The sequence below is a fragment of the Pseudoalteromonas sp. A757 genome (genome assembly GCF_004103285.1).
GTDB classification, from domain to species: Bacteria; Pseudomonadota; Gammaproteobacteria; order Enterobacterales; family Alteromonadaceae; genus Pseudoalteromonas; species Pseudoalteromonas galatheae.
The window spans coordinates 1-57671 of record NZ_QNQN01000063.1 but is presented as its reverse complement, the minus strand read 5'-3'; the positions used below and the strand labels follow the sequence as shown (position 1 = coordinate 57671).

The 57671-nt window shown below is 42.1% G+C and carries 49 protein-coding genes, 1 pseudogene and 1 riboswitch (1 of these 51 running past the window's edge); of the genes and pseudogenes, 15 read left to right on the top strand and 35 right to left on the bottom strand.

Translation table 11 applies throughout. The features are described from left to right. Positions 1–150 carry the final stretch of a LysR family transcriptional regulator gene (locus DRB05_RS07025; RefSeq protein WP_128726299.1) on the top strand. It extends 747 nt beyond the left edge of the window, so 150 of the gene's 897 nt are visible here — the last part of the coding sequence; the start codon falls outside the window, past its left edge; its stop codon occupies positions 148–150. A 174-nt stretch (positions 151–324) separates the two neighbouring features. Here DRB05_RS07025 and DRB05_RS07020 read toward each other — a convergent pair whose 3' ends face one another. Together DRB05_RS07020 and DRB05_RS07015 are read right to left on the bottom strand one after the other, a co-directional pair. After that, positions 325–4011 (bottom strand): S8 family serine peptidase, encoded by a 3687-nt coding sequence (locus tag DRB05_RS07020; protein WP_128726298.1) that lies wholly within the window; start codon positions 4009–4011, stop codon positions 325–327. A 256-nt stretch (positions 4012–4267) separates the two neighbouring features. After that, the gene (locus DRB05_RS07015) at positions 4268–5119 is read right to left on the bottom strand and encodes a GNAT family N-acetyltransferase (RefSeq protein ID WP_128726297.1); all 852 of its coding nucleotides are present in this window, start codon (positions 5117–5119) and stop codon (positions 4268–4270) included. A 241-nt stretch (positions 5120–5360) separates the two neighbouring features. Here DRB05_RS07015 and DRB05_RS07010 point away from each other — a divergent pair, with 241 nt between their 5' ends. Continuing rightward, positions 5361–6056 (top strand): hypothetical protein, encoded by a 696-nt coding sequence (locus DRB05_RS07010; protein WP_128726296.1) that lies wholly within the window; start codon positions 5361–5363, stop codon positions 6054–6056. A 54-nt stretch (positions 6057–6110) separates the two neighbouring features. Here the strand turns inward: DRB05_RS07010 and DRB05_RS07005 are convergent, their stop codons facing one another. From DRB05_RS07005 to DRB05_RS06970, 8 genes are all read right to left on the bottom strand, one after another. Then, positions 6111–7373, bottom strand: a complete 1263-nt coding sequence (locus DRB05_RS07005) for a HAMP domain-containing sensor histidine kinase (protein ID WP_128726295.1) — start codon at positions 7371–7373, stop codon at positions 6111–6113. Positions 7374–7394: 21 nt separating this feature from the next. Next, on the bottom strand, positions 7395–8096 hold the full coding sequence (locus tag DRB05_RS07000; RefSeq protein ID WP_128726294.1) for a response regulator transcription factor: 702 nt from the start codon (positions 8094–8096) through the stop codon (positions 7395–7397). Next, positions 8096–9007: an alpha/beta fold hydrolase gene (locus DRB05_RS06995; protein ID WP_128726293.1), complete on the bottom strand. Its 912-nt coding sequence runs from the start codon at positions 9005–9007 to the stop codon at positions 8096–8098. The genes DRB05_RS07000 and DRB05_RS06995 overlap by 1 nt, the downstream gene beginning before the upstream one ends. Next, positions 9000–10130 carry a type 1 glutamine amidotransferase domain-containing protein gene (locus tag DRB05_RS06990; protein WP_128726407.1) on the bottom strand — a complete coding sequence of 377 codons (1131 nt, stop codon included), beginning with the start codon at positions 10128–10130 and terminating at the stop codon, positions 9000–9002. Before DRB05_RS06990 ends, DRB05_RS06995 begins: the two co-directional genes overlap by 8 nt. 117 nt (positions 10131–10247) lie before the next feature. After that, on the bottom strand, positions 10248–10892 hold the full coding sequence (locus tag DRB05_RS06985) for a DUF6058 family natural product biosynthesis protein (protein ID WP_128726292.1): 645 nt from the start codon (positions 10890–10892) through the stop codon (positions 10248–10250). Positions 10893–10895: 3 nt separating this feature from the next. Then, positions 10896–11066: a hypothetical protein gene (locus tag DRB05_RS22935; RefSeq protein WP_235956553.1), complete on the bottom strand. Its 171-nt coding sequence runs from the start codon at positions 11064–11066 to the stop codon at positions 10896–10898. A gap of 290 nt (positions 11067–11356) precedes the next feature. After that, a complete protein-coding gene (locus DRB05_RS06975) occupies positions 11357–12199 on the bottom strand; it encodes an alpha/beta hydrolase (protein WP_128726290.1) in 843 nt (280 codons plus the stop codon). A gap of 90 nt (positions 12200–12289) precedes the next feature. Further along, entirely contained in the window at positions 12290–13240 is a 951-nt protein-coding gene (locus tag DRB05_RS06970; protein ID WP_128726289.1) for a calcium/sodium antiporter, read from the bottom strand. Between the two features lie 271 nt (positions 13241–13511). Here DRB05_RS06970 and speA point away from each other — a divergent pair, with 271 nt between their 5' ends. The 3 genes from speA to DRB05_RS06955 all read left to right on the top strand — a co-directional run bounded on the left by speA (position 13512) and on the right by DRB05_RS06955 (position 17656). Beyond that, positions 13512–15425 carry a biosynthetic arginine decarboxylase gene (gene speA / locus DRB05_RS06965; protein WP_128726288.1) on the top strand — a complete coding sequence of 638 codons (1914 nt, stop codon included), beginning with the start codon at positions 13512–13514 and terminating at the stop codon, positions 15423–15425. Between the two features lie 3 nt (positions 15426–15428). Continuing rightward, on the top strand, positions 15429–16349 hold the full coding sequence (gene speB / locus DRB05_RS06960; RefSeq protein WP_128726287.1) for an agmatinase: 921 nt from the start codon (positions 15429–15431) through the stop codon (positions 16347–16349). Between the two features lie 1055 nt (positions 16350–17404). After that, positions 17405–17656 carry a hypothetical protein gene (locus DRB05_RS06955; RefSeq protein WP_128726286.1) on the top strand — a complete coding sequence of 84 codons (252 nt, stop codon included), beginning with the start codon at positions 17405–17407 and terminating at the stop codon, positions 17654–17656. A 447-nt stretch (positions 17657–18103) separates the two neighbouring features. On the opposite strand, the gene DRB05_RS06945 is transcribed toward DRB05_RS06955, so the two are convergent. Beyond that, positions 18104–18586: a MarR family transcriptional regulator gene (locus tag DRB05_RS06945; protein WP_128726285.1), complete on the bottom strand. Its 483-nt coding sequence runs from the start codon at positions 18584–18586 to the stop codon at positions 18104–18106. A 116-nt stretch (positions 18587–18702) separates the two neighbouring features. Between DRB05_RS06945 and DRB05_RS06940 the strand changes: the two genes are divergently transcribed. Next, a complete protein-coding gene (locus tag DRB05_RS06940; RefSeq protein ID WP_193554559.1) occupies positions 18703–19602 on the top strand; it encodes an EamA family transporter in 900 nt (299 codons plus the stop codon). A gap of 49 nt (positions 19603–19651) precedes the next feature. Here the strand turns inward: DRB05_RS06940 and DRB05_RS06935 are convergent, their stop codons facing one another. Together DRB05_RS06935 and DRB05_RS06930 are read right to left on the bottom strand one after the other, a co-directional pair. Continuing rightward, positions 19652–20167, bottom strand: a complete 516-nt coding sequence (locus tag DRB05_RS06935) for a GNAT family N-acetyltransferase (RefSeq protein ID WP_128726284.1) — start codon at positions 20165–20167, stop codon at positions 19652–19654. Between the two features lie 27 nt (positions 20168–20194). Next, positions 20195–20500, bottom strand: a complete 306-nt coding sequence (locus tag DRB05_RS06930; protein WP_128726283.1) for an NIPSNAP family protein — start codon at positions 20498–20500, stop codon at positions 20195–20197. 231 nt (positions 20501–20731) lie between these two features. Here DRB05_RS06930 and DRB05_RS06925 point away from each other — a divergent pair, with 231 nt between their 5' ends. Continuing rightward, positions 20732–21118: a VOC family protein gene (locus DRB05_RS06925; protein ID WP_235956554.1), complete on the top strand. Its 387-nt coding sequence runs from the start codon at positions 20732–20734 to the stop codon at positions 21116–21118. 40 nt (positions 21119–21158) lie between these two features. On the opposite strand, the gene DRB05_RS06920 is transcribed toward DRB05_RS06925, so the two are convergent. The 4 genes from DRB05_RS06920 to DRB05_RS06905 all read right to left on the bottom strand — a co-directional run bounded on the left by DRB05_RS06920 (position 21159) and on the right by DRB05_RS06905 (position 27191). Further along, complete coding sequence (locus tag DRB05_RS06920; RefSeq protein WP_128726282.1) at positions 21159–23570, bottom strand: TonB-dependent receptor; 2412 nt, start codon at positions 23568–23570, stop codon at positions 21159–21161. Positions 23571–23750: 180 nt separating this feature from the next. After that, positions 23751–24248, bottom strand: a complete 498-nt coding sequence (locus tag DRB05_RS06915) for an RNA polymerase sigma factor (RefSeq protein WP_128726281.1) — start codon at positions 24246–24248, stop codon at positions 23751–23753. 494 nt (positions 24249–24742) lie between these two features. Then, a complete protein-coding gene (locus DRB05_RS06910; protein WP_240036220.1) occupies positions 24743–26356 on the bottom strand; it encodes an ATP-binding protein in 1614 nt (537 codons plus the stop codon). 31 nt (positions 26357–26387) lie between these two features. Beyond that, positions 26388–27191, bottom strand: coding sequence for a PhnD/SsuA/transferrin family substrate-binding protein (locus DRB05_RS06905; RefSeq protein WP_128726280.1), 804 nt, complete (start codon positions 27189–27191; stop codon positions 26388–26390). A 186-nt stretch (positions 27192–27377) separates the two neighbouring features. Here DRB05_RS06905 and DRB05_RS06900 point away from each other — a divergent pair, with 186 nt between their 5' ends. After that, a complete protein-coding gene (locus DRB05_RS06900) occupies positions 27378–27584 on the top strand; it encodes a hypothetical protein (RefSeq protein WP_128726279.1) in 207 nt (68 codons plus the stop codon). A gap of 32 nt (positions 27585–27616) precedes the next feature. On the opposite strand, the gene DRB05_RS06895 is transcribed toward DRB05_RS06900, so the two are convergent. Further along, positions 27617–28486, bottom strand: a complete 870-nt coding sequence (locus DRB05_RS06895; protein WP_128726278.1) for a LysR family transcriptional regulator — start codon at positions 28484–28486, stop codon at positions 27617–27619. A 107-nt stretch (positions 28487–28593) separates the two neighbouring features. Here DRB05_RS06895 and DRB05_RS06890 point away from each other — a divergent pair, with 107 nt between their 5' ends. Continuing rightward, positions 28594–29262, top strand: coding sequence for an NAD(P)H-dependent oxidoreductase (locus DRB05_RS06890; protein WP_128726277.1), 669 nt, complete (start codon positions 28594–28596; stop codon positions 29260–29262). A gap of 51 nt (positions 29263–29313) precedes the next feature. Here DRB05_RS06890 and DRB05_RS06885 read toward each other — a convergent pair whose 3' ends face one another. The 7 genes from DRB05_RS06885 to DRB05_RS06855 form a co-directional block, all read right to left on the bottom strand. After that, entirely contained in the window at positions 29314–30621 is a 1308-nt protein-coding gene (locus DRB05_RS06885; RefSeq protein ID WP_128726276.1) for a hypothetical protein, read from the bottom strand. A 545-nt stretch (positions 30622–31166) separates the two neighbouring features. Then, complete coding sequence (locus tag DRB05_RS06880; RefSeq protein ID WP_128726275.1) at positions 31167–33851, bottom strand: DUF349 domain-containing protein; 2685 nt, start codon at positions 33849–33851, stop codon at positions 31167–31169. Beyond that, complete coding sequence (locus DRB05_RS06875) at positions 33841–34122, bottom strand: DUF1315 family protein (RefSeq protein ID WP_010371878.1); 282 nt, start codon at positions 34120–34122, stop codon at positions 33841–33843. The genes DRB05_RS06880 and DRB05_RS06875 overlap by 11 nt, the downstream gene beginning before the upstream one ends. Positions 34123–34124: 2 nt before the next feature. Next, on the bottom strand, positions 34125–34451 hold the full coding sequence (locus tag DRB05_RS06870; protein WP_128726274.1) for a hypothetical protein: 327 nt from the start codon (positions 34449–34451) through the stop codon (positions 34125–34127). Positions 34452–34559: 108 nt separating this feature from the next. Further along, positions 34560–36230, bottom strand: a complete 1671-nt coding sequence (locus DRB05_RS06865) for an AGCS family amino acid carrier protein (RefSeq protein ID WP_128726273.1) — start codon at positions 36228–36230, stop codon at positions 34560–34562. 149 nt (positions 36231–36379) lie between these two features. Continuing rightward, entirely contained in the window at positions 36380–37507 is a 1128-nt protein-coding gene (locus tag DRB05_RS06860; RefSeq protein ID WP_128726272.1) for a M14-type cytosolic carboxypeptidase, read from the bottom strand. A gap of 244 nt (positions 37508–37751) precedes the next feature. Beyond that, positions 37752–39197, bottom strand: coding sequence for a glyceraldehyde-3-phosphate dehydrogenase (locus DRB05_RS06855; protein WP_128726271.1), 1446 nt, complete (start codon positions 39195–39197; stop codon positions 37752–37754). A gap of 188 nt (positions 39198–39385) precedes the next feature. Between DRB05_RS06855 and DRB05_RS06850 the strand changes: the two genes are divergently transcribed. Continuing rightward, complete coding sequence (locus tag DRB05_RS06850; protein WP_128726270.1) at positions 39386–40186, top strand: DUF2989 domain-containing protein; 801 nt, start codon at positions 39386–39388, stop codon at positions 40184–40186. Positions 40187–40247: 61 nt separating this feature from the next. On the opposite strand, the gene DRB05_RS06845 is transcribed toward DRB05_RS06850, so the two are convergent. The 4 genes from DRB05_RS06845 to nhaD all read right to left on the bottom strand — a co-directional run bounded on the left by DRB05_RS06845 (position 40248) and on the right by nhaD (position 45305). After that, positions 40248–41573 (bottom strand): sodium-dependent transporter, encoded by a 1326-nt coding sequence (locus tag DRB05_RS06845; protein WP_128726269.1) that lies wholly within the window; start codon positions 41571–41573, stop codon positions 40248–40250. A gap of 79 nt (positions 41574–41652) precedes the next feature. Then, entirely contained in the window at positions 41653–42183 is a 531-nt protein-coding gene (locus tag DRB05_RS06840; protein ID WP_128726268.1) for a DUF924 family protein, read from the bottom strand. Positions 42184–42305: 122 nt separating this feature from the next. Further along, the gene (gene lysC / locus DRB05_RS06835) at positions 42306–43652 is read right to left on the bottom strand and encodes a lysine-sensitive aspartokinase 3 (protein WP_128726267.1); all 1347 of its coding nucleotides are present in this window, start codon (positions 43650–43652) and stop codon (positions 42306–42308) included. An 88-nt stretch (positions 43653–43740) separates the two neighbouring features. Next, a riboswitch (Lysine riboswitch) is annotated at positions 43741–43911 on the bottom strand. A gap of 146 nt (positions 43912–44057) precedes the next feature. Next, positions 44058–45305, bottom strand: coding sequence for a sodium:proton antiporter NhaD (nhaD, locus tag DRB05_RS06830; protein WP_128726403.1), 1248 nt, complete (start codon positions 45303–45305; stop codon positions 44058–44060). 156 nt (positions 45306–45461) lie between these two features. Between nhaD and DRB05_RS06825 the strand changes: the two genes are divergently transcribed. From DRB05_RS06825 to DRB05_RS06810, 4 genes are all read left to right on the top strand, one after another. Next, positions 45462–46706 carry a hypothetical protein gene (locus tag DRB05_RS06825; RefSeq protein WP_128726266.1) on the top strand — a complete coding sequence of 415 codons (1245 nt, stop codon included), beginning with the start codon at positions 45462–45464 and terminating at the stop codon, positions 46704–46706. A gap of 4 nt (positions 46707–46710) precedes the next feature. Continuing rightward, a complete protein-coding gene (locus DRB05_RS06820; protein WP_010371906.1) occupies positions 46711–47259 on the top strand; it encodes a hypothetical protein in 549 nt (182 codons plus the stop codon). Continuing rightward, complete coding sequence (locus tag DRB05_RS06815) at positions 47256–50033, top strand: ATPase (RefSeq protein ID WP_128726265.1); 2778 nt, start codon at positions 47256–47258, stop codon at positions 50031–50033. The genes DRB05_RS06820 and DRB05_RS06815 overlap by 4 nt, the downstream gene beginning before the upstream one ends. A 107-nt stretch (positions 50034–50140) precedes the next feature. After that, entirely contained in the window at positions 50141–50692 is a 552-nt protein-coding gene (locus DRB05_RS06810) for a DUF4136 domain-containing protein (RefSeq protein WP_010371911.1), read from the top strand. 78 nt (positions 50693–50770) lie between these two features. Here DRB05_RS06810 and DRB05_RS06805 read toward each other — a convergent pair whose 3' ends face one another. From DRB05_RS06805 to DRB05_RS06780, 5 genes are all read right to left on the bottom strand, one after another. Then, the gene (locus DRB05_RS06805) at positions 50771–51907 is read right to left on the bottom strand and encodes an HBL/NHE enterotoxin family protein (protein WP_161568676.1); all 1137 of its coding nucleotides are present in this window, start codon (positions 51905–51907) and stop codon (positions 50771–50773) included. A gap of 363 nt (positions 51908–52270) precedes the next feature. Continuing rightward, complete coding sequence (locus DRB05_RS06800) at positions 52271–53242, bottom strand: transposase (protein WP_128726263.1); 972 nt, start codon at positions 53240–53242, stop codon at positions 52271–52273. Positions 53243–53309: 67 nt separating this feature from the next. Continuing rightward, complete coding sequence (locus DRB05_RS06795; RefSeq protein ID WP_240036219.1) at positions 53310–53690, bottom strand: transposase; 381 nt, start codon at positions 53688–53690, stop codon at positions 53310–53312. Positions 53691–53996: 306 nt separating this feature from the next. Next, on the bottom strand, positions 53997–55028 hold the full coding sequence (locus tag DRB05_RS06785) for a hypothetical protein (protein WP_128726261.1): 1032 nt from the start codon (positions 55026–55028) through the stop codon (positions 53997–53999). Between the two features lie 117 nt (positions 55029–55145). Further along, the gene (locus DRB05_RS06780) at positions 55146–56426 is read right to left on the bottom strand and encodes an HNH endonuclease (protein ID WP_128726260.1); all 1281 of its coding nucleotides are present in this window, start codon (positions 56424–56426) and stop codon (positions 55146–55148) included. Positions 56427–56765: 339 nt separating this feature from the next. Here DRB05_RS06780 and DRB05_RS06775 point away from each other — a divergent pair. Continuing rightward, a pseudogene (locus DRB05_RS06775) lies at positions 56766–57005 on the top strand (site-specific integrase); the annotation flags it as partial. A gap of 266 nt (positions 57006–57271) precedes the next feature. On the opposite strand, the gene DRB05_RS06770 reads toward DRB05_RS06775, so the two are convergent. Continuing rightward, positions 57272–57559: a hypothetical protein gene (locus tag DRB05_RS06770; protein WP_128726402.1), complete on the bottom strand. Its 288-nt coding sequence runs from the start codon at positions 57557–57559 to the stop codon at positions 57272–57274. Positions 57560–57671: the final 112 nt, after the last annotated feature.

Here is a 57671-nt window from a genome sequence, read left to right as displayed (position 1 = left end):
ATGGGCAGTTGTGTGCAGCTACTACCTGAACTACACGATGAAAGTTATCCTATCCACGCACTGTACTTGTCGAAGCAATATACTCCCGCAAAGGTACGGGAGTTTGTTGAGCTATTGACTTCAACCTATCAGCAATACCGCTTCGATTAACTCAGTTTTATAGTAAACAAGTATTAAGGCTAACTGATATAAGCTCAAGCCCAGCTTTTACTGTAACGGCAAAGCATGAGCTTAAAAGAAATTTACTTCATCAAGTTTTCGAATGCTACGCAAAAAAAGCCCTACAGATTGTAGGGCCTTGACTATAAAGAAGTTAATCTTATTTTATTTGCGTCTACGACGAAGTGCCGCAAATGGTGCTGCCAGTAAAGCTAACCAGCCAAATGAACCCGACGAACCAGTACCAACTTCAACTGGCTCTTCCACTACTGGTGGTGTCGTAGCCTCTGCAACATCAGCAACATTCACAGTTACCTTGGTTGGTGCAAGCATCAACGTACTTTCACCAGCGGCCTTCGCTGTGTATGTGAAGCTATCTACGCCGTTAAAGTCTGCTTCAGGGGTATAGATGACTTTACCTTCTTTGATTTCAACAGCACCATTAGCAGGAGCATCAACAACCGCTAGTGTTGCAGCATCAAAGCCACCTTCAGGATTGGCAAACGATACGCTTTGTACCGCGCGCTGATTTTCGCTGCCTTTCACCGTTAGCGTCACAGGAATAAGGTCAATATGTTGAGCATCATCATTCGCTAAAACATCAATAGCTTCAGATGACGTGTCTTCATCCATCTCTATTGTATCTGCTACACCTGCTTTGATATGTGCATTTTCAGCAAGCTTAACTTTAACACCAAGATTTACCGCACCACCCTTGTTATATTCATAAGCGATAACTTGTCCAGCAACTGGCGCAGTACCTTCACCATTGTGATACGTCTGAAGACCAACAATACCATTTGAATCCTCTATACCAACCGTTGCTTTACTTGGCATTTTTGGCACTTTTACATAGTTGAAGAAGTGCTCTTCTTCACCATTTAGACGGATCCAAGATTGGAAAGTGTATTCATCACCCGAAGTGTCTTCGAATAATCTCGCGTCAGCCCATTCAGTTACAAAGTAGTGTGTTAGGTTTTCAGGATCGTCCCCAAACGACAGAAGTGCAACATAAACTGCACCGCCAACAGCTTCATCAGGCCCTTGAAGATCAAAGTCAGCCCAAAGCGGGGCGATCAAACCGTTTTGTCCATTAACTGATGGTATCGCTTCATTAGAGCCTGTACCACTAGCTGAACCATTGCCGGCAACAATCAAGCCATTTGAGGTGATCGTAATATAACTATATTCAACACCACCTAACTTGAACGTATAGCCATCACCAATGTTTGCTAAGTTAAATTTAAAATCTGAATCATCACACGAATCTTCACAGGTTGGTCGATATTCCTTTCGAGCTTTAAGGTCAATATTTATTCCAGCCTCAATTGCGCTTTTTATAGATGATTTGTCAAGCTTTCCTGTCCAAGCAATGTGGCGAGTTGGAATATCTGCACCAGCAAGGATTTGGTTGCCATTATCCATAGAAACCTTAAAGCTGTCTGGGATTACTTCAAGTGAACTAGGCAATACTGAGTCAAGAGTAACTTGACCGTCAATAACATCATTCACAAAACCTAAATTCACATCAAATTCTGCTGAATTTGAAGCCCCTGATGTAGACACAGCTAAACCAGGAAGAGACGTTGATGATGCAAATGCAGCAAGCGGTACGTGACCGACACGCTCTCCCGCATCATTGTACGCTTCAATACGACCAAACTGCCATGCATCCAGATCGGAACCCGTAATGCTAAGTGTTATTGATGCTGACTTAGCATCGCCTTCCTCACCACGAGGTGCTAATTCGACAGAAGACGTTAGATCCTTAACAGCAACACCACCACCTATCGCAACGCCCTTAAAGTGTAGCTTCATTGCTTCAGCAGTCATGTTTTTCACAGTAACGCTGTAATCACAGCTTTCAATACATTGAGTTTCAGACAATCCCATCTCAGAGAAAGTCACTTTTGCGTTAAATGCTTTATCTAAATCAAAGCGTCCTGCACCAACATCAAAGCCGTCAGCCGGAGTCACTTCATCTTCTTTCTTCAAACCTTCAGTAACACTGGTATTGGCCAATGCTGATTTGATTTCTTCAGGGCTCCAGTCCGGATATTGCTGCTTAAGAAGTGCTGCAGCACCGGCAATGTGTGGACCTGCCATTGACGTACCAGAAAGCTCAGCGAAATTCGCAACACCGTCTACCGCCAAGTGCGCAGATAGAATATTAGTGCCTGGCGCTGCAACGTTTGGCTTAAAGATAGATGGATCGCCGTTAGGGCCTCGTGACGAAGACTCACGCATTGAATCACGAGCAGCTTCACTAATCGCGGTACGATTTACACCGTCAACGGCAAGCTTACCATCAAATCCGTCTGCAGAAGCGGCTGCAATAATCGCTTCACCATCTTCTTGGCTAACCATGAATGCAGGAAGGGTTTCGCCTGCGGTCGCCATCACAAAAGGTGTACCTACGCGATTATTATAAACAACAATAGCTTTAGCACCGGCATCAGCAGCATTTTTAACTTTAACTGAGAAATTACAATCGCCTCGAGACACTACAGCAAAAGCATCGGTGAAAGAGCCAGCTGGGAAAGGCTGACAACCAGTTACATTCTCTGCATCAACTTTTTCCGCTGCTACTGGTTTAGCAGAGATAACCGTACTATGTTCTGTATCTGAACTCGTTACGTGAAGAATATTTTCTCCACCGTCTAATGACATGCCAGTAGTGAAGATACGGCCGTGCTGAGTGTTTGCCACCGAAATAACTGATTCAAGGTTAGCTGGACCACCAATGGTGCTAGCGCCAGCACCGCCATTACCAGCAGAAACAACTGCAACAACACCCGCTGCTCTGATATTTTCAAAAACTTCAGCATAAGCACTATTTTCAGGGTGTGAACCATAGCCACCACCCCAAGAGTTGTTGATTACATCAGCACCGTCTTCTAATGCGTGCTCCAACGCCTCAATTAACATAATATTAGAGCCGCCCTCTTCATATAGAGCTTTGTAGCTCATGAGGTACGCGCCTGGTGCGACGCCACTCAACTCAACGGTATTACCGTTATAGTCAGCAGTTACCGCTGAACCTACCGCAGTACCCGCAACGTGAGTACCGTGACCGTCAAGATCTAATGGGCTAAAAGTTTGAAAGTCAGGTTGTTCAAAAGTAGGTACAGAGTAACGGGCTACAATTAGTTTGTTGTTACAGAATGAGGTATCCACTTTTCGGCAGTAATCGTCTGATGGTAAGCCGTCTGTAGGCGCTTCCATACCAGTGTCGTCAAACATAGGATTAGTCGGAGTAATCCCAGAGTCAATAACTGCTACTCGAATACCTTTACCAACATTTCGGTCACCACCAAGCTTTTCCCACACTACAGGTGCATTGATTAAAGAAAGCGATGAGTCCATCTGAGCGTGATAGCGCTCTTCTTTAAATACGCGCGTTACACCAGGTAATGATTTAAGTTGTTCAAATATATCCTTTTCTGATTTAACAACAACCGCATTCATCGTTGCATCATAATGACGATCGATTTGAGCTCCAGGAATAGTTTGAGAAAGTTTTTGCGAGAATGAATTACGTTCCTGAGCAAGGGCTTGCCTCTGCGTCTTAACGGCTTGAGATTGCATCATCAGACCGTTGCCGCTTCGTTCTGAATTGATTGCGCCTTTGGTTTTCGCCAAAGCATTGCCTTCTAATCGAACGATATAATAGTGCTTACTTTCTGCTTTAATGGGGTTTGTTGGTTTAGCGTGGTTAGTTGATTTGTACTCAAACCCGTTAATCCCTGTTTTCACTTCTGAGCTTAGGTTTACACTAGCATGAGCGCTTGTCATCGCTAATGCGCCACACACTGATGCGGCAACCACTGATAGTTTTAGTTTATTGGACATTTTTACCCCTGAATTTTTTCTTATAGTAATATCATTGCAATCAATGCAAAAGAAAAATCAATATAATGTAAATCTGTACTGATAATCAACACAGTAAAGTTAAACTATTCCTACACAGAAATGCATATTGATAAAAAAACACATAAAACAATGATTTATAAAGAAAAAAAACACTGTAAAATTGGTAAACAAACGTAAACAAGACATTCAAATGTCATAATAAGCTGCTAGCTCACATCATTTTATTGACCAAGTATTAACCAATCTCAAACGATGTTACACCAAACACACGAGTTAATGGTAAATCAGGTTGTTCACCGGTATACATTCTCGCGGTTTCAAAGGAAAGTGACATCTTGTACTTTTGTGCAAGCGCAACAGCAGCTGCATTTACTTCTGGCACGTCCAAATAGATGGCCTCGGTTGTTGATACCTTAGCTCTAAGCGCTAAGAAAAGTGTCTCTGCAAGTTCCGCGCTATCAGCGTAAAGAGGACCTATTTTATAGCCGACGTGACAAGGGCGAATCACACCTATGGCTGCAAGTGTGTCATCCTGTTTAATGCCTAAAGCGTGGCAGTTTGGCTGGTTAAACCAAGCGTCAACAAAAGCGACTCTTTTTGCGGGGAAAAACGCACTGTCATAAGCAATGACCTCTTCTACCGGTAACCTTTCAAGTGCCACTAAGTTTGAGCAATCTGGCGCTTCGCCACCACCCACTCCTTCGTAGCGCATATTACGATAGGCGAGCTTAAAACCCGATTTTTTGTAATTATCTTGCTGAGCGACCACTCCATCAAGTGCGACGTTACAACCAGCTAAATATTGAAGCCCTGCCTGCCAAATCTGCATTCCATAACCCTGACCTCGATATTCTGGCTTAACGATATAAAAGCCTAAAAAACCAAATGTATCATCATATTTAACCACCGAAATCGAAGCGATAGGTTCATCGCCAAGATAGCCAATTAAAAAGCCATTTGGATCGGCTTGATAGTAGCACTTAGCATCACTAAGCCCAGGGTTCCACCCTTCTTGCAGAGCCCATTTTGCTGCAATTTCTAATTCAGTTAAGTTCATTACTTTTATATTGAATGTTCTATTTTCCACGGCGTATCTACTTTTCTCACCTGATGTAGTTTGTATTATAGCGGACAATCCAGCACTGCAATGGCCCTATCATAGGCATGATAAGCCACAAATTTGGAGAAAATATAAAGGACAGGCACGCTAACGCCCGAACAATTATGATCACTGATTGATTTTCCACGCGCCTCGCTATATGGTGTCCATCAAATACGAGCCTAACGTATTAATTACCAAAAAATAAACCATAAAAAGGAGTTGTTTTATGGCCCTCTACATTAAAGATTCGGCGGTCGCATGTCCTGCGGAAAAAGTATTGCAAGCTACTGACTTTTACAAGCCATTCCCGAGCACCCAAGATGTCGCGTTTAATGACACTCAGCTATTACCAATAGGACTACTTGACTATTCAAGGTTAGACGCAAACAGCGATGATAATATACTTATCGCATTACCGATTTCTATGGAGATTTTTGATGGCGACCTTCCCTATATCTCCTACTCATTGACAGACATTGGGTGGCAAGTTGACGCTCACAATGTTGACAATCTAAGTGAAGAGAAGGAGGATTTTGAAGACTATAGCGAATACTACCAGCAAGCAGCCAGCTTCTATGCTAAACATCAACGACTTAACTACTCTCTTGACGAAAGCGAAGAAAGCGACCCGCTCTTTGAATTAGGTGGCCAACCCATGCTCGGTTGCAATTGGGACGCCTATTTGTGGGATGAAGAAGGTGATGATGAAACGCGCTATTTTGACGCTATGGATGAGCAAAGCGGCGAGAATTACAGTCACTACTCCACTCGTGAAATTGGCTTTTTTGATGAAGAGCACGGTGTAGATTTTACTTATCTTGGTACCTTCTGCTTCTCTACTTATTTTGAAGGCGGTGGTGAAGGGATTGTTTTTTATAGCGCTAAACACAAAAGAGTATTGGTTATCGCCGAGTTTTCTTAAGTTCAATTAAATTCTCTCAAGGCACGATAACAGAAGTCAGCGTGCCTTTTTATCTTAAGCAAACTTTAAGTGAACCGACACACCTGTTTCGCCACTTTCAATCATCACCTCCACAGAAAACTTCTCACAAAGACGCTTTACTAGCGATAAGCCAATGCCTGTGCCTGAACTATTGGGACCGCGCATTCCAGACTCAAAGGCTTGCTCGTTTGCAGTAAAGATCTCTGATAACCCTTGCCCATTATCCGCAATTGTTAGTGTATTATCTCTGTAACGAATATGGATTTGCTCACCTTGGCTATGATGTACAGCGTTCTGTAGCAGGTTTTGCACCACCAATCTTAGCTCCTGCGCAGCCATAGAAACAAATACATTGGCGGGTAAGTCGATAGTTAGGACTTTATGCTCAAACAGCGCTTGATTGTTGATAATGCAGGCTTCAATCACGGATTGTAGATTAGTCTGCTCCGGTGTATCGGCTTTTTCTCGGGCAAGGGCAAGTAGCGCCTCTAGTGTTAGCTGTATCTGCTGGTCAGACTCCGCTATCCTTGCCACCAATTCCTGCTGTTTACTATTTAACTCAGTATGGTTGAGTAAACTGACCGCCCCTTGGGAAATGGTGACAGGTGTTCTCAATTCATGGGAAATATCTCTGGTAAATTGGCGTTCACGCTCAACGAATGCTCGAATGCGAGTAAGGGCTGACTCTAGCGTTTGTGCAAATTTACCAATTTCATTTTGCGAAAACTGAGATGCAAAATTGGTCGGGAGGTTTTCAACGGGACTTGCTTCTACAATTACCATTAGCTCATCCAAAGGTTTAAGTAGTCTTTTCGCCAGCTTTACCGTACCAAGCGCTAGCAATAGCGCGATTACTAAGCCAATCACCAATAAGGCCAATGAAAAACCAAGCATCAAGCCTCGAAGTTCGCGTACCACAAGATGGTCGCTTACTTCAGCAAGCAATATGCCTTGTCCACGGTCATGCTTGTTTAGAAAGACGATATGATAATGTTTACCCGCCTCAGCACTAAACTCTTTACGGTTTGGCTCCTCAGCAAGTAGCGTTTTTACCACCGCAGGTAAAGTATCGGTTGTTGGATGAAATGTGACGAAGTCAAAATGCGGTTCAGGTGTCTGGTTATTGATGATTTGAAGCGCTGTCTGCTTTCTTTCATCTTCTAAAATTTGATAAAAAAAGCTGTCTTCTATGATGTAGCTAAAAAGCAAAGTGATCAGTGAAAATAATACACTGAGCAGCACGACGATAGAGACAAAATAAGTGATGATGCGGTTTCTTAGTTGTTTTGTTTTCATTTTTCTCAATTGCTATTTCAGCTATAAATCCAGCACTAAGCCAACGCTGTGAATCGTTTTAATAATGGCAGTTGGAAATGGCTTATCTACCGCTTTGCGTAATTGGTAGATGTGTGACCGTAAAGAGTCCGAGTCAGTGCCCTCCTCGCCCCAAATACGCTCAACAAGCTCACTCTTAGATACCGCTCTAGGGTAACTTTCCATCAAAATTTTAAGAATATTGAACAAAATTGGCGGTAACACGAGTGTAGTCTCACCACGCGTTACCGTTTGATTTTGGTAATTGAGCGTAACCTGTTTATCTGCCTCCCCCACACTGAGCGCCCTTGCAGCAGGTATGGGATTTAATCGACAAGTTAATGCGCTGACTCGAGCTACTAGCTCCTCTAGTGAAAAAGGTTTGGTGAGGTAATCATCCGCACCCTGCGCAAATCCTGCTAATTTATCGTCCAAAGTATCTCTAGCAGTTAACATTATGATGGGAATATGCCTGTCGGCTTGAAGTCTTAATCGCTGGCAGACCTCAAGCCCTTCGATATCTGGCAGCATAATATCCAAAATAATACAGTCAAAATATTGTGTTAGTGCAAGCTCACAACCTTGCTCTCCCGTATAAGCAAAGTCCAGACTATGTCCCTGCATATCGAAGTAATCAGCAATATTACTTGCAATCGCGGAGTTGTCTTCAATTACTAATATATTGAGTTGTGAGCTTGTTTTCATTAATACCAACCTTGTAATTCTTTATAGTAGCCTTCAGGCAAGATATGCTCACCTTCAATAACCACGTGATGTTTTTTAACACTCGCAATAGCTTCGAATAATACTTCGTTCTCACGTTCGCTGGCGTATTCATCGTCATCTGCCGAGACCAACCACACCTTGGGAGAATCAACGGCTGTCGCAAAGTTTTTAATCGCCACTCGTGCCACCGCATTAGTCAGGTAAGGCGGCACAATTGATAACACATTATCCACTCGTTTATCCAGTGCAGCTAAAATTAAACTGATTTGACCTCCCATGCTGTATCCTGCAACACTGATTTGGTTTTGATCAAATTGCGATTGGGTTGCTATCCAATCAAGCAGAACTCTGTGATCCTTTACCGAATCAATAACCATGTTTTCATAGGGCTCGCGTTTTCCCCACCAATCTAAATCATGCATAACATCAATAAGGTTATAGCCTGGGTTTTTACGCTTACCATGGTTTCTTGAATCAATGGCAATCACAGCATACCCGTTTGCTAGTGCCATTTTGGTAAGTTCATCCGTTTGCTCGTATGTGTCACGTCCTTTAAAGCTTTCTTGTATCCAGCGTACATCACTTCGACCCATACCGTGGACCCCCACCATAACGGGCATTGGTTTAGTCGCGTCATAATTATTTGGATAGAGAATATGCCCATTGACTTTATCGCCATCAAACGTTTTGTACTCAAGCGCAAAGTGATTAGCTTTTAATGGTGAAAGATTTACCTCTACCGCCTTTTGCTCATAGCTATATATTTGCGCTAATTCCTCCGGCGTAACACTATATGGCTTTAGTCCAAATACTGCGTACCAAACAGCGGCAACACCTGCGATAATTCCAGTCACTACTAACATTGTTTTTCTCCAGCTTTGCTTAACCATAAACTTTCTCCTTTAGTGCAATCAGACTCTCCGCCGTCCCGTGCTTTTTAAGCGCTGCTTCTAATGTGGACTGTGCACCAGATATATCATTTAGTTTGAGCTGTGCATTTACTAGCGCTTCGTACAGCATGGGGTGATCAATATCTGCAAGGGTTAACTGCATCAACTCAACGGCCACCGCAAGTTGATGAGCAGTTTGCGCATGCTGCGCTTGATATAAACCAGAGATCCCGAGCAACATAGGATCAAATGATGACTTATCCGCTAAATAACGTGCCCTCGCTTTGCTGCTATCTGAAAAGAATTGCTCTACCAACAAAATACTTTCATCGTCTTTGAATCGCGGTAACTCGCTTACCGTCAGACCAAGCGCCGCAACCACCGCTTTAGCGGTATTTACCGTAGAAAAAGGGTTTTGTCCCGTGATCAATTGACCATCAATACTTACCTGATTCAACATCAATCCGTCTTGCACAAACGATGCACCACGCTCAATGAGTTTATCTTCAAGTAGGAATGGAAACTGTTTGGTCCACTTTTTACCAAACGCTGCCTCTTCTTCGTTAGTAAAACCATTTACTCGCTTGCCGGCGATTAAATACTCTCCATTTTCAAGCTTTACATCCACCAATGCCGCAGGACCATGGCAAACAGCACCAATTACGCCATTGTTAACGTAGATATCACGAATAATTGCCTGTAACGGTTTGGAGTCATGCAAGTCGAACATTGGGCCTTTACCCCCAACCACAAACACAGCATCGAATTGCGCGGGCTCTAACTCACTCAGTCTTTTAGTGTTTTTAAGCTGCGCCATCGCCGCCGTATCGTTACTGTATGCTTGATTATAGGGTTTGTTTTTATCGAACTTATCTGCCAATGGTTCACCGCCCTTTGGCGAGGCTAATGTGACTTTTACGCCATTTTGTTTAAACACGGCATATGCTTTACTGAGCTCGTCAAATTCAAACCCAGGTTTGCTTAAAGTGCCATCGGCCCCCATTTCACCATAGCTACTGAGTACCATGAGCACATGAGGTGTGTTTTTATCTTGTGCAAGCGTATTGACTGAAGTTGCTGACAACGCAGCAACGAGAGATAAAGTGAATAGTGATTTGTTCATCATCCTGTCCTCGGGCCTGTTGACCCTTGTGTTGTTTTGTTACAGACACTTTATGCGGACAGGTGTGAAATGGATGTGAAGTCAATTCACATGATTTAGAAAGCGAAAAACAGTTAATTATGATGTTAAAGGCTTTGGAAATTTTACTCTTACGTCGTCTATTAAGCGCTTGCGCGAGCTACGTTCACGCTCATGAGGCGCGAATAAAGCACTTGCCTCATCTAATAAATCGACCACTTGGTGAAGGTTGGTTAGTTCATCTGGGCTCAAGTGCTCATCTTGTGCTAAATACTCGTTGATGATAACGATAGCGGCTTCTTTATTTGCAATATCCTCAGGTAAACCGGTTTTTGTACAAAGTCCGTAAATACCGCCAAGGAAGTGTTGCCACTCACTTTCTAAGTGAGCGTCGATGTCTTGACCCAGTTTTGCATCTTGTGGATTAAGACCTTGCGTTTTTAATCTATGTAGTTGGTCTTTATAGCGTTGACTGAAGAGCGAAAAGGCTTGTGCTTCATCCGCTACTTGCGACACAGCACCAAGCCATACTAAAGTGCCTTGCGGATAAAATTCTAGGCAGCTTTCATCACTGTGCTCGCCAAAGAAAGAATCACATTCGAGCTTTAATGTTAATTTATAGGAGGCTTTTGGCATCAAACGTTTTTCAATTAACATAGCCAATTCAAAGTGAGATAGCTGCGACTCGCGTAGCAAGGCCTCTTTGGTAATAAAGTGCGCCTGCAGATAATTAAGTAGCTCCATTGATTATTCCTTTGAATTAGCTAGCTTTATTTTTGCCCTGAGCGCAGTCGTGATGATAATCAAACCAAGCAAGTTGATTTTTACTGCAATGGTTTCTAGATTCAACTGAACCGTTAACAACAGTCCTGATGAAAATTGGATTAGCGTATCATTGACAACTACGCCAATGGACATAAGCGCGCCCAGCACTGCTGCCCAATTTAAGGCCCTGAGTTGCTTTTGATATAACTTAAACGCGACGAATAAACACAAAAAGCTAGCAGTAAAGTCTAGAATTAAGGTCCATTCTGGGGCGCTAAATACGCCCAATAGAAATAATACAAACCCAGCTATTCCCGCGCATGCTAATAAGAAGGTAGTAATTTTTGAGCTATTTATATGGTGAGAAAACATCGATTTTATTTTTTATTATTGCTCGTTAGGTTAGCGGCATTATAACCACTAACCTTTCAAGTTAAAAAATATTATTGTACCTTATTCACCATTTCTTCAATATATTTAATGGCAATAAATGGATCTGTCTCATCAAATAGGTGAGAAGCGTATTTCATGGTAACAGAGGTGACATTGTCACCAATTTCTTGCAGTTTTATCTGGGAATCTTTTGACGTTTGAGTATAAACATCAACATCAGCATAACTCATGCCGGTAGAGCGGATAGTCACATGAGGGATCCCACGCGACAGTATCGTAACTGGCATTTTCCGGTTAATTTTATACATCTCTGTATGGGCAGAAGCTTCTTCCAAATCTTCTAGTGAATGAGTATCTCTCTCCCAGTTGACGATCCAATCCATGATCTTCCATGCTTCTTTGGACATCTTACTTTTCATATTGTGATACCAAGACTCATGAGCGATATCAATAAGTACCATCCCTTTCACTTTTTCAGGGTTTCGGTTGGCATAGGCTCTTGCTACAAAACCACCAAAAGAGTGAGGTACAAGTACCAAATTATCCATTTTAGTGGCTTGAGTGAATGCCTCAAGCTCTTGTGTAAGCTCCAACATAGTCCGTACTCGAGGCTTGGCAAAAGTGCTTTTTCCGGTGCCCGCTCTATCATAAAAACATAAGCGATAGCCTTTTGGATTTATGTTATGAATGGTGTTTTTGTAGGTTTCATGAGCATCAAGGCCCATTCCAGCAAGTAAAAGTGCCGTTGTTTCGCCCTCTCCTTTGCAAGCATAGGCAAGTTTGTTGCCGTTTATTTCCACATATTGATAATTGTGCTCATGAACTGATTGGTTGGCGCTGGCCACTGAACTACAAGCGACGAGCCCGAGTACTGCTGATGTTATTATTTTCATTGTCCTTTCTCATTTATTGTTTACTCCAAAAACATACTAAGCAATTCTTTTAATGAATTCAATAAAGTTTCAGAAACTTCTGAAACTTTATTATATCAAAGTGTAAACAAAGTATGCGACGTAGCCTATAAATAAGATGCCTCCCTCTTTGCGACTGAGCATTAACCCAGAAATAAGTAATGGCGTACAAAGTATCGTTGCAACGATCATGACTGAAATATCAATACTCAGCATACGGCTTGTCACTTCTAAAGGAGTGGCGCTGATAAGTCCTGTCACGCCAAGTACACCCAATGAATTGAATAAATTACTACCAATAACATTGCCTACCGCAATATCAGCATGCCCTTTTATACTCGCCATGATTGAGGTAACCACTTCTGGTAGCGACGTGCCAATAGCAATAATAGTTAAGCCAATCATTACTTCATCCACTGCTAAAGCACGGGCTAGTTGCACCCCATTATCCACCATAAGTTTTGCACCAAGTATTAACAAGCCAAGCCCTACGATAAATAGCAGCATACTAACTGCGCGCTCACGCCAACGGTTTGGTTGTTGTGATGGCGTCGGTTCATTATTTTTATTGCTAAGCGCACGGCCTTGGGTAAACAAATAAACGACATAAAATAACAAAAGCAAGCACAATAATGCTGCGTCTAACTGACTGAGCCAGCCATCCCAGACTAATGCTGTGACAATAAAACTGGCGATCACTAGCATTGGAATATCTCGTTTCACTAATTCTTGTGAAACTACCAGTGGCGCTATCAGTGCAGATACACCGAGTATAAACAGAATATTAAAGGTATTGCTGCCTAACACATTAGCAAAAGCGAGACTACCTTGCCCCGTAACTGCTGACTGAATACTGACAGTAAGCTCAGGAGCACTAGTACCAAATGACACTATCGTTAACCCAATCAAGACGCTTGGAACATTAAAACTTGCAGCTAGCTTAGAGGCACCCGCGACTAAACGGTCAGCACCAAAGACCAAGAGTGATAAGCCTAAAACGATATAAATAAGATTGATTGTCATTGAAGCAAACCTTGCGTATTGATGGAACGTTAGCTAGAAATAACCATGAGAATAGAAATTACTACTTCTTGTTTACTCTCACTTAATTCACGTTATATCGCAACTAAACCGAGGGTAAGATTTGTCACTCTTGACGAGCAAAATAACTCATTAGACTGAGACTCTCTATTTGTGTCTAATGCGCGAAAATTAATAAGACCTTTCACTCAGTGAGTAGCCGCCAATGATGGCGCACTGCAGGCTGAACTCTAACTTATGTTAAGGAACTTGAATGACCAAATTTATCTCTTCTGAGCAAGCACGTGAATGCTACAACGTGCGCCACTGGAGCCAAGGCTTCTTTGGTATTAATGATCAGGGAGAGGTTACTGCGATGCCGAACCAACAGCAACCACAGCACGCCGTAACTCTGACAAACATTGCACAACAAATTAAATCTGAGGGTTATACCCTACCTGCGCTAGTACGTTTTCCACAAATTCTAGAGCAGCGTGTACATAATATTGTTGGTGCGTTTAATCAGGCGATTACTGATTACAGCTACCCAGAAGATTATTTATTGGTTTACCCAATTAAAGTAAACCAACAAAAAGAAGTCATTGAGGGACTGATTGCAAGCCAAGCGGCAAGTGATAAAAAACAGCTAGGCTTAGAAGCTGGCAGTAAAGCTGAGTTACTTACGGTATTGGCGCTCAGTGAAAAAACCAGCGCAGTGATCGTGTGTAACGGCTACAAAGACAGAGAATATGTCCGTCTTGCGCTTATCGGTGAAAAATTAGGTCATCAAGTTTATATCGTTTTAGAAAAGCGTTCTGAGCTCGACATCGTGATGGCAGAAGCCAAAGCACTCAACGTAAAACCACGCTTAGGCTTACGCGTTCGTTTGGCATCACAAGGTAAAGGCAAATGGCAAGCAAGCGGCGGCGAAAAGTCCAAATTTGGCCTGTCTGCATCGCAAGTGCTTACGGTTGTTAACCAATTAAAGCACGCTGACATGCTAGACGCGCTGCAACTGGTGCACTTTCACTTAGGCTCGCAAATGGCCAACATTCGTGACGTGCGCGTTGGTGTGGGTGAAGCCGCTAGATTCTACTGCGAATTACGCCGTTTAGGTGCAAACCTGTTGAATTTAGACGTAGGTGGCGGGCTTGCAGTAGATTACGATGGAACGCGCAGCCAGTCGTCCAACTCAATGAACTACAGCTTAGCTGAATATGCAAACAACATCGTTTACACCGTAGGCGATACCTGTAAGCAATACAATCAGCCAATGCCAAAGATTATCTCTGAGTCGGGTCGTGCGTTAACTGCCCATCATGCGGTATTAATCACCGATGTGATTGGCACCGAAAGCTACCAAGTAGAAGAGATAACTGCACCAGTGAGTGAAGCTCCAAGACTGCTACACAATATGTGGACGTCTTGGCAGGCACTCAACGAGCAGAGTGATGACCGTGCGTTGATTGAAATTTTTCATGATACGCAAGGCGACTTGGCAGAAGTACACAGCCAATTTGCGATGGGCCTATTAAGTCTTGAGCAAAGAGCTTGGGCGGAGCAAGTAAATCTGCGTGTTTGTTATGAGCTAAACAAGCGTATGGACAACAAAAACCGTTTCCATCGCCCAATTATTGACGAACTCAGTGCTAAGCTTGCGGATAAATTCTTTGTGAATTTCTCGCTATTTCAATCTTTGCCAGACGCTTGGGGGATTGAACAGGTATTCCCTGTATTGCCACTTAGCGGATTAACAGAAGCACCAAAGCGCCGCGCGGTATTGCTGGATATTACCTGTGATTCTGACGGTACGGTGGAGCATTATGTGGATGGCCAAGGTATTGAAGCAACATTGCCTGTACCTGAGTTTTGCAAAGATAAACCCTATTTACTGGGATTTTTCTTGGTGGGTGCATACCAAGAGATTTTAGGTGACATGCACAATCTATTTGGCGACACTCACACCGTTGTAGCCACATTAGACGATCAGGGTGAGCTATCGCTGGGTAATATCGATGCAGGTGACACCGTTGCCGATATGATGCGTTATGTACACCTTGATGTTGAACAATTTAAGCGTAACTTTGCCAACCTTGTTGAAAGCAAACTACCGCTTGAAGAGCAAGCAACCTGCCTAGCAGAGCTTGAAACCGGCCTTGACGGCTATACTTATTTGGAAGATTTTTAACCCATGAGCCATTTATTCGATCACACCGATCATTCTCTGTACTCCAACGGCATGACGTTTTTACGTCAGCCAATGGTACGTAATATCACAGATATTGATGCAGACGTTGTGGTACTTGGCTTGCCATTTGATTTGGCAACCTCTGGACGCCCAGGCGCACGCTTGGGTCCAGATGCGATCCGTCGCGCATCCGTGCATTTAGCTTGGGAAAGTAAAAAATACCCTTGGTCATTTGCATTGTGGGACAAAATAAAACTACAAGACGCTGGCGATTTCACATACCCAGTTGGCGATCCTGAGTATTTCACTGCGCAACTCGAGTTAGCTGCTCTGCAAATTTTGCAGCAAGGCAAAACGCTATTAAGCCTAGGTGGCGATCACTTTGTAACACTGCCATTACTGCGTGCTCACCAGCAAATTCACGGCAAAATGGCACTCGTACATTTTGATGCGCACACAGACACGTACAGCCAAGGTTCACGCTATGACCACGGTACTATGTTCTATCATGCTCCAATTGAGGGCTTAATAAGCCCAGAGCATTCAATGCAAATTGGCATTAGAACCGAGTACACAGAGCAAGGCCACGAGTTTGGCGTAATTGATGCTATGGCAGCAAATGACTTAAGTGCTGAAGAAATATCAGCGCAGATCAAAGCACGCGTCGGCGACTTGCCGGTGTATTTAACCTTTGATATCGACTGTCTAGACCCAGCATTCGCACCCGGCACAGGCACCCCAGTATGCGGCGGTCTAACCAGCGACAAAGTGCTGAAGATTTTACGCGCACTGCAAGGACTAAACATGATAGGCATGGACGTAGTAGAAGTCTCCCCTTCCTACGACCAAAGCGAGCTCACCGCAATCGCCGCCGCCACCATTGCACACGAACTACTGCATCTGTGGGCAGTAAAGCATAAATAATCGGATACAAGTTTGACTAAGCCACCTCAACAAGGTGGCTTTTTTGTTTGGGGTTTACTGTAAAGTCATAGAAGATCTCACATGCAACTTATTCTCCTTCGTCACACCTGAAAAACATACTTCTCGGCGGGTGCCCAGAACTATTCACACTGTGAGGCTGGAGCCTCAATTTTCTGAATTTGTAAACGAGTCTATCGCCATTAAGAAAGTGGAAATCCACAGGCGACTTATTCTCCCTCCACCACACCCGAAAAGCATAAGCCGATATGTAATGTGCCGACAGGATGTCGGCTTAGGATTTGAGGATTAAGTGTGATGTCAGGGTGGCGTTTTCTTGGTTCGCTCGATCGCGTCGTTTCAAAAGCATGAACGAGGAACGCATGGATGCGCTTTGATATTAGCCAAGGAAGGCTCTACTCATTAGTCAACTCGAAGTGGTCGCCCGCAAACTCATCATCGACAATAGCTCGAAAACATAACTTCTCGGCGGGTAAACCACCTCCCACAAAAATATTTATACTCCGAATTTAGAGACATACCGCGCTAACCGTGCAAGCAGCTTAATCGCTAAAACCGTAGAAGATCTCACATGCAGCTTCTTCCCCCTCCATCACACCCGAAAAGCATAAGCCGATATGCAATGTGCCGACAGGATGTCGGCCAAGTCTTGTCTGGCACAGGGACGTGCCTTACAAGGCGGTTGCACTATATCGGCTTAAGATTTGAGAATTAAGTGTGATGTCGGGGCGACGTTTTCTTGGTTCGCTCGATCGCGTCGTTTCAAAAAAATGAACGAGGAGCGCATGAATGCGCTTTGATACCTATCAAAAAAGACAATTTCAAGTTAACGTATTCAGGTCGGTCTTGTAATTTATTTTGGTTTTTTTAAAGATTAAGCATGCCATCTCGCCAACAAAGCACTTGTACCAAGTATGGCCCAATGATAATTTGCACATCACAAGGAATGAAAAGGTAATCACTGTACGTTTTAAGTACCTTCAACACAGACTTGAAACCTGAACTCACATCGCCACTTTTTTATTTGATAAACGGTCATGGAATATAAACAATCTAAAACACTATTCGAGCGTAGGCTTGATACGCCGGATCACGAACTTTACCTCGTCTCCATTCAGAGTGATGGAACTGTGTTATCTGCGTATGGCAGAGATGCACACAATTCAGGCGCCAAAACTGTATCTTGGAATGAATTTCTTCAAGGGGACATGAATTCCCTCGTAGAAAAAACAATGGGAATAGCTGTACTTAATGAAGTGCTTGAAAAATTACGGGCGCTGCAATCATAATAAGAAAATACGCTGAAGATGACATAGATACCATAAGAGCTCCGACGTTGTCGGGTTTTACGCTTTACACAAAACAGCTTCTTAGCCGCCCTATTTGTGAAACCAAAGCGACAGGGAAAAGGCACAGGCAAACAAGTGCTTACTCATGCAAAAAAATTAAAGGCTGATATTGACGCTTTGTGTATACAAAGAAAATCAAGCAAGCTATCAGTTTTACCTATCTCAAGGCTTTAGTGTTATCGCTGGACAAAGAGATGAACATACAGGGTATCCAGAGTACGTGACGAGTACAAAGGTTTAGTCGGTCGAATAGTGCTCCGATTATTCTAACCCACTACACCGTGATGGTTATGTGCTACTTGCAAACAGCCCAATGGTTTAAGTAAAACCTGAACGCGCAGGCATCACCTCTCGGTGGGTGAGCCGCCTAAAAGACTCTTTACATCCTCACTCAAATTGCGTTAACCACGCTTTTAACTCACCATTTAACAAGGTTTGCTGCTCTTTACTCATCCCTTTAACCAATTGGGCTTGAATGGCGATATGCGGTTCAATCAGCTTTTCAATCAGGGCGAGGCCTTCTGCTGTCAATTCCACCGTTACACTGCGGCGGTCTTCTTTACAATGCTCACGTTTGATAAGGCCTTTTGCCGCTAGCTTATCTAAACGATTGGTCATCGCGCCAGAGGTGAGTAGCATGGTTTTAAATAGCTCTGATGGGGTTAAGCGAAATGGCTTGCCGCTGCGGCGCAAGGTAGCTAACACATCAAATTCACCCAAATTTAAGCCATATTGCTTGTGCAGCTTTTCAACTTCGGCTTCCATATGTTTAGCTATGCGCACTAAGCGACCCATTATCGCCATGGGCGTTGTTTCTAACTGTGGTTTTTCGCGAGCCCACTGCTCTTGTACTCTATCAATCGCATCCATCAATATTTGCCCCGACAACAAACTTTGTAAAGAAATATCTTAACATAAAGATACTTTACAAAAAGTGTTTTTAGTAATACCTTAACGCAAAGTATCTCAATATGAAGATAGTTAATGTGAATATACTCCTCGCGATGATCCCTGCATTTTTATGGGGCACCACGTACGCGGTGACACAATACACCCTTGCGGACTGGCCGCCTCTTTTACTTGGCGCTATTAGAGCGCTTCCGGCAGGGCTTATTTTGCTTGCAGTTAAGCCGAGTTTGCCAAAAAAAGCAGACTGGAAAATACTATGCGCCCTTGGGGCGATTAATATCGCGGCCTTTTTTAGCATGATCTTCGTGATGTCGTTAACGCTACCGTCCGCCATATCGAGCGTGGGCATGGTGTCTGTGCCGGTGTTCGCCATGCTTTATCATTGGTTAGTTAACAAACAACGTCCGGGATTAGTGCAGGCTTTATGCGGCGCGGCGCTTATTGTGTTGGCCTGGTTACTATTTGATCCGAGTTCACTGAGTTTAAACCCTCTTGGTTTAGCGGCAATACTTGCGGCAATAACCTGTATCGTGATCGGCAGCTCAATCACTAAGTCTCTTGGTGATCGCATGCACTGGTGGACAGTATTAACTTGGCAACTCATTATTGGCGGCGTTATTCTCACGCTAGTGTCTGGTATTCACGGTGTTATCGCACCAACGAAGTATATTGCGGCTATTAACAATTTTTCGATGACTAATCTCAGCGGCATATTATGGGTTGTGCTCCTTAACACTGCGCTGGGCTATAGCTTGTACGTATGGTTACTACAGCGTATGTCTGTGGTGGACTTTACCTTTGGGGGTATTGCAAATCCGATTGCGGGTATTTTGACAGGGCTGGTGCTACTGGGCGAGGCGTTCACGCCGCTTCAATATAGCTTAATGGTTGGCATGATTGTAATGCCGCTATTACCGCAAATTATCATCACTACCCTACGAAGCCGAGCTGTGCCTGCTAAGTGTGAGGTAAACTAACCAGTCGAGCGCATAATAATGTATGCGCTCATTCCGTCAAATAGATGAGTTAGAGTACTAATCGATAAATATACAACGACTCGTCACTTGCTACGCCCAGATCATTGACACAGGACTCAACAAACTGGCCGCCTATTTTTTCAATGATCCGCTGGCTTGCAATATTTGACTGTAAACATTGAAACTCCACAGTTGTAATATCGCTTACCTCTCGAAGCTTGGCTATAACCTGCTCAAGCACTTGTCCGATTAAACCGTTGCCTCTTGCTTTTTCGCCAAGCCAATAGCCGATTTCGGCGGTTTGTGTTTGAGCATCCATATATTTAATCCCAAACACACCACAGAACTCGCGATTAAACTCTATCGCAGACCAAACTCCGCCGACTTGGTTGTTTATACGCGTGTCTATGTATCGTTCTGCATCAGCCTCTGTATGTAATGCTGCAACCCATGGCAGTACATTTTGTAAACTTTCACGACTACTTTGTACGCAATCAAATAATGGTTTTGCATGCGTCACAGCAAGGTTTTGTAGTTTGAGATTGTCAGAAATATCTAGTTGCATAGGATATTCAGCTCCATTTACACATCTTTATTCAAACACAGGTCTAAAGAAGCTGCGTTCATAGCTGATTATGCAACCAGTATCTTCTGCAAATTTAATTGCAGCCTGACATTGTGCATCTTGAAACGATCCGTTGCGATACGTTTCATAAGCCGCCAAACTTGGAAAAGTGAATAATGCCAAGGCGATATTACTTGCGCCTTCCGATGGTAAAAAGTAACCATTATGCTGCCCACCAAAGCGATTGACGAGTGGGATCCACATTTTGGCATATTTCTCAAAGTCAGCGATTTTTGTCGAGTCAACAACGTATTTTAAGTAGCAAGTAACCATACAACCTTTCCTTTTTGTTAAAAACACCAGTTTCACATTGCTCTACACACCGATAGACAGTGTGCGAGATTACTTTAAGCGTTAATAACATGAAGTTAAAGGGATATGGGACTATCTGTCTCGATTAAATGCTCAAACTCCCGTATTGAACTCAGCGTAAAGCTACTGACAATAACAGACACACTGAGAGCGTATCTTAGCTGCAACTTTTAAAAAAAATGATGGAATTCCATGATGATCACCATTGATTCTTTGGTGCTATATGTAAGTGATATCAAGCTAAGCGAAGCGTTTTATAGACAGCTATTTCAATCTGAGGCAGCGCAACTTTCTCCAACTTTTGTTTCTATTAAGTGTGCGCACAACGTCTCCATTGCACTTAAACAAAACACAGCCCTTACACCGCCAAGTTGCATTACCGGGGGCGGTTCTGAAATCTCTATTATGCAACCAAGCCAAGAGGCGTTTTTGGCTTTATACGATACATGGAAATTACTAGATATTGAGTTTGCTCAGGTCCCGCAAGCCGAGGTATATGGCGCTAGTTTTGTCGTATTAGACCCTGATAGACATCGTATTCGCGTGTTTACTAATGATAAGGTATGGAGCTATTTCTAGCTCTATACCTTTCTTCTTCCATCACACATGGAATTCAAATTTATAGTTTGTAATGCAGACTCAAACTAATATTTCTTGGCTCACCATATGCTAGCTGCGAGTAGAAGCCGATCTGACTGTAATATTCTTTATCAAAGGCATTATCAACGTTTAATTGTACTGATAGCGCCTCATTATGTTGGTATCTAGCCATTAAATTGATAAGTGAATAGGAAGGCTGTTCAACTCGTACATTACCTAATGGTGATTTTATGTCAGTGTAGTTTTCACCTTCCCAAGAGATACCTGCACCCAATGTAAATTGGTTATATTCAAAGGTATTGAATAGCCTAAATATTTTTCGAGGAAATCGGGTATTAACCGTATTTGATGTGCCGCTACTATCTTCAGCGGTTGCTTCGAATGCGGTATAATTGGCATTAATTTTCCAGCCATCCATGATCTGACCAACCACTTCGAGCTCGTAACCGTCACTTTCAACGCCATCCGCTTCCTTGTATGCAGCTAACTTATCAGGACGTGGAACAAAATCAGGGTCAACAACCGCTAAATTCTCTTGTTGTGTTTGAAAGTAAGTTATATTGGTATGTAACGCATCATTGAAATAAGTGCTTTTCAAACCAATTTCATAATTGATCCCAGTGAGAGGATCTAAGTAATTGTCATCAGCGTCAACCGCATTCTGCGGCTTAAAAATTTCAGTATAACTTGTATAAATTGTATGACTGTCAGTTAAGCTATATAGCAGCCCCGCATAGGGAATAAATACGTCATCGTCGCCATAGTCTTGGTCTTTGCCGTAGGAGACCCCCTGCCTATTCCAACTCGCTAACCGTGCACCAACAATTGCCTTAAACTTATCGCTCAAATGTATCCGTGTCGCAGCAAAGTAACCTGTTTGCTCCGTAGTGTAATCTTGGCTGGTGTATTTTTGGCCCCAATCTGGCTGGTCAAATTCTCCGTTCCACTCAAAAAAGTTCATGACCGGTTTGGCAGTTTTACTACCACCGCCTTCAAAGCCATAATATACAAAGTCTTGATCGCTCTTAGCAGCCCCAAGTACAAATTCATGTTCACGGTCAAACAAAGAGTACATGCCTTGTAACCTGACACCAAAGTCAACCTGCTCTCTTTCATTTTCTAGCCGCGATGCAGAAGCAGTCATCCCGCTTCCCGTCACAGGATGAGGAAGCCCGGATACCCACAGTAAATACATATCCGCAGTGCTGACATTTTTATTCGCATGGGCAACCAACTCCCATCCATTACTAAAGCTGTGATGTAGGTTTGCAAAAAATGTTTTGTGTGTACTGGCCCAACTACTCCATTTTGCGGCCACTGAAGCTGAACGATCAAAGTCTGTACGGCTGAGATCAGAGTGGAATATTGGCAGCCCACCCCATTGAGAGCCTTTGGGTTCATTGTCTTGAATGCTATACCCTAATCGCAGTAAGGTTGCATTCGACAAATCTGCATCAACGGTGGCATAAAAAACCTGTTTACTCTTTTTTTCATAGTCAACAAAAGAGTCTCCCTCTTGTAGCACCATAACTGTTCGGCCACGGATAGAACCACTCTCGTTTAGCCCTGTCCCCAAGTCCAAACTCGCATAATAATTGTTCCATCGACCTAAGCGCGCAATAACCTTGCCGCTGAGCTCACTCGAATTTGCGTGTTTACGAACTAAGTTAATTGATGCAGACGGATCTCCTGCGCCAGTCAACAATCCAGTTGCTCCTCGCACGATTTCAATGCGTTCATAGAGTGCCGTGTCGGTGAGTGACTCCCCAGCACTCTGTGCACCATTCCACTGTACTGGCACGCCATCGATTTGATAGTTGTCAACATTGAAACCTCGAGACGAAAACGCATTCCTTGAGCTATCATAGGCTTTGGCCGAAATGCCAGAAGCGTTGTTAATCACATCGGTTAGAGAAGTTAATGCCTGATCTTCAATGCTCTGACGAGTAATTATGTTCACGGTTTGTGGGGTTTCTTGCAATGTCAGACCCAAACCTGTTGCCGTATCAATTGGTTCATTAACAACATAACTGCCCATCACCGCAATACGTTCAATTTCCTTTTGGGGTGTCAGAGAAGTGTCTAATTTATGGATTAAGAGGCGGTTTTCGCCAACTTTAGTTGCAACAAGCCCGCTTCCTTTTAATAGAATTTCGAGTGCCTTTTCTGTCGTATAGTCACCCTTCACTCGTATTGTTCTTTGCTCTGCTAGCGTGACGCCAACAGCTGTGATTTGCTGTTGCGTTGCAGCAGACAGTTCAGCTATTGCTGTAGAAAGCGGTTGAGGATCTATATTTAGTTGGTATTTGGTATCACTGGCATAAACATTCGCAGTTGCCAATATAAGTCCTGCGCTAGAAATAAATAAGCTCCGTCTACATATTCTCATCGCACGCTTAAACTTATTTAATCTAAAAGTGTTGCTTTTCATGGTCATCCTCTATTTTCATGTACCAATTTTTGTATTTCACCACTATGACGTCTACGAGTTAGCAAATCCGTAAAAATTTCTCAAACTCTGTTTTAGTGCAGCTGTATATCTCAAGATAAGTCGTAGCTAAAAGGTAACCGTAATATTTGTAAATACGAGTAGCGAAGGCATAGTCTGAACTTACTGGGATAGAACCTCTTTACAAAATTTTATTGCTACGGTGAGACGCTTTTCCACACTTGAAAGACTAATTGCTAGCTGTGCAGCAATATCTCGTTGCTTGATACCATTGAAGGTGTACATGAAGAATATTTGTCGAGTTAACAGAGGCAGTTCATCTAACGCGATACGTAAACAACGAAGGTCACATGAATCGATGTAGGATTTTGAAATATCGGGTATTTGGCTATCGACATACACCTTCATATACAGGCTTTCGCTCTGAGTTCTAACCTGCTTACTGCGGAGATAATTAATGACCTCATTGTGAGCTGAGCGATACAAATATGCTGTTGGGTTTTCCACTGTACGCTTTACTTTCTTCAATAACAGCTTTTCAGCAATTATCTGCAGAATGTCTGATGCGGTGTCTGAGCAGCCAAGTTTTCTTGTCAGAAACCGCTTTAGCGCACATTCATTGGAGGAGAGTGACTGTAATATTTCTTGTGAATACATCATTTATAAGTCAACGAGCAAGTCCTTGCGAAAATCGAGAATGATAATAATTACCATTTAACGAGATTGCAATACTTATGAGATGTAAAGTTCCTAACTGAGGGGCTGTTCCTTATAAACTGGGTCCATGACAAGACAAATAGCCAATACACGGATGTGAAAGTGATTTATTAGTTTATATAAAAACGCTTTTCTCAGACGTCCAGCAATTAGAGTTTGTTATACCAGTTGTATTAAGTAAATGATCTATCTTGAAGCGGGGAAATAGCTTTAGTAGCACCGCTCTCGCGTCCTGCTACCGCTAAGGTACCTATCTCCATATAGGCAAGGCAAAAATTTTGCTATTTAGTTGTTCTAAATGAGAAATTTTTAACGAAGCTAATATGCTATTTCACCCTTCAAATTGATTAGAGAATTAATTCAATTGGTATTATATCAAGGTAAAAGACGAAGCTGGCAATTTTCATGTTTGAATGTTAAATAACCTTTACTTGAGCTCAGGGCATGACAGGCAGGGTAATAGTGAAGCAGCTTCCGACACCAACCTCACTTTTCACCAAAAGCTCGCCGCCATGCTCTTTAATTATGTCATAACTTATTGAAAGGCCTAAGCCTGTCCCCTTACCAATAGACTTAGTCGTAAAAAATGGGTCAAATATCTTGTTTGTTATTTCTTCGGGGATCCCTATTCCATCATCTTGTATTTGGATCAATACACACTCATGATCTAGCCTAGTCGATACTCTGATCTCTCCCTCACTTTCCAGTGCCTGAGCCGCATTGATCAGTAAATTCGTGAACACTTGAATTAGTTTCCCTTGATTACCAAGCACTTGAGGGATTTCATTCAACTGTGTGATCACTTTTGCATGATATTTAATTTTACTCTCTACCAGATTTAACGTTGTCTTTATACAGGCATTAATATCGCAAGGTTGCAACTGAACGGTATCTGTCCTTGAAAACTGTTTGAGGTCATTCACAATAGCAGAAACTCTCTGTACCCCCGTCATCGACTCATCGATAAGCTCGTTACAATCACGGTTAATAAAAGTAAAATCTTTATCTTGAACGAACTGATTGAACGCTCTGAGTGTATCAGGTTCAAGTCCGAGCTGAATCGCACGTTTTGCAAGCTCTGCGTAATCACTCTGATAATGACGCATCACGTCGAGGTTGCTCGTGACAAACCCTAGGGGATTATTTATTTCATGGGCTACTCCAGCCGCCAACTGACCTACTGAGGCCATTTTTTCTGAGTGTACGAGCTGCTGTTGAGCTGCTTCAAGTTCTTTATTGGTTGCCTCAAGTTGGTGATTTCGTTGATTTAGCTTTTCTGTTCTTTGTGCTACCAGTTCTTCTAAGTTTCTATTTAGCTCAACCAAATCATGTTGATATCGTTCTCGACGCTCATGTTCCTCAGCTAAAGTTTGTGATAACTCATCAAAGGCCAAAGACAGCTCTTGTAACTCATCTTTGCTCTGTATTGGTTTCCATTTGAAATCAAATACGCCATTTTTGACATTACTAGCAATAAATTTTGCTTGGCTTTTCAATATATACAGATTGGTTGTTAAATATATACCTAGAAAATAAGAGAAAATAGCTACTAGCGCCATTTCAAACAGCGCAATAGAAACCGTCCAACGCTTTACTTCTGACATAGTGCGATTGATTGTACCAATATCAATGCCTATCTGAATGGTGCCAAAAAGCGCCTTTCCTTCGACAATATCGGCATGAACATCAAAAATACCGTCTGTAACTTTTGCAACTAACGTATCACTCTTAAATATACGTTCTTTAAACTGCTCATTGCCCGCAAAAGAAAGGATTTGCTTCTCACCATCGATGACTTTCACATAGAGAATATCAGGGTTACTTAATAGTTCATTGGTAAAGGCATCTAGAGTCGCTAAATCGTATGACAACACCGCATTCTTTGTCGCGCTCGCAAACAAACTAGCGGTCGTTGTTGCGCGTTTATTCATGGCGTCATTTGCAGACTCCATCATAAAATCAATCACCACAAATATGAGTGCACTCAGCAACACCGCTTCAATAATGGCAGTGCCAATCATAGTTTTAAGTCTTAACGATACTTTTTTCATTCAGTCGTGGCGCTTCTTAATAATCGGTGTACTATTTACCAACCAAGGCTTCTAATTCTAATGCTTTTATGTCTTGCCAATCCTCATTCGACGCCGCCATAATGCCTTTGAAATTAACAGCTTCGAGTAGCCGAATTCCTTCTCCAGTCAGTTCAAGAGAGAGCAACGCGTCAACTAATCTTTGCCTTGCGTCTTCTGGCATTACTTTTTTTACGGCGAATGCATGTGGTGTGTAACCCCTCGTCGTCCAAAGAATGTCGAGTTGCGATTTAATTTTAGGGTCGGCATTGTTGAAAGTGCGCATTACACCGCCCCCTGCCTTGGCAAATCCTCTCGACACATTAAGATAAACGGAATCATGGGATGAAACATATTTTGGCGTAAACTCAATGCCTTGTTTCATCAGCTCCCCACGGGGCAAAATGCTTGCAGCAAATGCAGCGGGAGCCGGAAAAGCAAGCGTTTCTCCTTGCAACTGTGACAAGTCAGTAATACCCGCTCCCTTTTTAACCACGATGATCCCTTTGATCATTTTATCTCTTTGCTTAGCGATAGCTTGATAACCTGCCCGCTCATTAAACACTACAAAGTGGTAGGGGTTCATGTATGCCACATCATATTCTTGTTGTAGCACTCGGGCTTCAAAGGTGGGTATATCTTTAGCGGTTTTAAAAGTGTAGTGATCTCCAGTTTTATCATTGAGATAATCGAGAATAGGCTGCCAATTCTTGGCTAACTTATTTGCAGACTGCTGGGGGACAAAGGCAAATGTATAATCAGCGCTAAAGCACGAAAATGAGAATAACCATATAATAATGAGTAGAGCTTTTATCATTGCCTCGCCACCTAAACGATAAACACTGTTTGAATAAAGACTTAAGCCTAAAGAAAGTATAGAACATATTAAAAAAACAGTTTGTATTTCAATATCGACAAAGAAACAAGTGATTTACAATACCCAACAATTATGAAACGTTAGAGAGGTACCCAATTCAGGGTTACAAGAGTTAAGGAAGATAAAATGAAACTATCAATAAAAAAAACAGCATTAAAATCACTAACGTCAAATAAGCAACTTGCACCAAATATGACACCAAACATCGCTGGAGGTGCTGTTGGACCAGATAGCAGTTACGCACCGACAGAACAAAATGATTGTTTGCCGACAGATACTTTCGCATCCTCTCCGGGTCCCGGACAGCCTTGTAACATTACTGGGATTTGCTAATATCCTTTAAGCAGTAGCAACTGACTAGGTTGCTACTTTGTTATTTCCTCAACTAGTGCTTCAGCCAACCAAGCCGTAAAGCGCTCCATAATTAATGTGCTCTTTCGGTGGGTTGTCTGCCTGACCCAATAACTGTAACCCTCAAAAGCTTTAAATTCTGTCTGCTTATACAACCACCCTTGCGTAACAGCTGTTCTCGCTAATACATCGCTCATTAAAGCCATGCCTTGCCCAGCCACAGCTGCCTGCATGACAAAGTGCTCTTGCTCAAAATAGCGTAACTCATACAAACTTTCATCGATGTGTTCATGGCAAGGAATATTTTTAAGCCCACTTTCATCTCGCCAATGGGTAATAAATAACACCGGTTTACCTTGCCTGGGCGGCTGATAATTTGGGCTTGCGTACATCCCTATCTGCTCTTTGATAAGATGGATTTCATTAGAATTTGATTCAGCGTTGCCATAGCGTAGGGCGATATCAATGTGCTTTTCTTTGTCTAAGTCAATTAGCTGATCACTTGCGCAGATTGTGACCGTTTGATTCGGAAAAGCGCGATTAATGGCAGCCATATTCGGTGCAAGCCAAAGTGCAGCAAACGAATTACAGCATGAAATCAGTAAATCGTTTTTTGGCTCCATAAACTCTATAAACGCATTATCTAATCTATTGAGTGAGTCAATACATACCTTTGCCAGTGCCTCTCCTTGCCTCGTTAATTGCACTGCTCGCGTTTTGCGCTCAAAGAGCTGGACTCTTAATTGTGATTCCAAAGATTTTATCTGATGTGACACTGCCGTGGGCGTGATATTAAGTGCTCGTGCTGCATCTTTAAAGCTCAAGTAATGCGCAGCAACCGCAAAAGTTTTTACATTATTCAAAGACGGTAAGTGTGTAAACATCGCAAACCTATAAGTTAGTTTATCTCATCTATGAATGGATTCTTCTCAGTTGTCACATTGCTCACTTAAGCACAGAATAATGCACATAATACAACTGGAGATAAGCCATGAAAAACATTCTATACATAAGTTGCAGCGTAAGAAAGTACAGTGAGAACGAAACACAACACCAATCAATAAGCAGAATGTTGGGAGAGCAGTTTTTAAGTACTTTTAGTCAAATTACACATAAAGTAGAAATCATCCATCGCGATCTTTCCGTAAAACAACCTGCATTTATCGATGAAAAATTTATTGCGGCTGCATTTGCAAAAGGAGCTTTGAGCGAAGAGCAGCATTTAATACTTGCTGAGTCTGACGAAATTATTAAAGAGGTGGTCAATGCGGATATTATCGTGATCGCAAGTCCTATGTATAACTATGGCATGCCCGCCGTACTAAAGGCTTGGTTTGATCTGGCAATCCGAGTTGATAAAACTTTTAGCTTTGACCTAGCACGAGGTGATAAACCGCTTGAACCAATTTTATCGGGTAAAACTCTCGTATTATTGTCATCTTGGGGCGAGTTTGCATTTAAAAAGGGCGAGTCACAATATCATTTGAACCACCTAAGTAGCCATATCGAGCAGCTGGCTCCATATTTAGGTGCTGAGGCGTTTTATGAAATCGCATCTGAGTATCAAGAGTTTGACGACGACAGGCATAAGCGATCTAAAGCGCTTGCAATTGAAGAAATCAACAACCTCGTACATATGCTAAGCAATCAAAATAGCTAAAAGAAATGGCCTACTTAACAATAGACTGTTAAGTAGGCAAAAAACATAAACTTAATACGCCGTGTCTAAATTCGCGACGACTTGAATAGATACAAAATTATCAAATTTACTATCGCCTCTAAGGTCATTATTCCACTTTTCGTCCAATAATGCTGAAAAAGACTTATTATCAACCGCTTGACCTTCATAGCCATATAAATAGATAGATAACACTTCAAGGTCTACTTGACCTTCAGGCTCGGGGAAGACTTCTCCGAATGACAGATCAGGGATTTCTCCACGGATACCGCCTTCTATGTCCCAATCAAACCTAGTTTCAGCCGCATCATCAACGAGAAAACTAAATCCCCAACGCGCGCGTGCTAAGCGCTCGTCGGTTGAGGAGAAATCATAATTGGTACCTGAACTGTTGGATGCTGCGAGCAAATCATCAAATAGATTAGGTGAAATTTCAGGCAATTGCGTGAGTACATAATTGCCATCACTCCCAACTGAATTTTGCGCACGGATGTAAAAGTTGATGTCGACACTATTGACCGAAGTACTTTCGGTAATATACTGGTTTAAGAAATTAACATCAGTAAGAGTTGGAAAAATATACATAGGATCTGCAGACTGACCGCTAACGGCATTACCGAAAACATATCGCTTTTGACTCTTTAGATAACCTCGAGTAGAGATAAATTCCGCATTAGTCCAAGAAATAGGCTCAATTGCCAAACCATCATAAACAAAGTCGCTGTTACTTAGTTTAATGGTATTACTGTCTGTGGGAACTTCAATAATGGCTGCTTTACCAAGATTAATAAAGGGAGCGGTTGCAGTAATGTATAGCTCAGTTTTATCAGGGCAAATTGTTACCGAGTCACGTAAGAAAGTGCTAGAACCATATCGGATACTAGCATTGGCGTAATCTCCGGTTAACTCAGATTTATCTATATTGTATACTGAACAGCCGCAATTCTCGCTGTAATTCTGGAAGTAAAAGTTTCCGAGGTTTTTTCTCTGTGAGATATCTAATTCTGTATATATCTGTTTAAACTCTTCTAGGTCTCTGTCTTTCACATCACCTATTACAGATAGATGCATCGTGCCTTTAGGCACCTCGCCATTAAACGTACCACTGCTATTTGTTTTTGCAGTACCGACGGGTTTACCATTGACGTCATGGAAAACGATATCTGTGCTGATACCTGTATCTTTCCCGCACTGGTACTGGTAAGTGTTAAGTGAAATCGTTTGAGCAGCTGGCTTTGTACCTCCGCCAATTTTCCCTGTATCATTCGATGACGAACCGCCACATGCCGACAGAGTTAGTGTTAAAAATGATGATAGTAAAGTGAGCTTATAGTTTTTCATGTAATGTCCATTTTCATTTTTTACCTAAAATTATCACAAATAAACCCCCTGTGTATCAATAAAAAAATCTCTCTTGTGACAAAATATAACAACTCCTTGTCAACGACACTAATTGGTTATCTTGAGGCTGCACAAATTCTACGAAATAGCTGTACTAATACCAATTGAATTAATTCTCTAATCAATTTGAAGGGTGAAATAGCATATTAGCTTCGTTAAAAATTTCTCATTTAGAACAACTAAATAGCAAAATTTTTGCCTTGCCTATATGGAGATAGGTACCTTAGCGGTAGCAGGACGCGAGAGCGGTGCTACTAAAGCTATTTCCCCGCTTCAAGATAGATCATTTACTTAATACAACTGGTATAAATTGGGTGAAGTTACAGTAAGACTAATTGGTGTGATACTTTCTGGCAGTTGGTTCAGCTTAATGAAGAAGGAAATTTATGTTCGAAAGAGGAGAGTTTGATTTATGCAGACTAATGGTGGGTGTCCACACAAGCGATTACTTTACGTGGACACCAAAAGGGTTTAATTAAAAGTTATTAGGCATTCAAAACACTAAGTAATCTGTCTTTTGAGGAAGAAAGTTCAGCCTCACTTGCTTCAGCCAAGTAACTAATTAAGTAGATCTCAAGGCTACTTTCCTCACCTTGGAGTTTTGCATCAAGCATTGCGACTTGCTCAGACATTCTCTCGCTTTGCAGTGCTTCTGGTGAAGACTGGTTCGTCAAAATCTCAAGCCTCAACAGCAGTTGAGCGGTGTTTAATGAGGTTTTGTTGGTACCTTGCCAAGAACTCGGAATATCACCGCCCGTTTCTACCGCTTCCACCAGCTCATTGAACTTCTCGCGACGCTGTGAAGAAAATAGATCATCTAATTTTGATTTCACTTGTGACAATAAACGATTCTTTTCTTGCTTCAGTCCTGGCACGACAGTAAACGTATTGAGTTCATCACGAATAGCAGCTAGTTCATTTTGAGTTACCGCTTCGATGACTTTGTTGTCGAACTCTGCTAGCAGCTGACGCTGTTCGGCTTCCTGCGACTTCTCCTGTGCTTTTTGCTCGGCATATTGTGCACTACGCTTTTCAAACACGGCATCATTATGGGCACGAAATGCTTTCCACAGGGTATGCTCTTGCTTGGCACCGGCAAAACCAATTTGCTGCCACTGCTTTTGCAACGATTTCAATAAGTCACAAGCTGCAGCCAAATCTTCAGCCTCTAGTTGTTGGCGTGCAGTTTCAACTAGCTTTGCCTTTTCAACGGCATTAGCTTGATGGAAGGCTTTTAGTTTCTCGTAAACTGCTTGATGATGCTCACGATAAATCGAATTCAGCTTTTGATAGATTTTAGCATCCACATTGCCAGCATTTTTCCACGCTTTGGCTAGGCGATTAAATTGTGCTTCAACTTCTCGCCAATCAATACCCTCGTTATCCAAAGTACTAAGCAGTACTTTCACTTCTTCAATTACTGCTTCACGTGCAATTTTTGCCTGCTCACGCTGCACTTCCTGCTCCGCAAAGTAAGCGCGACAAGGTACAAACAATAATTCAATTTTTTCATCAAATTGAGCTGCTTGTGCCTTTTCCTGTTCAGTTTCAACATGACCAAGTTCGTTCCAACGTGTTCTAAGTAATTTTACTTCCTCAGCACGTTTAACGGGGTCAACCGACTCCTCAGCCAGTTTGATATCAAGCTCCGCAAGCAATTCTTCACGTTTAGGTGTGGCTGCATACTTTTGCCAATCTTTAAGATCTTTTAATGTTTTAGACAAGCTTTCATGCTGACTTTCGAGCTGTTTTTTGTAGCTTGGTGTAAGCAGCTCGAAATGCTCGATAAAACCATTAAAAACACCAAATGCTACGTTAAATCGACCTTGATCAATTAATCGTTGAACATCGCGTGCTTTCTTCTTCGCGATTTTGAGTGCTTTTTCTTGCTCATTTTTAAGCGGCTCAACAGCTGTCATAAACACATGGCTTGTGTCTGATAACTCAGCTTTTGCCGATTTATGCAATACCTTAGGCAGTGAATCTAGTGCTTTACGCGCTGCAACATAGCGGTCTTTTTGTTCTTGCATTTGGGTATCGAGCGCTTCTAACGAAGTTGGTACTTCGACTGCCTTCAACTCTGAGAGGGCATTATTGAAGGTTTCACTTGCAGCAATAAGTGCTGGCAAATCGGCAAGATCACGCTCGATATTTTGCAGTTTTCTGGTGAACTCACCAAGTGATTCAACAGCGATATATTGCGGTGCGGCTATCTTACCTTTTAATACTTCACTACGTTTAACCAGTGCATCGTGCGGAGCTAAGTCTAGTGTTTTACATGCAATTTCAACCGATTTTTCAATGGCTTCAAGTTCAGCAGTTAATTCAGCGACCTCTAGGGCTTCATTTTGCTTTTGCATTAACTCAGCTTGCTGCGCTTGATGTTTAACTTGTAACTCATTGAGGTGGCGGTTTAATTTATCTGCTACTTGTTGATACTTTGCATCTAGTGCAGTTACCGTTTCAGCATCTAACCACTTAAGCTCAATGCTTTGCCACTGCGCAAATAACTGCTGTGCTTGCGCATTCACAGTTTCATAGTTTTGCTTATCTCTTAGCGCGTTTAACTTGGCAAGCACAACTCGCGTTTGCTCAGCAACTTGAGTAGGCATTTCTTTTGCTAATCGCTGCTGCTCCAGTGATCCGTTAAGAGAAGTAAGCGCTTCACCTTTGGCTGCTTTTAGGACACTCTTTTCGAGTGAATGCTGTGCAATCAGTTCCAACATGGCAATCTGAAGAGCTTCATCACCGTCTTTGAACGATTTTTCGATTAACGTGGCGTTCGCAAGGCGCTTAAGCAGTTTAACTTTATTTGCTAAATCGGTTTCAATTAACGCGACTTTCTCAAGTGTCTTAGCTGGCGCATAGCGTTCAATGTATTCTTCACGAATGTTGCTCTGCAGCGCGGTGTCTTGGTTAATGACCGCACTCGAAATTTTCTGCTCAGCAAGCTCTTTTAGCTCGCTATCTTGCTTATAAACTTTCCACCAAAGACCAAGGTCATTTACCTTAGTAAGTACCTTTTTTCTGATCTGCGCAGACTCGTCCTCTAGTGCCAACGTGTGTAATAAACTTGCGTCTTTGCTCAAGTCTAACTTGTCCACTGCTTGTGAGCGAACATCAACCTTAGGGTGTTTCCATTTCGGTGTAAAAAGGTGTTTAAAGATCATTTTCACTGAACCTAGCTATTTCGTTGTCGGCTTTGAATTCTTGTTGTAATTCGCGTTTGGATTTTTGCACCATCTCACCTTTTTCGTTGATGGTGAATTGCTCATTAGACTTTGCTACTTTTGCTTGATATAGCATGACTAACTGCACGGTTTGCTCTTTCTGCGCATCGCTTAGCGGCGTACCATCAGGCCACTTTCCAGTTGACGCGCCGTATTGCAAACGCTCGAATACTTCAGGGGTAATATTTTGAACTAAGCTATCTACATTCATTACTACTTTTTCTTTTTCAAAATAACGAGGATGACTCGATTAATTAAGTACCAAACCGCACCAATGCCTATAGCGCTTTTGCTTGCGATCATTTCAAACGAGTTAGGTTCAGGCTGCTGCCAATAGATATATAAGAATCCACCTAGCACTAGGATCAGTGCAATAAACGAATAATTCATTACAGATTGCTGACGTTTTACACGATTTCTAGAGACCGTTCTCTCTCTGTCTTCTTGAGAAAAGTCTGCTAAATTGGTTTCACAATGCGGACAGGACTTATGTTTGGAGGAAATAGATTTACCGCAGCTTGGGCACTGTGCTATTGCCATCGTGTTACTTCTCCATAATACAAAAAAGGGCACCTGTGAGGCGCCCTATTCTACTACCTTTGCGAACTCTTGTCCTTAAATGACAAGATAATTTTAATTAAAATTCGCTCACTGTTTGTGTTCTTTGTTGAAATCTTCCCAGTATTCTTTAACCGAAGATTTCATTTCTTTTCTGAGTAGTAAAATACCAAATAAGTTAGGTAAGGTCATCACTACAATGGCCACTGCCGCTAACTTCCATACCAATGTGGTGTCTGCAAACGACGCCCAAAAGAAACCGGCAACATAAAATACGCGATATGGCATAACCGAGCGGCTACCAAGTAGATAAATCATCGCACGGTCGCCATAGTATGACCATGCAATTGCAGTAGAAAACGCGAATAACAACAAGCCAATTGAGACGATGTATTTACCATTTTCACCTAAATAACCTCGGGTAAACGCTTTTGTTGTCAGCTCTGCCGAGTGCACTAAAGAGTGCCCAATCAAACTAATACTATTGTCCGTTGGCAAACCGTCTTTCACTTCCACTGTTCCTGTGTACTTGTGACGCTCGGTAATACCAAAACGCACTTGCTCACCAATAGAGCGCGAGTGGATAACGGTAAAGTTTTCTGTAACCGCTTTACCCTGTACGACCTCAATTTCACCATTGAAAGGCTTGACATTGTGCTCTTTTTTACCATTCAAGTAAGCATACAGTGCTTCTCGATCTTGTTGGTTCGACTCCTCATACTTACCGTCTAGAATAACCATAGACGAGCGCTCAAAGTGGGTTTCGAACTTTTCAGTCCACACGCCCGATGACAAAATAACCAATCCCGTCAAGGTACAAATAATGATTGTGTCAATAAATGGTTCAAGAATTGAAACCATACCTTCAGACACTGGTTCATCGGCTTTTGCCGAAGCGTGCGCAATTGGTGCTGAACCTTGACCCGCTTCGTTTGAAAACAGACCTCGGTTAACCCCACGGTTGAATGCATACGCAAAAGAAGCCCCTAAGAAGCCGCCAGCAGCAGCTGAACCTGTAAAGGCATCTTCAAATACAGAAAGGAACGAAGGAACGATATTTTCGATATTATAAAAAATCACCGCAAATGAACCGAGAATATAAATCGCAGCCATTAATGGCACGACGCGAGAAGTGATAGCAGCAATACGCTTGATACCGCCAAGAATAACGAGCGCAAGTAAAACTGAAAGCACTGCCCCTGTCGCCATCGGGGCAAAACCAAAGGTCGCCTCCATGCCTTGAGCAATGTTATTGATCTGCGGCAAACTACCTGTACCAAAAGAGCTGATTACGGTCGCAATCGCAAATAAAACCGCTAGCCATTTCATGTTTAGGCGGCGATCCATATAGTACATTGGACCACCAGCCATTGTGCCATCATCAGTTTGGACACGATATTTATGAGATAAAGTCACTTCCACAAACTTGGTTGTCATACCAAAAAATGCGGTCATCCACATCCAAAACAATGCCGCAGGTCCGCCAATTGAAATTGCCAATGCTACCCCACCAATGTTACCGGTACCAACCGTACCAGAAAGCGCCGTAGCTAGCGCTTGGAAATGGGTTGTATCCCCTTCAAGGCCTTTCTTATCGAATTTTCCAGTCACGACTTTACAAGCGTGTTTGAAATATCGGATCTGTGGAAATTTTAAGTAGATTGTAAAAAATAAACCTACCCCTAACAGTACATACGGGAACCAAGGTGAACCACCTAACATTCCATCTAAGCTATCTAATAAGCTGCCTAACGCATCCACGAATATTCCCCTTTATTGTTGTTATTACACCCTGTTGAGGTGTTCTACCTTATTTTTTAATATTAATTTGCTTTAAATATTATTTTGTTGTTCTTTTAAACCCACAAAAATAAACGGGTAATCTAAATGGCGATTACCCGTCTTTATACTTACCTTAAGTCGTCAACCACATTTAAGATTGCAGCTAAGGTATCTTGACCAAACTGATATGAACGTCGGTCTGACCAGCCAAAGTATGGATCCGGCAGGTTTGCATTGTCCTTAAACGGCATTTCAACGGTATAGGCCAAAGCTTTGAATGCTTCACCAACAGCACACGATGCTACGGTAAGATTTGCTTCACCCGGTGCATCTTTGTCGTAACCAAATTCATCTTGGAACTCAGGTGTGATAGTTAACAGTGCCGCCTTGAAAGATTCTTCCAAACGCTGTAGACGTTCATCATAACTCGGAATACCTTCACTACCCGCAACGAAGTTGTACGGAAGTGCTTCATCACCATGAATATCGAGGTACATATCCAGCCCAGTTTCATGCATTTTATTTAATACATAATAAACTTCAGGTGAGTTCTCAAGTGTTGGCGTTTGCCATTCACGGTTTAGGTTTACGCCTTTTGCATTTGTACGCAGGTGACCACGAACGCTGCCGTCCGGATTCATATTTGGCACGACATAAAATACCGCTTTCGACAACAGTGCCGCGGCATGTGGATCTTCGTCATCCAATAGTTTGTGAAGTAGACCTTCAACGAACCACTCAGCCATCGTTTCACCCGGGTGCTGGCGCGCCGTGATCCAAATCTTTTTCTTCTCATCTGACGGCTCACCAATAGTGAGCAAACTCATATCGCGGCCATCAAGCGTTTGACCTAGCGTCTCTACAACACATGTATCGTGGGCTTGAGCCCAGTAGACTAAGTCTAAATGACGCTCATAACTATAAGGCGCAAAGTAAGCAAAGTAGGTATGAGCACATTCAGGCTCAAAATCGATAGTTAATGTGCCATTCTCGTAACGGGTTGGCACACGGAACCAAGTTTGACGATCATAAGATGCAACCGCGTGATACTCATCCCAACCCTCTGGGTATGCTGAGTTTAGTAGTTGGTTGATATGAATTTTGTGCTCTAAAAAAGGCGTAGACTCAAGTCTAAAGTGAAACCATTGAAAAAAGTCAGACTCATTGTCTTTATTGATTTCTAGCTGAATATCCGCAGGTGATTCTGCTTTTACCACCTTGATATTACCACTATCGAAATTACTCGTAATGCGCATAGGTTTCCCTAAATAAGTTAAAAACTGTTGTGTAAATACACTGTTACCATACTTAGCTTGACGTTCATTAAGAACAATATTACAACTTCAAAGGTGTAATGCTGCACTGCTGTTCACGCTAAGTAATTACATAACTTTTTGTTAGCTAATTGTAGCTGGCCTATTTCTGCAAGCCTACCACAATCAATTTGTTTCAAAAACTAAAAAAGCCAGCTGGTGCTGGCTTTTTATCGTAAATTTCGTGTTAGCGAGGTAGACTCGGGAATTTTACTTCCGCCATGTCTTGCATTACACGTACAACTTGGCAGCTGTAACCAAACTCGTTATCGTACCATACGTAAAGCACTACTCTGTCGCCATCAACGATAGTCGCTTGAGAGTCAACTACACCTGCATAACGGCTACCCACAAGGTCAGTAGACACGATTTCTGTTGATGCTGTGTAGTCAATCTGGTCACGCAGTTCAGAGTAAAGTGAAGACTCACGAAGGAATTCATTTAGCTCTTCAGCGGTTGTTTCTTTACCTAGATTTAGGTTAAGAATTGCCATTGATACGTTTGGTGTTGGTACACGGATTGCGTTACCAGTTAGTTTACCAGCAAGCTCTGGCAGTGCTTTAGCAACCGCTTTCGCAGCACCTGTTGACGTGATAACCATGTTTAGTGCTGCACTACGACCACGACGCTCGGCTTTGTGGTAGTTGTCGATCAAATTTTGGTCATTAGTGTAAGAGTGAACCGTCTCAACGTGACCGTTCTTAATACCAAACTTGTCGTTAAGTGCTTTTAATACCGGTGTGATTGCGTTAGTTGTACAGCTTGCTGCAGATACAATTTTGTCTTCAGATTGAATGTCTGCGTTGTTAACACCATAAACGATGTTTTTGATGTCGCCTTTAGCAGGCGCTGTAAGTAGCACTTTAGACGCACCGATTGATTTAAGGTGTTTACCTAAACCATCTTCATCTTTCCAAACACCTGTATTGTCTACGATAAGCGCATTTTCAATACCGTATTTTGTGTAATCCACTTCTTCAGGTGAGTTTGCGTAGATAACTTGAATGTAGTTACCGTTTGCTTTAATCGCACCTTTCTCATGGTCTACTGTGATTGAACCATTGAAAGGACCATGAATTGAGTCACGGCGTAAAAGGCTTGCACGTTTTTCAAGATCACCATCGCGACCACCGCGAACAACAATTGCACGTAGGCGTAAATCAGCGTGAGAGCCGCCACGTTCGATAAGTAGGCGTGCTAATAAACGGCCAATGCGACCAAAACCATAAAGAACAACGTCACGAGGTTCTGGACGTGCGCCTTGGTTTAGTAATTCTGCAAGTTCTGCATTTAAAAACTCTTCGATTGAGCGGCCTTCACCTGCATTTTTATAAATGTAGGCATAAGCTAGCTTACCAAGGTCAACACGACCCGGTGCCAATTCCATTTTGCTGATCACTTCTAAGAATGGAAAGCTTTCACGAAGACGTAGTTTGCGCTCTTCAAAGCGTGCTACTGTTTTGTGTGCTTTGATAACATCAATGGTGCTTGCGCTTACAAGAGGACGACCGTATACAGAGATTTCAACGCCTTTATTACGGTATAGACGACCGATTAGGGGTTGCATGCTTTCTGCATAATCTTGACGCTCTTGCCAGCTGTTTTGATATTCTTGCTCGTGAGATAAGGTCATTTTTTCTGCCTAATAAACAATTTTCTTTGAACGGATAGCCCGAATGGGCACGGCTATTCTAATTTAAACTGCCGTGATTCTCCACTGTTACCGAACAATTCATTGCGTTAAACTGATAAACTATTAGCTCTACCCTGTTTATTCGGGCGTAACCCCCTATAATTATAAAAAATCATTGAGGTCAAACTATGGCGTTTAAAAAGTCGCTAGTTTTTGCAGCGTTACTACTTGCTGGTTGCGACGACACCCTAACCTTGAACCAAGTGTGTAGCGAAACGCCTGGTTTTTGTGAAGACTTAAATAAAGACAGTCACTGTAAAGACGAACGTGCGTTGCTAATCTACGCGCGCTATCACGAATACAAGTCACCGACGGACGAAAACAAATATGACTTGTTGCAGAATTTAGAAAGCTACAACCTATGTGTTTCTCGCGCCGCCAAAATTGAGCACATCAAGTTAAAGGAAAAAACCACTTCACGAGTGGAAGGTCATCTCACTGCACTAAAAGAAATGACACGTATTTACAATGAAACAAAAGGCAGTAATCACCCAGGCCTACTTTATTATCATTGGTCTCGTAACAGTGATAGCACAGCAATGAACAAGCTACTGAACATGCAGGATGACCCTAGAGTTCAAAACGATCCCGAAATTCAGCTATTCCTCGCAGAGTTTTACGCCAAAGTAGATGACGATAAAACCGTCGATATTCTCTACCGTGTATTAGAGCTAAACAAGAGAGGCCATACCCCTAACCCAGAAGTCTATTCATCTTTGGTCAGTATCTTTTACAAACACGAAAAGTATAAGCACGCATATACTTTTGCCAGAGTGGCTCAACTTTCTGGGGTTGAAGATATCGATATTATTCCAGTGACAAACCAACTGGCTTCAATGGGAAAAGATTTAGCCAACTTAGATTCATTGGCGCAACGAACTTACGAGAGCATTCAAGCTGGGGAGTTCGTTTCCCCTCGTGATTTCTGAGTCTTGTTATCAAAATAAAAACGGGAAGCCTATGCTTCCCGTTTTTGAAAATAAATGACCACTACTTTGCCAGTGCTACGTTAATAAATACCGCGGTCATTAAGATTGGGCAAACAAATCTAACGTACTGAGCAAACCAGTAATGTGCACCACGGGATTCTAAGTGGAGCTGATTACCGCGCTTCCAAACCCAACCAATAGTAATAAAGTAGAACAGTCCCATCAATGGTAGCTGATATTGCGTGAATAGACTGATCACCAACTCGAACAGCCAATCAAAGTTTAGAATAATCGTGCTTGATGCTAAAAAGATAACTAGCGTAACCAACCAAGTCGCTTGTTTACGTTTAAAGCCATGATTTTCCACTAAGAAAGATACCGGAATTTCTGTTGAAGAAATGGTAGAAGTTACTGACGCAATCGACATAAGTACAAAGAAAGTCAGGCTTACTAATAGCCCCACTTCACCCATATTAGCAAATAGCTCAGGTAAAATGGCAAAAATCAACCGGCCTTCACCGATTAATTTGCCGTCTTGAAATACTTGAACACCATTTTGCTGCGCAACGAATATTGCAGGGATAATAAGTAAACCGGCCAAAAATGCGACACTGGTATCTAGCATTGCAACACTAAATGTAAGCTTAGGTAGATTTTCATTCGGTTTTAAGTACGAGCCATAAATCATCATGCAGCCCACACCTAACGACAACGAAAAGAACGCTTGCCCCATCGCCGCGATGATCAAATCAGGATCGCTAATTTTTGAAAAGTCCGGAACTAAATACGTTCTAAACCCTTCTGCTGCGCCGTCTAATGTCGCCATATAACCAATAAGGCAAAGCAGTAATACCAGTAACAACGGCATAAGTCTGCGCGACCAGGCTTCTATGCCTGACTTTACCCCTTTGAGAATAATGCTCGCAGTCAAAATTAACATCAGTGGTGTAAAGATAAAGTTTCTAAGCATCGAGTCACCGCTCAGAAACTGGTGTGCGACATCTAATTCAGCCATTTGCGCAAGAGGATCAAGTGCATGAGATAGCATCCATCCAGCCACAATGGAGTAAAAGCTTAGCATCACGATAGCGCCAGCAAGGCCGATATACCCCGCTGCAGCACCTATTTTCGGATTGCGCTCACGCCAGGCTGTTTTAAGTGCTTTGACTGGATTTGCTTGTGCCTGATGGCCTAAATACAATTCGGTGTAAAGAGCAGGCAATGCGAGTAAGAAAATCACCGCAAAATAAACCAGTAAAAATGCACCGCCACCGTGATTTGCAGCTTGTGTGGGAAATCCCCAAATGTTGCCAAGTCCAACAGCCGCACCTGCTGCTGCCAACACAAAGCCAAGTCGGCTTTGAAATCCATCGCGCGTATGAGCCATGTCTGTAATCAATCATTATTTTTGTAGACGGCCGATTATACGTACTTCCGCTGAAAATGCGAGAGGTTCTCGGTACACCTTAGAAACTCGAGTTGGGGGTCTCTAGAAAGTCCATTTCTTCTTCTGTTGAATCACGATTGAGTATTTCATTTCGATGGGGATAACGACCAAATCTATCGATAATTTTTTTATGCGCGACTTCAAAATCATAATTAGGCAGGTCACGAAAATAATGATCTGCAGCGCGATGGATGATGCGACTTTCACTATGCATCATGGGTAGGTATAAAAACATCAATTCAGTGTCGTTTAGCTGGCGGTGATAGCCCTTTTCAATGGCATGCTGAGTGAGGCATAGCGCCAGAGGGTCACTGGCAAATGCCTCTGGAGTGTCTCTGAATATATTCCGTGAAAACTGATCTAAGATAATGATTTCGCACAGCGCGCCAAGTGGTGTCGCTCTCCAACTCGAAAGCTCACCTTGATGCGCCATTTGGTGCAAAATACCGAAGCGATTTTTTATTATGCGATCAAAGTCCGCAGACTTCTTCCACCAGTCAACTTCTGTGCATTCAACAAACCAAAACTCGTAGACGTCTTTATAATTCATGATGGCACTCCTAGGGATAAACAAACTTAAAGGTCAACAAACCCTAAACGTTATCAACAAAGTGCCACCCCAAACTCAATAATGCAACTTTTTTATTAGTGCAACACAAGCAACGGAGTTACTTACGCGACCTCTAGTAATTTTGCATGAATTGACTGTACAACCTGATCTGACTCATGTTGTTCAACCAAAAAGCACAAGTTGTGCTTGCTCGCACCATGGCATATTAGTCGAATATTAAACTCTGACAACACATCCATCAGGTTAAGTTGGCACTTCTTCAACTGAATTTCAGAGCCGATCATGGCCACCAAAGTAAGATTATTTTCGACAGTCACATGACAAAACTCGCCAAGTTCATCCAAACAAGCTTGTTCTAACTCTGGCCGTGAAGCATTCGGCGCATTATCTAGTGTGAGCGCGACACTAATTTCCGAAGTCGTTACTAAGTCAACCGATATATTGTAATTACTTAAAATGGTGAAGATACGAGCCAAAAAGCCACTAGCAAGGAGCATTTCTGGGCTCTTTAGCGTCAATAGTATTTGGTTTTTACGTTGTGTCACAGCGCGAATGCCTGCTTGCGCCGTTTTCTCTTTTTCAATCCAAGTGCCGCCCGCTTGCGGGTCACGACTTGAACCAACAAATACTGAAATACCTTTACGACTCGCTGGCAATATAGTTGCGGGATGTAACACCTTAGCACCAAATGTCGCCATTTCTGCCGCTTCATCAAAACTCAAACGAGGAATTGGTCTAGCCTTTGCGCACAAACGCGGATCAGTACTAAAAATACCAACAACATCGGTCCAAATGTGTACACTTGACGCATCAATTGCCTCAGCCAACAGTGCAGCGCTATAGTCAGAACCGCCACGACCAAGCGTAGTCGTCTGACCGTATTGGTCACTACCAATAAACCCTTGTGTCACTTGCACTGTATCGCCAAGTAGCGCGACCAAATTGGTTTGCGCAGCTTCACGCGTCGCTGCGACATTCGGATTCGCTTTACCAAATTGATTATCTGTTTTAAGTACCTTGCGAACATCAAAGCGCGACGCCTGAACCTGGTTATTACGTAGTATTTGGGTAAACAAATAAGAAGAAAAACGCTCGCCAAAACTCAACATTTCATCGCATTGCTGTCTGCTAAGTGCTGGTAAACTCGCAAGGCTTTCAAATTCACTGAAGGTTTGCTTGTAACCCTCAGCAAGATCAGCATCCAACGACACTTGATCAATAATTGCCTGCTGTATGTTATCTACCGCTGCCACAACTGCTTTACGCCCGGCTTCATCTTCTTTTTGTTGAGTGAGCGTGACAAGGTGATTGGTTACGCCAGCACATGCACTAACAACCACTACGCGAACATTTGGGTTGTCACGAACAATATGAGCACAACGAGACATAGCTTCAAAGTCAGCGACACTGGTACCGCCAAATTTGGCTACAACATACTGCGAATTCATTTTCTCTCCTCTCGACTGTTACCACAGTCAAATTTTATAAGGAGAACTCGGCATGGGATTTCTAGAAAGACGAATGCTTGAAATGACCTTTGCCAGAAGCTCTCCACCAATACGGTGACAGTTCCGAGGATTCAGCCTCGTAAACCGAAGAATCGCTGCGACGAGCAACTTTTCTCCTCGGCGAATACTTCCCTCACTAGTGGTCATTGGTCTCGTCACCTCACACTAACTACCTAAGCATCGCGCCTCTTCTGTTTATTTTGCCTTTGTTAATCTGAATAAAAGCAAAATAAAAGCCCGCAATCAATGCGGGCGATGTAAGAAAATTATCTTTTAGCCGTCTAGGTGTCAAGTTATTTATGAAAAACTTATCCCAAAGCGGTAAAAAAATTAAATCCATTAGTCTTAAATAAGCTGACCCGCGAAATACGCGCCACTATATCCAATGGTATAAGCGATAAGCAGGTAGATACTCATTTTAAGATAGCTTGAGAAGGTTAAGGCTTTAACCTTACTCATTGCAATGATCCCCGCTGCAGAACCAATGATGAGCATAGAGCCACCAACGCCAGTCGCATAAGTAAAGGTTAGCCATTGCGCTGGAGTCATCGTAATGTCTGCTTTTAATAGCGCAGCCGTCAAAGGCACGTTATCTACCGCCGCACTCATTAAACCGACCAAGTAGTTTGCGTATTCCGGTGCAAGATGCAGGTATAAATCGGTAAACTTAGACAGTACACCGACCTCTTTCAACGCTCCAACTAATAACAGCACACCCACAAAGAACAATAACGTGTCGTATTCAATTTCACGGATATAGTCGATGATTTTCTTATTGACGTCCTTCTTACGCATCAAGAATTGCGCCATTAAGAACATCAAAGACAAGCCAAATAAGAAAGTTAGCATCGGCGGTACATGGTATTGCACGCTTAAGAATAACGTAGCAAAAATGGTTGATAAGAAGATGAGCGCAATGGTGATATCGGTCTTTTCAATTCTGCGTAATTCAGCCTTTTCAAAGGTAATTTTTTCATTCATACCAATAGAAAGCATGGCTGCTAACACAAATACACTCAACATCGACGGCATGATCAGCAATAAAAGGTCTGGGATCGTGACTTTATCGGCCAAAAATATCATCAAGGTGGTTACATCACCGGTGATCAATGATACGCCGCCCGAATTGACACTAAAGATAATTAACGTCGCATATTTTATTAACTTTTTCGGGTCAAGTTTCAAAGACATGACAACAGCTAATGAAATAAGCGTCGCAGTAATATTATCCGAGATGGATGAAAATATGAATGCAAAAGCACCAACCAAAAACATTAGCTTGCGTTCGCTAATATGGGTTGGCATGATCCGATGAACAATATTTTGGATGAATCCTTTTGAGTTCAAATAGGCAACAAATGTCATTGCAGCCATTAAAAACAACCATAAAGTTGCGATTTCCAAAATGTTGTGGTCTAGCTCAATTTGTACAATTTCTGGGCTTTGGCCATTAATCGGAGAGATAAAGGCGATAATCCAACATAAAGTGCCAAAAAAAAGCGTTGTTTTGGCCTTGTTTACGTGAATAATATCTTCTATAACGATGAGTATAAAAGCGATGGCGATCAGGGTTAGAATAATGGGCGTGACCATAATGCGCAAACAACCTGTAATTAAATGTAACAAGGGGTGGGTTCGTTTTCGCGGCGGATTCTAGCACCATCACAGTCCCCATGCTACGTACGATAAACATTTTGTGACAAATTGATGAAGTTGTGATGTAGCCTAGCTACTATACCTTGGAAAGTTATGATCCCAGCTAAAAAATTATTAAATACGATAAATGAGCACTGGAATGTGTTGGAGCTACTTTTTAAACGATTTAAGCTCGCTGATTTCAGTCTAAAAGATGTACAAAACATCCTAAAACAGAAAAACCCAAGCTGGTCGAGTGAACGAATTTATAAAGAAACCAATCGATTACTCCAGCAAGAAATTATTATTCCTTTAGCTAAGTCCTCACAGTTAGAGATCAACCGTGCAATCGCTGACTTTGCCAGCTTCCTCTTGCAAGAAGAAAGCCTTGGTTTAGCGGAAGAGATCACGGTGCTGGTAAAAGACTTAGAAAGATTAGGTAATCGCATCGCACAAGCCGGTGAAGAGGCTGACTACTCTGAGCTACGCCGTTTTAGCCGCATTATGGACGAACGCGTTCGTAAAATTGTTAAGCTGTTCGAGCATAACGAAAGCGCTATCATGAACCTCGTGGAGCAAGCCAAATCAGACACCTCAACGCTGTCTCTTGGCATGAGATATAAAGCGGTATTGGAAGCGTTTGACGAATATATCGAACCTATGCTGGAAATGGTCGATATTCACGGCCCTTTCCAACGCTGCTTTGATCAAATAGAGCTTCAGGTCAGTGAGCAAATTGACGAGATTGAACAGTTAGGCCGTGGCGCTGCAGACAAACGTATGCTGGAGCAGCTCAGAACACGTATTTTAGATATGCACCTCATTGGTAGAGAAAGCTTAAGCCGCAGTGCCGATCTCCTCATGCCGTTACGTGAAGAACTGCGCCGCAATACACTCATTACACGGCAAGCCTCTAAAGTCCTTGGACAAATTAGAAAGCGCGGCGTTGACCGTTTACTCTCACCAGTTCAACCAGAATTTGTGTCTGACATTCAACGTTTTAACCTTGGGCAAAAGCGTCACATGGTCGCTTATATGGCAAGTCTCGTTGAGTTTGAACATGAAGAATATCAGCTGCCCGATCAAGACGATGTACCAGCTTATCAAAGCCCTTACATTCCAGATTACAACTCGGTAAAAACGAGATTTCAACAAACCGGTAAAAAGCGCCAGGCACTATTAGGCTTTTTAAGCGATAGCTACCCTGATCTTGAAGCAGACGAAATGCTGTTTCTTTATCAAAAGCTGATCAACGAATCTGACTTGGCACTTAGCCAAGAGCAACAAAAGAGTAAGATCACTATCGCATCGCATACCTTCTCCTTATATCCATTTAGTGCCAAAGCAAAACAAGATTAGCATTATGACGACAATTAACTTAGATATGCTCAACGAGCTCCAAGCCATCAATAAAAAACTGGTGAGCGGGTATCATATCAGTGAGCAAGACACGACCCTTTGGCAAGAATTAGATCAGCAAATTGATAGCTATCAAGCGCTATTTTCAGCTTTAGGCCATGACTTACAGCACGATGCCCGTGGCTTTTATTATTTGGCAAGCGATGAAAGTACGCCAAATATGGGGAAAATTTCCCGCGCGATTGCCTTAACCATTTATATTTTGATTGAGCACTATGCCAACCAAGGTAAAGATCCGCTTCGCGTACTATTTGATGAAAGCTGCGATTTAGAGCTAATGCAAACCATAGTGCAGCTCAATAAGCATCTTTTTGACCAGTTGGAGATTTTTTCGGGCTCAGATCTCAGAAAAGACGTGTTTTTACGTATGGTGAGATTGGGTCTAGCCCGTGAGGTTGAACAAGGCTTTATGCTACTTGCACCGATTTATCGCTACATTGACGCGCTAATGGAAGTAAACGAAGAACAATATGATATTGAGGACGAGCTATGAGCGAGCAGTTGTACGGCTTAAGTAAACTAGCGTTATTAAATACCGCCGGATACGCTAAGTGTGTCATTCCTCTGGATAAAAGCGCGTCAATCTGCGCTCCGAATAACACCGGTAAAAGCTCAGTGATCAATGCGCTGCAGTTTCCACTTATCAACGATTTAAGACTGACTGAATGGGATGGTCACGATTTAGAAGAAACGCGTAAGTTCTACTTCTCTTCTGATCAATCCTATATTTTGCTTGAAGCCAACCTCCCCCACGGCGATGTGGTCATTGGCGTTGCGGGACTGGGTAAAATCGCCGGTTACGCGCATCAGTTTTTTTGCTATCAAGGCAAACTCAATCTTGATGATTACACCGAAGGGAAAAGTATCATCAAGTACACTAAGCTATTTAATCACTTACAGGAAAAACAACTTAAGCCTGTAGAGCTAAAAGCACAAGAGCTTAATGCCCTACTCACAGGTGGCGCCACCCCATTTGATGGTGATATCAACCTGAAGATGATCCCACTGAATAATGTCCAAGATGCGCCTGTATACAAAGAAATATTCCGTCGTATTCTGAATCTGCATAAACTCGGCGCGCAAGACGTAAAGCGCTTTATGCTCAAAGTGTTTGAACGTCATATGTCGAACTCGAAAGTCGATTTTTATGAAGTCTGGCGTCGCGCTTTTGATAAGGTCAACCGTGCGCGCCGTGAGCTGAATGCGCTGGAGTCGATGCAGGAGCCAATTTCAGCCCTTGAGAAAATGCTTGAAAACGAAGCGGTATTAAAAGGCAAATTGGCGGCTTACGCCCCGAAACTCGATTTAGCTTTGGTTGAATATGATAACTATCACAACGAGCAAATTGCAGAGTTGGCAACACAGCTGGAAGACATAGAAGCAGAGAAGCGTGAATTTGAGTCTAAGCAGCAACTATATGTTCAGCAGTCTCGTGATATTGAGCGTAAACAAACTCAAATTGAGCAATGGTTTACCGACTTCCATGCGTTAAAGCGTGAATTTGAACTAACTAATCATGCAACGCTTAAAACTAATTTAACACTGTTGAAAAAGGAATATGAGCAACTTTCCTTCTCTATTAATAGTGCACAGGGGCAAAGTCTCCATACCCTTGATTTTCGCATCAATGAAACGCAAAAGCAGATTAAGAGTTTAAAACTGCAACTCAAGAACCTTGAGTTCAACCTGTTTACTCGTATGCGTGAAGATCTTTCTTTAAAAGAAGTGGAAGAGATCTCACGGATCTTGAATCCAGATTTATTATCGTTTTCGACCACTTCTCAAGGTGAAATTGATATCACTGACGAAGCTGCCTTTGGTGCATTTTTAGAGTCGCTATCTAAGTCAGTTCAAGGCGGTGAACTTAAGGTGCCTGGTGCTACCGTTAAGTTGAAAAAACTAAGTCCAGTACAAATGCAAAGCGGTGAGAACAAAGCCCAATTGCAAGCACAGCTGGAGTCACTACAACAGTCGCTTAACGACTTAAAACAGCAGCGTGAAGTAGCCGCAAACGTCGCTGAAAAGCAAAAAGAACGTGATGCGCTTTATGATGAACTCATGGCTACCGAAGCGGCGATGAAGCGCTTTGAGCAATATCAAACCATGTTGCAATCGGTCGATGCTCAACAAGCACTAAAAGAGCAACTAGAGATGGAACGAGAGCAAGTTGACGAATATTTACATGATATTCAACGTAATGCTGGTTCGATTTCAGACCGCCGCTCTATCATTAAAAGCAAGCAAGACTTATTGGTGCGCCAAGCCGACCGCCTAAAGCAAGTGAAGTCAGAACGTATCGACCACACACTAGACCTATATTCGGGTAAGCTGGCACCGTACGAAATCGAAATTAACCTAGATTTTGATAACCTCTCTGAAGTGATCCACCAGTTTAATAAAGACTGTAATGAGCTTAGAAACTTAGACGTTAATGTGCGTAATACCTATTTGCATATCTACAATGCTGGGATCACTAAGTTTGAAAACGAGTCAGACGTTACTATTAAGTATCAAAAGCTGATCAGCGCGTATCATAACTTAGATAACGAACGAGATGCCGTCGATAAACAAGCACGAGTGGCGCTCACTGAAGTGGCCGCAACTATTAAAGGATTGCGTCAAGACTTAGACCGCTTACGCCGAGAGATGAACAGCTTTAACAAAGGCATAAGCCAGCACCGTATCTCTAACTTGCAGGCATTCAAAATCAATGTCATCCCTCGTAAGATGCTTATCGATAGCATAGATACCATTATTAGCACTTCAGATTTATATGAAAAAGGCGAAAGTTTAGACTTACTGAGCGAGCAGCCTAGCTCAGAAAAGTCTGTCAATGAGGCGAAAGATCACATCATCAAACTTGCAAGTGATAAAGCGGGATTGACGTTAACCGATCTCTTCGACATTCGCTTTGAAGTGGTCAACCGCGCAGGTGATACTGAGCACTTTGATAAAATTGACTCGGCCGGCTCAAACGGTACGCGGATCACCATCAAGCTTTTATGTGGCATGCTATTTATCCGCTATCTATTATCTGATCAAGAGCAAGCAATGTATCGTATCCCAATTTACATCGATGAAGCTGCGGATATCGACCCACAAAACCAAAAGGCCATTATCGAAACCGCACTAAGCTTTGGGTTTGTACCAATTTTTGCATCGGTGAAACCACAGATCAGCTGTGACTACTTGGTGCCGATCCGCAGTGTCGCACAAGGTAGCCAAAACTGGGTGGATGAAAAAGACTGGATAGAAGTGGAACATTAATCTCAAGTTAATGTCTTAGATACAATTATTAAAGGGTGCTTGTCTCTACCATTTAACGCCTTAACACGTTAAGGTAGAGCAGACATCCGACTAAGGAGTAAAGACACATGTTTAAGAATATTGTTATCGCCACTTTGGTGCTGATGTTAGCGGCCTGCGCCAAAACCCCTGATTGGGATTATGATAAGTCTGTACAATTCGCTAACTACAAAACCTATGCTTGGTCACCTGAAGCGGACCTAAAAAATAATGGTCGTGAATACCAAGTCAATGACTTAATGGAAAAGCGGATCCGCAGTGCAATTCAAAACGAAATGAGCAAACAAGGTTTCACCCTCACCGATCCGCAATCGGCTGACTTACTGGTTAACTATCACGCATCAGTTGATACAAAAATTGAATCTGACTCGCTTCACACCACGTATGGCGCGCGTTGGAATTACTGGGGTATTGGCTGGCAAACACAGACCACAACACGTGAATATGAAGTAGGTACGCTAGTACTCGATATGATAGACAAAGCATCTAATCAGCTAGTTTGGCGCGGTGCAAAAGAAGGTCGCTTACGTAGCAACCAATCACCAGATCAAAGAACAGCGTCAATTAACAAAACCATTTCGGAGTTGCTGGCTAACTTCCCACCACAGCCACAACACTAAGCGAGAGTCGGATCAAGCCTTGGCTTGATCCTAATTCTTCATCATTATTTTGAAGGTGAACAGTCTTAACTATACAAACTAACCTGCGTCGGCGAGCTCTATTACTGCCTCTTTCGGTTTTGCTGAAAAGTACTCTACATCTGCCAATATTTTAGCAGATTCACTCACAGTCAACCAATCGTCATCTGCCATCTGTAAGTCATTGCGCAGCTCTTTGTACTTACTTTGGTCCAAATCATACTGGCCGCTTTTTAAGTCTGAAACAACCTGCTTTAACTCATCAATCAACGTATCCCACACATCTTCGATCATTTTAATTTGGGTGCTAGCGGGTTTTGCTAATGCAGTTAGTTTTGAAAGATTTTGTGACAGTATTTTTAGTGCAGCAATAGAACTATTGTAATCATCCATCTCACTTGTTTTGGATTTAATTTTCAGTTGCAGAACTTTTATTTGAGCCTGTTCAACAATTATCGTTGCAATGCCTGCAACGGCCCCAATTATACCGAATGCTATACCCAAACCGAATGTAAAGATTCCTATCACAGCACCTGCGAAAAATGATACACCAGCCCCTATTCCAGCACCTGCTATTATTTGATTTTTACTTTCTATTTCTTTCTCCAACTCTTCGATGTCTTTTAATAATGATTGAACCTGTTTTTCGTCGTACTCTTTCTGTTTTTCAGCTTCAACAATAGCGCCTTTCATGGCTAAGTTATCCGACTCCATATTCTTCTCAAAATTTTGTAGCTTCACATGAAAACCCTGCGAAATTTCTACAAAATCGTTTAGGCTGTCAATCAAGTTTTCAATATTCCTTGTAAGCTGTTCCTTTGCTTCTTTATCCTTAGGGTTATCTACAAGTATGTCCAACGCGTCATTTATCGTTTTCATTTTTCTCTTAAAAATGAAGCCATAACTAACAATACTTTGAGGAATTTCTTTTAGTTCATATGCAACAACATTAAACCAATCTAGCGCATGTATTTTAGCTGATGCAAAAGACTTCTGAAAATTTTGATACCATTCTGGATTGTCTGGCAACACTGGAATTTTTGTATTAAGAATGCCATTGCAATAGTTCAAAATAGCGTTATTTGCATTTATTGCATCTGCTAATTCTTGCGCTGATGGGGTGCCACTCGATGCTAGAAATAAGTTTGTAGAGAATCTCTTTCTGATGAACTGATTTACGTCTGTCATATCATTCATAATCATTTTCCTTGTGTTGTAGAGCATGTTATTCATTAGCTCGTTAAATTAAAATCTATAATAGTCAACCAGCGCCAAACAGACCATTACACCAAGTTACAGTTAATTACATTAAATAAATGGGGCATAAATCGCCGATGGTAAATCGCTGACACCCACTTTCATTACTATCATTAACACCCGATCTGAGGAGGCCAAGTAAAAAAGTATGAAAATACTTCCATCACGTTGGTCAAAAACGCTCATCAATAGGTTATTTTTTAGCACTCAAGCATATCTCTACACTAAAACAGGATTATCACGCACGACAACGCGCTGCAAATACAGCAGTATGAAATTCTAGCGTTGAGAATGTGAGTTTTGCTAAGCCAACAAGCGCTCGCAGTTTGTTAGGTTTGTCCGTCGTCGTTTTTGAAGTGTTTCGCAGTAAGCGGTTATTGTTCGCTCTCGTCCAACTGCACCGTGGAATGCCCGAGAAAATTGCGTAGTGAGTTTTATCCAGTTCTCCGGTTCGATATTTAATCGAGTAAGAATGGGTTGAGACTCACAGATATAGCCTCGCTTGTCGGCTCGAATGCACTGGCCTGTGAGTTCAACTAACTCAATATAAGATTTGAGTTCAAAAGGCAGGCCTTTTGGCATATGTTTTCGTGGGCTGCCAGCAAAGCGTAGTAGGCTTTTTGGTTGTTTTCCCAGCTTTGCATGGTCGATGCGTTTTTTGATGCTGGTGTAGTCTGAGGTTTCAGGCGTTGCGGCAATTTTGGCTCTAATGGGGTTTAGGTCTACGTAAGCGAGGCAGGCAGCCAGTGCAGCTTCATCCAGTAGTGCTTGGGATTTGAATCGTCCTTCCCAAAACCGACCTGTGCAATTATCTTCTTTATTTGCTCGGCGGGCGATATCTTCGTTGAGTACTCGCATAAACCAGCTAATATCTGCGAGCCTTTCTCTGTATTTGGCGACATGCTCATTGAGTATCAACTGCTCCGACTCATTGAGTGGCTCACCTTCAGTAAATTTTTGGCTTATCCAATTGCCTTTAAACAACTTGTGCCACCGTATCACAATCGCTTCATCCGACAGGCGCTTAGCCTTTGTATCATCAACGTATAAAACAATGTGAGTGTGATTACTCATCACGGCATAAGCACTGACATTAATACAAAACACAGACCCCAACATCAATAGCTTTTCTTCAACCCAATCCCGGCGGTGTTCGTATGATTTGCCAGTAAATTTATCTTCACCGCACAGAAACGCACGCCTTACGCAACGGGAGATACAGTGGTAGTATTTGGTGTCGGTTAAACTGATTTGTCTTTTACGGGCAGTTGCCATAGTTTGGCTTCCTCAATCCTTTGAGTGCAGAATTAAAAGCGTAGGCGGTATATTCGGAAGGTGCAAATTAGTGGTGGGTGTCAGCGATTTGAGCGATGGCAAACATGTTGCGTCCTATCAAGCCTTCTTCATCACATATCATCAGCACTTGCGTAAATAGCGGTTCAATCTGTTCGTGCATTTTAGCCACAAAACCCGCTATTGATGTGTAATGCGGCTGAATATCACCCGACACACTCATAAATAAAATGTTTGTTTCACACGCTTTAGCAATTCGCCGACTACTGATTAAACCATGTGCATAGCCCAGTAAAATAACCTTTAACATCACCGCGGGCGGATACGCCGCAGCGCCTGTTTTGTCGTTGTTATACCAAGCGTCAAAGCCCGACAAGTCAAGCTTATTTTCGACTATATAACAAAGCGCATATTCAAAGGTTCCCGGCAAAATTTGCTCAGCGAAATTGATTGGAATGAATTTATTTTAGCGGGATAAGTCTGGCTTATAGTTGGCCATAACAGATTACCGTGGGTGAATAATAGCTATTAGATCACAGTAACCAACTCGATTCAAGGTTAAGAAACAGTCAATCCAAAACCAACAATCCAGTACCTGAAAAGAGTAATTCTACAGCCTCAACGCCCAATTAAGGTATGAAGCACGCGACCACGATACTCAATTTGAACACCGTAATCACTGAACTCAACCCAAACCCAAAATGCCAAGCGTGCTGAATCACTCTTAAATTGTTTGTTAGCTTTCAATTAACGTTTCAACTTGCCGATGCATTAGCACAACACCGTTACGTTGTCGTGTTATTTTCCTACTCACTTTATCGGCGAAAATTTGCATTACACCAGGAATTTCAAACACCTTAGGGTCTAATGGTTCAAGAGCGTAAGGATTATGAAAAACCATTAGACCATCTTGAATACGTTCAGAGTACAACATACTTGGAGTAGACATTTGATCAGGTAAAGCTTTTTTTTCGTCATGCCAGACTGTACTAATATAACGTTCAACATCAGGATTTTTAGACATTGCTTCGACTTTACCCCACGTCGCAGTAGTGCTAAAAATGATCGCACTTATCTCTTCAAAACCTGCGTCCTCAAAAATGCCAAGTTCAATTTTTGAACCATTGTCTTTCTCAACAGATCCTAAACTTACCCCTGGAGGACCATTTGGGTAAGCACCTGGGTTACGGTTATACGCATCTTCGTCAATATAGTAGTCATAAAGAAGAGCCATCATAGGTGTTTCATATTGAAGGTTAAAGTTAGGTTGTTCAAATGGAGCGATAGCAAGTACAAAAGGTTTTCGTTCAACATGAGGCTTATGTTTATAACTTTTCTGATACTTGGCACGCTTGGAAGTTACAGCGTTAGCTAAACGTATTATCGACTCGACGTTCATTGAACGAAAAGTATCAGGTAAAGGAGAAGCTGGATTTTTCTCCCATTCAGGTGTTTTGCCTTGAGTATTTGACGCTATCGTCGCTTCAACAATGATATCCTTGCCATTCATGGAAAAAGCAAAGTCTGGTGCAGGTTGAGACCAATCAAAATCCGCCTTTTGGCTTTTGAACAATCTGTATAAATAGATTTCCCAAAATGTTGAATTAAACGTTGTTTGAAATTCATCAATTAACTTTCCATCTCTATCAGGAAAGCCATCGAACCAATTTTCAAATTCATCTCGATCTACTTGTTGAACTACTCTGAGCACTTCTAAGTAATTTTTATGAAGCTTTTCTTTATCAAACCTTGGAACAAATAAACTCACTTTGACCTCCTGAAAGCTAACGCCTTGCTCAGCCGTCGCCGGAATAGAGCTGCTTTGTGCTAGCGTAGCGTTCAGCACAAAGCGAGCGGAGTGTAGGCGGTCAGATGCAGCAATTTGTTATGCCTTTTCTGCTTCCACTAGTCGAATAGTTTCGTTAATTGACACTTCATTGATGCTATTTAAACAGTCAAATCGCCAGCCGCTTACTAAACTGTAGTGTTTAAAGGTATTCCAGAACTTTTGGTAATTTTCATCGTTTGAAAAGTCAACATTATCCTTTTCACTAAAAGGAATTATGTATACATAAACAAAGCTACCAAGTCTAAACTCTGAAACAACGTGCGGTATATCGGAGTCATCTATTTTGCGAACGTAGTTGGCAATTTGAGGTACTTTAGAAAACCCAATATGAACAACATTTACAGCGACATTAGGTAAGCATAACTCTTTCTGATCGTCGGTTTTCATCCACGTTATAGTTTGCTTAAGATCCGCTACATGCTCTTCATCAATTGTAGATAGTGTAATTTTACACAGCGCCTTATAAAGTTTTGCTGGAGTGAACCTTTTTGTAGAATCCAAATGAACTTTTATCTCTTTGTCGCTTACCCTATCTATATTTTGGGATGCGACAATGGGCATATTGTTTTCAACTTGCATGTGCCCATTTTTGTATTTTATTTTAGGAGTTCCGCTTTTCCCCTTTACACCAAGGAATACCCGATATATGTCTAAATGTTCGATCAGTGATGGTTCGATATCATTTCCAAAGAATTCATTACAATCGTCGCATTCGTCACCAAGAATTATATTTTTGTTTCCAAGACCCTCAGGGATCGCATGAGCCACCTTTCTGAAGGTGGCACCTTCATTCAAGGTTTTATTGCAAAACCTACAGCAACGACTTTCTTTCTTTGCATTTCCAATAATTGTTCTTCTGTCATTTCTAGGGATATTCAAGTTGTACTTTGATGTTAAGTCTCCCGAAAACTCATCCAAAATACGCATTTTTTCTTCAAAATTTGACTGGAGCTCCTCTGTATTGCCAAACTCATTTAGAGTAGAAATGTATGTTTCTAGCTTTAACTTTTCCGACGTGTCAGTCGGTATAGACGGAAGCACTAAAAAATATTCATTGGTTGATAGATTTTCTATTTTACTCTTCAGTCTGTTTAAAATCGGATGAGAGCTTGCATACTTGACGACAAAGTCAGAGACTTTTTGCTTTAAATCTTCTGTCACTTTCTGCTCTGAAGAAACTTTTAAGGTGTTGTCTTTAATATCGCCAAAGCATGCCAACAGCTCTAAATATACAGTACGAGTTTCTTCGTTAGCTGGCTGAAGGTTGATACCAAAGCCATCACCTTCTGTCATAAAGCAAATATTGTAACTTTCCATATTAGATTTCCGTAATCAATTTGCTACCGCACAGTAGGCATACCATTTTATTCGTGCGCATGCGCGTTTACCTCGTTGGACCAATGAAAACGCGCACAGTTAACTATCAGTATGCAAAGAACTTATCAGCATTCTGCTAAATATACCATCTGGAAAAATGCGCATGCGCGTTTCCCAAACCTATTATCTCAAATCAAAAAAAATAACCTATTGATAAAAGTAACATTTTTTATTTATTCATACGTAAACGCGCAAAATTTTTTTCATTATTTTCCTTGATATCCGAGAACTTCAGATAACACTGTATATGTACACAGCCACATAAGGTAAGCAGTTATCATGAGTCTAAAAAGCCCATTTCTGAAAGGTCTTCAGGAAGAAATGTGTATACGTGGTTACAGCATTAGTACAGAAAAAACCTACCTATATTGGATTAAGGGATTCATTAACTTTTACCACAAGCGTCACCCTGAGACAATGGGAACGGAAGAGGTTACACAATTTTTAGTCTTCCTTGCCAACAAACGAAATGTGGCTATCAACACACAAAAAATTGCACTTAACGCGTTAGCCTACTTGAGAGGAAAATAAGGAGAAAATAAGTGACATATATGGACGTTCGCTCTGAATGGGAAAAACTAAACGTAAACAACTCAAAAGCATTAAAAAATCTATATTTTTCAATACATTAGAAGATAGTTGTAAAAAGGCGATATCTGAAGGTTAGAAACTTTATATAAGTAAAAACACAGCAAACCAAGGTGCTCGCACAAGTGGTTTTGAGGCGTTGCGCTATGTTCAAATACAAAACACGACGCAACAATTATACAAATCTGTAGTTGGTTTTAAGATTTGCTCTCGCATTTTATCGTCTCTTCCCCAAGACGATAGGCATTATTTGCCAGCACATAAGTTCCCGAAATAATAGCAGTAGTAGGAACGAGTATCGGCGTTAATATAATTCCACTCACGGAATAATACGTATTGGTTTCGTCTGCAACATCGACTATCTTTAGGGTTTTTCTATCCGATGAAATCTCGCACTTGTTGGTGTGAGCGGTATCTTGAACTGGCATCACTACACAAGCGCTGAGTGAGATTACCGGTAACATAATCAATAAATTTAATTTCATCACTTTTCCTTGAATTTGGGTTGCAATACTCTTGTTGTAACTCCCCCAAAAAATGAAACAGTTCATAAGTAGAATTTTCCATTAACTAAAATAGGAAAATTTACGATGAGAA

Bases quoted from the DNA above. Each gene is read 5' to 3' on its own strand.
- DRB05_RS07020 (WP_128726298.1), bottom strand. From the start codon at position 4,011: ATGTCCAATAAACTAAAACTATCAGTGGTTGCCGCATCAGTGTGTGGC.
- DRB05_RS07010 (WP_128726296.1), top strand. From the start codon at position 5,361: ATGGCCCTCTACATTAAAGATTCGGCGGTCGCATGTCCTGCGGAAAAA.
- DRB05_RS07005 (WP_128726295.1), bottom strand. From the start codon at position 7,373: ATGAAAACAAAACAACTAAGAAACCGCATCATCACTTATTTTGTCTCT.
- DRB05_RS07000 (WP_128726294.1), bottom strand. From the start codon at position 8,096: ATGAAAACAAGCTCACAACTCAATATATTAGTAATTGAAGACAACTCC.
- DRB05_RS06995 (WP_128726293.1), bottom strand. From the start codon at position 9,007: ATGGTTAAGCAAAGCTGGAGAAAAACAATGTTAGTAGTGACTGGAATT.
- DRB05_RS06990 (WP_128726407.1), bottom strand. From the start codon at position 10,130: ATGAACAAATCACTATTCACTTTATCTCTCGTTGCTGCGTTGTCAGCA.
- DRB05_RS06985 (WP_128726292.1), bottom strand. From the start codon at position 10,892: ATGGAGCTACTTAATTATCTGCAGGCGCACTTTATTACCAAAGAGGCC.
- DRB05_RS22935 (WP_235956553.1), bottom strand. From the start codon at position 11,066: ATGTCCATTGGCGTAGTTGTCAATGATACGCTAATCCAATTTTCATCA.
- DRB05_RS06975 (WP_128726290.1), bottom strand. From the start codon at position 12,199: ATGAAAATAATAACATCAGCAGTACTCGGGCTCGTCGCTTGTAGTTCA.
- DRB05_RS06970 (WP_128726289.1), bottom strand. From the start codon at position 13,240: ATGACAATCAATCTTATTTATATCGTTTTAGGCTTATCACTCTTGGTC.
- speA (WP_128726288.1), top strand. From the start codon at position 13,512: ATGACCAAATTTATCTCTTCTGAGCAAGCACGTGAATGCTACAACGTG.
- speB (WP_128726287.1), top strand. From the start codon at position 15,429: ATGAGCCATTTATTCGATCACACCGATCATTCTCTGTACTCCAACGGC.
- DRB05_RS06955 (WP_128726286.1), top strand. From the start codon at position 17,405: ATGGAATATAAACAATCTAAAACACTATTCGAGCGTAGGCTTGATACG.
- DRB05_RS06945 (WP_128726285.1), bottom strand. From the start codon at position 18,586: ATGGATGCGATTGATAGAGTACAAGAGCAGTGGGCTCGCGAAAAACCA.
- DRB05_RS06935 (WP_128726284.1), bottom strand. From the start codon at position 20,167: ATGCAACTAGATATTTCTGACAATCTCAAACTACAAAACCTTGCTGTG.
- DRB05_RS06930 (WP_128726283.1), bottom strand. From the start codon at position 20,500: ATGGTTACTTGCTACTTAAAATACGTTGTTGACTCGACAAAAATCGCT.
- DRB05_RS06925 (WP_235956554.1), top strand. From the start codon at position 20,732: ATGATGATCACCATTGATTCTTTGGTGCTATATGTAAGTGATATCAAG.
- DRB05_RS06920 (WP_128726282.1), bottom strand. From the start codon at position 23,570: ATGAAAAGCAACACTTTTAGATTAAATAAGTTTAAGCGTGCGATGAGA.
- DRB05_RS06915 (WP_128726281.1), bottom strand. From the start codon at position 24,248: ATGATGTATTCACAAGAAATATTACAGTCACTCTCCTCCAATGAATGT.
- DRB05_RS06910 (WP_240036220.1), bottom strand. From the start codon at position 26,356: ATGAAAAAAGTATCGTTAAGACTTAAAACTATGATTGGCACTGCCATT.
- DRB05_RS06905 (WP_128726280.1), bottom strand. From the start codon at position 27,191: ATGATAAAAGCTCTACTCATTATTATATGGTTATTCTCATTTTCGTGC.
- DRB05_RS06900 (WP_128726279.1), top strand. From the start codon at position 27,378: ATGAAACTATCAATAAAAAAAACAGCATTAAAATCACTAACGTCAAAT.
- DRB05_RS06895 (WP_128726278.1), bottom strand. From the start codon at position 28,486: ATGTTTACACACTTACCGTCTTTGAATAATGTAAAAACTTTTGCGGTT.
- DRB05_RS06890 (WP_128726277.1), top strand. From the start codon at position 28,594: ATGAAAAACATTCTATACATAAGTTGCAGCGTAAGAAAGTACAGTGAG.
- DRB05_RS06885 (WP_128726276.1), bottom strand. From the start codon at position 30,621: ATGAAAAACTATAAGCTCACTTTACTATCATCATTTTTAACACTAACT.
- DRB05_RS06880 (WP_128726275.1), bottom strand. From the start codon at position 33,851: ATGATCTTTAAACACCTTTTTACACCGAAATGGAAACACCCTAAGGTT.
- DRB05_RS06875 (WP_010371878.1), bottom strand. From the start codon at position 34,122: ATGAATGTAGATAGCTTAGTTCAAAATATTACCCCTGAAGTATTCGAG.
- DRB05_RS06870 (WP_128726274.1), bottom strand. From the start codon at position 34,451: ATGGCAATAGCACAGTGCCCAAGCTGCGGTAAATCTATTTCCTCCAAA.
- DRB05_RS06860 (WP_128726272.1), bottom strand. From the start codon at position 37,507: ATGCGCATTACGAGTAATTTCGATAGTGGTAATATCAAGGTGGTAAAA.
- DRB05_RS06855 (WP_128726271.1), bottom strand. From the start codon at position 39,197: ATGACCTTATCTCACGAGCAAGAATATCAAAACAGCTGGCAAGAGCGT.
- DRB05_RS06850 (WP_128726270.1), top strand. From the start codon at position 39,386: ATGGCGTTTAAAAAGTCGCTAGTTTTTGCAGCGTTACTACTTGCTGGT.
- DRB05_RS06845 (WP_128726269.1), bottom strand. From the start codon at position 41,573: ATGGCTCATACGCGCGATGGATTTCAAAGCCGACTTGGCTTTGTGTTG.
- DRB05_RS06840 (WP_128726268.1), bottom strand. From the start codon at position 42,183: ATGAATTATAAAGACGTCTACGAGTTTTGGTTTGTTGAATGCACAGAA.
- lysC (WP_128726267.1), bottom strand. From the start codon at position 43,652: ATGAATTCGCAGTATGTTGTAGCCAAATTTGGCGGTACCAGTGTCGCT.
- nhaD (WP_128726403.1), bottom strand. From the start codon at position 45,305: ATGGTCACGCCCATTATTCTAACCCTGATCGCCATCGCTTTTATACTC.
- DRB05_RS06825 (WP_128726266.1), top strand. From the start codon at position 45,462: ATGATCCCAGCTAAAAAATTATTAAATACGATAAATGAGCACTGGAAT.
- DRB05_RS06820 (WP_010371906.1), top strand. From the start codon at position 46,711: ATGACGACAATTAACTTAGATATGCTCAACGAGCTCCAAGCCATCAAT.
- DRB05_RS06815 (WP_128726265.1), top strand. From the start codon at position 47,256: ATGAGCGAGCAGTTGTACGGCTTAAGTAAACTAGCGTTATTAAATACC.
- DRB05_RS06810 (WP_010371911.1), top strand. From the start codon at position 50,141: ATGTTTAAGAATATTGTTATCGCCACTTTGGTGCTGATGTTAGCGGCC.
- DRB05_RS06805 (WP_161568676.1), bottom strand. From the start codon at position 51,907: ATGAATGATATGACAGACGTAAATCAGTTCATCAGAAAGAGATTCTCT.
- DRB05_RS06800 (WP_128726263.1), bottom strand. From the start codon at position 53,242: ATGGCAACTGCCCGTAAAAGACAAATCAGTTTAACCGACACCAAATAC.
- DRB05_RS06780 (WP_128726260.1), bottom strand. From the start codon at position 56,426: ATGGAAAGTTACAATATTTGCTTTATGACAGAAGGTGATGGCTTTGGT.
- DRB05_RS06770 (WP_128726402.1), bottom strand. From the start codon at position 57,559: ATGAAATTAAATTTATTGATTATGTTACCGGTAATCTCACTCAGCGCT.